Here is a 56,468-nt window from a genome sequence, read left to right on the forward strand (position 1 = left end):
TAGCTATCAACCTGATCGTGCTGGCGGTATTGGCAGCTGCGGTGACGTTCGCCGTGGTGTTCGTGGTCGATCTGCTGGTGGGCATGCTGCCAGATCAGTACTCATCTGGAACCTCTGCGGCGGGCTTGGCTGCGCTCGTTGCGGGTGCTGTGGGTGTGTTGGCCGGATTGTTGTACATCCCGGTTTCCGGTACTGGTAACGAGCGCTTATTTGGGATGGCCGTGGTGGCGCTGGCGGTCGTGGCAATCCTTGTGTGGGTTGTTCTCGGTGGCCTGTTGGAGGGCGATTGGTCCACGTTGGTGACGTTGGCCGGCATTATCTGTACCGCCGCGATTGGGCGGTTGGCGCCTAGCCGCATTGAGTCGGCAGCGGTGCGTTAAGCCCAGTGGGATCCGCCAGTATCCGCGTCAATCCACACCGATTTGCGAAAATCCTAGAACGGACAGCGGATTCACATAATCGCAGGTAGGGGAGCCCAAGTGGCTCCCTTTTGGCTTGCCTTTCGGTGGTTTTTTTCTTTTTTTACTTGACGCCCCCACGTGGTCAACCGGTACGTTGGGCAACTCGTAACCGAATTGTTACCGAACGACGAAGGAGCGAATTTCCAATGCGCAAGACCGTCAAGACCAACCTCACCCGTCTGGGACTGGCTGCTGGTGTAGTGGCCGCGCCGGCCCTCGTTGCCCCCGCCGCGGAGGCTGCAACCGTTGGGCAGTGGGACCAAGTGGCGGCGTGTGAGTCCGGCGGTGACTGGCACATCAATACCGGTAATGGCTACCAGGGTGGTCTGCAGTTCAGTGCTCAAACGTGGGCTGGCCACGGTGGCACCCAGTATGCGCCAACCGCTGATCAGGCTACGAAGGCGCAGCAAATCGAGATTGCCGAGAAGGTTTTGGCTTCTCAGGGTGCAGGCGCATGGCCAAATTGTGGTGGCCCGGTAGCCTAAGGGCCTCGCATGAGGGGGGATTCTGCGACGATGCGGTACGCGGAAGTCAGCGGTTTGCCAGGGGCCTTGCATGAGGGGGGATTCTGCGACGATGCGGTACGCGGAAGTCAGCGGTTTGCCAGGGGCCTTGCATAAGGGGGATGGTCAACCAAGGGGCATAAGGGGGATGATTAACCAAGGGGCATAAGGGGGATGCCCAACTAAGGGTTACCTTGCTTAGGTAAGGGTAACGCGGGTAGTAGTTGAATCATGCAGATGACTTCTACTACCTTGCGCTCGCCTTCCGCGGGCCGCGAAACCGGGGCTCGCTCCGGTTTCCTTCGCATGTTTGCCCTTCTGGTAGCCGCAATCTTTGGCTCCGCAATGCTCGTTGCATGTGGTTCGGACGCATCGGATTCCGGCGATAGCAAGGGCGAGTCAGGCGAGAAACGAGTAGTCGCCCTCGACTGGCGCTACGAAGAGATTTTGGAGACGTTGGGCGTGAAGCCAGTAGGCGTCGTAGAAATTGGCAAGTCCTCCGCACCCAAGACCTTGGAAGGCAAGCTGGATGGCATACAATCAGTCGGCCAGGCTAAGCAGCCAAACCTGGAAGTTATCCAGTCCTTGGAACCCGATCTGATTCTGGCTAGCCCCACTCGTCAAGAGGCGATCATGCCCCAGCTGAAGGAGATCGCGGAGACGAAGGCTTACTCCGATGCTTCCTACACCGATGTCCTCGATTCCATGGATGACATCGCCAAGCAGCTGGGCAAGGAAGATAAGGCCAAGGAAGTTCGGGATCGCATCGAGGGCAAGGTCAACCAGGCCAAGAAGGAAATTAAGCCCGGCACCCGCGCCGCCCTTGTCGGTTGGTCCAAGAACACTCTGTACACGTGGATCAAGAACTCTTTCGCAGGATCCCTGCTGACCGCCGCCGGTTACGAGTACGGCTACAACGGTGAGCGTTCCGCAATTGAATCCAAGACGGATGTGGCGGAACTAACCGGGGACAAGCTGCCGGGTATGAAGCTGGACACGATGTTCCTGTACAACGACATCGAAGGCTTCAAGGCCAGCCCTTACAAGGATGTGGTCAAGCACATCGTGGACGTGGAACAAGATACGTGGTCCCGCTCCCGCGGTCCGCTGGCGGCGGAGGCGATGCTTGACCGGATCATCGAAACCGCTAAGGCAAAGGGATAAATGACTGTAACGCTCGTGCGTACCGTCGATTCTGAATCAGAACCCACTCCCGACGGTAAAGCCACAGCTAACCGCTCTAGCCGCGCTCGCGCTCCGCGACGCGCGGCTTCGGCCGTTGCAGTTGCTGTGTGTCTTGCCGTGATTGCGGGAATGTGGTGGTGGCGCATGGGTGCGGTAACTGTTCCGGCCAATGCACCGCAACTTGCCGCGGAGGTGCATGCGGTCATGCGCGACCGACTACTGGCGGCCACGGTTATTGGTCTCGCACTGGGTGCCGCGGGCGTTTTGCTGCGCACGGCAACGCACAACCCGCTGGCGGATCCCGAGATTACGGGTGTTAATTCGGGGGCTGCATTCGGTGCCGTGGTTGGAACCACCATCACCGGATCGATCTCCGGTGCTGCGGTGCTCCCAGGCGCGCTGGTGGGAGCGGGCTTGGCGGCTCTCATCACGGTAGGCATCGGTTTGCGAGCCAACTCCGCGGATCCCACCGGAGCTGCTGCAGTACAGCGCATGATTCTGCTGGGCATTGCGATTTCTGCATTGTTTTCGGCCCTGACCGCCGTTACGCTGGTGATCGATGAGGCGCAGCTGTCCACCGTGTTGTCGTGGTTGTCTGGACGCTTGGGCGGGGTGCGTTTGGCGGACATTATTCCTTGCATCATTGCCGTGGTTGTCGTTATACCCGCACTGTGGTGTGCCGGCCGGGGGTTAGATACCCTTGCTGCGGGTGATGCCCTCGCCAGTTCGGTGGGGGCCAATCCCCGCTTTACCCGCATGCTCGCGGTGCTTGGGGCGGTTGTGCTGGTGGCGCCAGCCGTGGCGGCCGCGGGGCCTATTGGCTTTCTGGGTTTGATGGCGGCTGTTGTCGCGCACCGTGTGGCCGGACCTCGCCACCGGTTGGGGCTGTTGGTCGCTCCCGTCGTGGGTGCGGCGGTTTTATTGGTTGCCGACGCCACATCTCAGGCGTTGTGGGCCCCCGCCGAAACTCCGGTGGGTGTGGTCACATCCATCGCAGGTGTGCCGTTGCTGCTGTGGGGTATTAACCGACTGCAACCGCGAAAGAAGGTGCGTGTTGGCAGAGCAGTTTGGGGTGGTCGGCAGTGATTAGTCGCGAGAGCGAATGCGGTCCAATTTCGTCCGGGGTGCAGTTTGGGGTGGTCGGCAGTGATTAGTCGCGGTAGATTCTGGACCGTCATTGTCATACTCGTTGCTGCCCTGAGCGCAGCCGTGGTCGTGGGCTTGGGAATAGGTGCGGTGATGAAACCTCCTGCGGAGGTGCTCCACGAGCTGTTCTCCGGTGGCAAGTTGGTGTGGCGCTACCGCATGCCTCGCGTACTTGTGGGCATACTCGCCGGCGCTGCCATGGCGGTATCTGGAGCATTACTGCAGATCGCGTTGCGCAATCCCCTCGCAGCACCCGATACCGTCGGGGTAACGGCAGGTGGTGGGCTCGCAGCCGTGGCCGCGTTGCTAAGTGTGGGTTCGTTGCCTGCCCAGGCTTTAACTCCCGTGGCGTTTGTTGGCGCAATGATCGGCGCCGGACTGGTGTTGTTGCTTGCCGGACGGGGTGCGAATGATCCGATTCGGTTGACGCTCACGGGTGTGGCGGTCTCCGTGGGGCTGGGAGCGTTAACGCAGTTGTTGCTGGTGAAAGCTGCCCCAGAAGCTGGTGCAGCCATGACCTGGCTCAAGGGTTCGCTGTATGCACGGACCATTGCGGATGCCCAGATCATTGCGCCGTTCGTTATTGCCGTGATCGTGATAACCGTGGTTCTGGCGCGGCACTTGGACATGCTGAATTTGGATTCCTCCGCCATGGCGGGCGTGGGAGTGAATGAAAAACTGTGGCGCGCCATCGCCGTTGTGTGCGCAATTGCATTGGGGGCAGCCGCGGTCGCCGCTGCTGGTGTGTTGGGCTTCGCCGGATTGATTGTCCCCCATGCGGCGCGGTTATTGGTGGGTAGCGCGGGGCGTCGGGTAATACCGGTATCCGCGCTAGCGGGAGCCACACTTGTTACTGTGTGCGACGCCTTAGGGCGATGGGCATTCGCGCCAACCGAAATCCCCGTGGGGGCATTGATCGCCATCGTGGGCGCTCCGTACTTCGTGTACCTGTTGTTACGGTTATCGCGAACGAACCCCAATGCCACCGTCGGGCGAGGTAAGAGCAAGAGCGCTCTGCGTATTGAAGAAAGGACGGTGGCATGACTGATAAAGATGCGACCGATAAAAGGATGGCCGGTAGTGATGTGCCCGGCAGCGGGGCGGCTGGTACCCGGGTGATTGACGGCGGGGCGGCCGAACGTGCGCATGGGCAGCCAGCGGTCACACGTGCGGGGCAACTCAGCGCCGAGGGAATCACCGTTGGATATGGTGGGCCCGCAATTCTGCAGGATGTCAGCCTGACCATTCCCGCGGGGAAAATCACGGCGCTGATCGGTCCGAATGGATGTGGCAAGTCCACTTTGCTGCGCGCCTTGGGTCGGCAACAACCGCTGTCCGCGGGGACGGTGCGGTTGGATGGGGATCCCATTCGCGACCTGTCTGCACGCCAGTTTGCGCGCCGCGTTGCCTTTTTGCCACAGCAACCTGTGACGCCCGAAGGGGTGACCGTACGCGAGGTCGTAGCGTATGGTCGCTATCCATATACGGGGGCATTCGCATCGCTGAGCGCTAAGGATCGTGAGGCCATTGAGCTGGCGGCCGACAAGGCTGGTGTGGATGAGCTGCTGGATTCGCCCGCCACGGAGTTATCCGGTGGCCAGCGCCAACGGGTGTGGGTGGCCATGACCGTGGCGCAGCAGACACCGATCTTGTTACTGGATGAACCCACGACGTACCTGGATCCGGCGCATCAGATTTCCATTTTGGATTTGGTGCGGGATCTCAATGCCGCGGGCCGTACCGTGGTGATGGTGGTGCATGATATGACGCACGCCGCACGCTTTGCCGATCACATCGTGGCGATGCGTGACGGTCAGGTGGTTGCCGCGGGGGATACCGAAGAGGTGATGTCCGCCGAATTAGTTCAGGCGGTTTTCGGGATTGGGTGCTTGACTGTGAAGGATCCGGAAACCGGCCGCGAATTGCCGGTGCCGTATCGGTGAGAATAGAGCGCGGCCTCGCGGCGCCCGCAGGGTTCGTTGGCATACGTGGTGAGTTGTGATTGGGGTGCAAGGGCAGTAGCTGCCCTTGGGGCAAGAACTCGGACAGGTGGTGCCCCGTCACCGATGTTGTTGGTTGACTTTCTTGCTATCGGGCCAGTGTTTGCTAGCCGGATGGTGTTTTTCGTGGGGGGTTTGAGCAAGGAAGCTGCTAAACTGCACATATGCTAACCCCTTAGGTAAAGGAAACTATCGCATTCTCTACACTTGTGAAGTGTTTGGTGGCAAAATGAAGGCCGGACAATTCAGTTAATCTCCACTAATTGAACGGAGTGAGTGACAACCATGAGCGTGGAATGCACCACGAGCGCCCGCGAACTAGTTGCGGGCATCGTCGAAGATGGAATGACAATTGCCGTGGGTGGATTTGGACTATGCGGAGTGCCCTACGACCTCATTGAGGGCGTGCGGGATTCAGGCGCCAAGAACCTCACGATTGTGAGTAACAACATGGGGGTCGATGGCCAAGGCCTCGGCATCCTATTGGAAAACAAGCAGGTCAGTAAGGCTGTTTCCTCCTACGTAGGAGAAAACAAACTATTCGCGGAACTTTACCTGGCTGGCGAGCTAGAGGTGGAATTCAACCCACAGGGAACTCTCGCCGAGCGCCTGCGCGCAGGCGGTGCCGGCATTCCTGCGTTCTACACCGCCACCGGAGTGGGCACCATGATCGCGGAAGGTAAGCCCGAAGCTGAATTCGACGGCAAGCGCTACATTCAAGAACGCGGAATAGTTGCGGACCTCGCGCTTGTGCACGCGCACACCGGCGATATCGACGGCAACTTGGTCTACCGTTTGACCGCACAAAACTTCAACCCGCTGTGCGCTGCCAGCGGAAAGGTCACCATTGCTCAGGTCGAGCACCTCGTGGGCCGCGGCGAGATCGCGCCCGACCGTGTTCAAACCCCCGGAGTGTACGTCGATCACATTATCCAGGCCCAACAGCGCGAAAAGCCGATTGAAAAGAGGACCACGCGGTAGGGGACCAGCGGGGCGTCGGAAATAAAAAGGGTACGTACAGCAAAGCGCATAGAAAGCGAGTAGAACAATGGCCTGGACCAGAGACGAAATGGCTGCGATGGCGGCGCAAGAACTCAATGACGGCGATTACGTGAACCTGGGTATCGGGATCCCCACGTTGGTCGCCAATCACCTGCCGGATGGCGTGCGGGTGATTCTGCAAAGCGAAAACGGGATCCTCGGGATGGGGCCGTACCCAACGGAAGAGGAGGTGGATGCGGACCTCATCAACGCTGGCAAGCAGACTGTAACCCTGCTGCCTGGCGCCGCCACGTTCGATTCCGCCACGAGCTTTGGCATGATCCGAGGTGGACACGTGAAAATGGCAGTGCTAGGTGCAATGCAGGTGAGCGAACGCGGTGACCTCGCCAACTGGATGATCCCCGGCAAGATGATTAAGGGCATGGGCGGTGCGATGGACCTGGTCTCCGGCACTCCGCGCGTGGTGGTGCTGACGGATCACGTTGCTAAAGATGGCTCCGCCAAGCTCAAGCGCGAATGCGACTTGCCACTGACCGGTGTACAGGTGGTCAAGCGGATCATCACTGACCTGGCCAGCTTCGATGTGGCCGAGGATCACTTGGTGCTGCGGCAGCTCGCGCCGGGAGTGACGGTGGAGGAGGTCGAGGAAAAGACCGAGGCCACGTTCGTAGTGGACCTGGTGTAGCGCAGCCCCGTTGAACCCTATTGCTCTAGGTACTTCTCCGGAATGTCCAACGCGCGCAGGTCGTCGATGGATTTCGTGGATTTGTCCAGCGCGGCCTTCACCACGTGGCGCATCTGCGCTTCGGGGTCGGGAATACGGCGCTGCTCGCTCATCAACACGGTGAGAATCTCCGGCTGATCCTTGAAGCAGTGCCACACCACGGCGTTGGCCAGCGATTCCAACACCAAACCACGGGGCTGGAGTGCCTGCTCGGGGCGTTCCGCGCGCTTGCCACCGCCGCGTGGGCGCACGTGCAGATCCTGCTGGCCGATGCCAACAACGGCGCCGTCTTTGTTCTTAACGATCGAGGTATATGGAACATTGCAGTAGCCATCCTTATCGATGGTCTGCTTGATCCACGCCACCATCTCGTCCGGTACCTCCACCTCGAGGTACGCGCCGTCGCGGCCCGGCTGCAGGTACTGGAAGGTGCCGGTTCGTGTCCAGGCTTCATAACCGACGCCCATGCGGCGCGCCACCAGCGTGCCGAATAGCACATCGGTCATGGAATACAACGTGCCACCGAAAGCGGCACCGTGCATGTTCTGGTTCCAAAACCGCAGGTTTAGTTGAATGCGGCCGTAGGACCAATCCTTGGAAACGTGCGTGAGTTTAATGCCAGAAAACAGCAATGGCGGCCAAGCACTCATCCATTTGCGCAGGCTATCCGGGGAGCTCATCGTGCGCGCGATGAGCTTGGGGAAGGTCTTTTTCTGCAGCTTCTGAATAGAGCGGAAAGGGCCGGGGACTGTGGAGCGAGGCTGTTGTGAATTCATCATTAACTGAATCTACTCCATACCGGCAGCGCTAGCGACGGAAACCGCCCCGCTGGTCACTTAAGCCGGTGGCGCCAATTCGGGCAGGGGAATCTCGTTTTCATTGAGCGCCTTGAACACTGGGTCGAACTGCTTGAGGGCCCAGCGCACCGAGAGGGCCGTGGCCATCGAGGTGGCGTTGTTCTCGGCTTCGGTGACCTGCACCGCGCGTCCTTCTTTGACGACCGGCAACGTCTTCCACCCTGGGGCTTTGTTGATGTCCCCATCGATGGTCCACATCAGGGTGAGGTCGGAATCCAGCAGATCCACGCGCTCTGGGGAAATGCTCACACGGTTTTCTTTCTTCGCGAACTCCCGTAGCTTGGGGTTCACTTCGAATCCCAAGCGGGTGAACATGTCGTTGGAAGGATCGCCGGGATTGGCCACAGCGGAATACTGGCCACCGAAGAACATGCCCCACGTGAAGGTTTTTCCCTTGAGATTCGGGTACTTCTTCGCAGTTTCGGCAACCTCGTTGTTCACATCCTCCACCAGTGTGTTGGCTTCGTCTTCCTTACCGGCAATTTGCCCGGCGATCTTGGTCAGCTGGCGCCAATCATCCACTCCGGTTTCCTTGCCCAGAACCGGCACCGTGGGGGCAATGTCACTGAGCTTCTTGTAATACGCCTCGTCCGGCACCCAGCCAGCGAGGATTACATCGGGCTTGAGCTCCGCGATCTTTTCCGGCGTGATCTCCTGCAGATCGAAGTTGTAGGTAATGGATTGGTTCGCCGCGTTGTCCTGTGCCCATGGAATCTGCTGCTTCGTGTTCGCCGTAGCGGAAACCACTTGGGCCTCCACCGGTACGTTCAGCGCATTGAATGCATCGGTCCACCCCTGCGCCATCGTCACAATGCGCTTGGGGTTCTTCGGCACCTCGGTCGTGCCCATGGAGTGCTTGACGGTGATTTTTCCCGACGCCGAACCATCCTGTCCTGCGCTTTCCCCGCCGGTTGTGCTATTACCTCCACCGTTGTCGGAGCAGGCCACGGCACCCATGCTCAACGCGACGGCGGATGCAGCGGCCACCACGCCCCGCCGCCATGCCCGGGTACGGAACGAGCCGGCTGTCTGGGGAACGCGTTGCGGGGCAGCGTGTGGCGTCGAGTTGAAAAAGGCAAGGTAATTTCGCAAGACAGTGGGCCTTTCGGGTTCCAAGCCCGCCTGGGAAAAGACGGTGCGGAAGAAATGTCCGTATTAGTCTAGCCGGTGCCAGGACTGCGGCACGGGGAATTCCCAGTACAGTATTCGGCATGTCCACAACCGATAAGGCGAAAACCGAACGCCCCATTGACGACGGAGCTGAAGGGCTCTCCGGCAACGGGATCCGCAACGGCGCGGGCAGCGCGATACCTCAGCAGCCAGGTGTGACAATGACGGGCAGCCCGCTGGCGCTGCTCAACCGCTGTGGGCCATTACTGGTGCTCATCGGCGCGGCACTGATTGGCATGAACGCATGGTTCTACTGGCACTTCTCGTGGAATCACGGCTTGATGGATGCCGGAGTTTTCCGCGATGCCGGTTTCGCGATCACCCATGGCTACCCGCTGTATTCGGACGAGTTCCCCACGCGTAGCGGCTTCCGCTTCCTCTACCCCCCGTTTGCAGCCGTATTGTTTGCACCGTTGATGCTGGTCAACGAATGGTTCCAAGATATGGCCTGGACGATCGGCACAATCACTGCGGTGTTCGCGACCGTGGGAATGTGCGCCCACCGGCTGGGGTTGCGCCCGTGGTGGATGTGGGCCGTGGCGTGCGCGGGGTTCAGCGTGATTCTGGAGCCCCTGCGTTCGCACTTGGATTATGGGCAGATCAATATCTTCCTGGTCGCTCTCGTCGTGGCCGACGTGTTGGGGTACATTCCGCGCCGGTTCCGCGGCGTGGGTGTGGGTATTGCAGCGGGTATCAAGATCACACCGGCGGGTTTTGGGCTGTTGTTCTTGGTGCGCAAGGATTGGGCTAGCGTGGCCCGGTCGATTGGCACGTTTGGGGCCACGGTGTTGATCGGGTTCCTCGTCCGTGGCGGTGATGCGCTGTATTTCTGGACGGAGGAGTTCTTCGGCTCGGATCGTGCGGGCGCGCCGGGTTACCCCCGCAATCAGGCGCTGACTGGTTTGTTGACTCGCGCCGGCATGGATCCCGATATGGCCGCGAAGGTGATGCTGCCTGGTTTCTTGATCATCGCGGTGCTGTGCCTGTGGGGTGCCAACCGCTATGAGAAAGCGGGGTATACCGTGGCAGCTTACCTGCTGATCACGCTGGGCATTTGCCTAGCTAATCCGGTAGCGGTTACACATCACTGGTCGGGCATTGTGGTGGCGTGGGTGCTGGTGATGGCGCCGGTGCGCCGTTGGCTGGTGCTGCCGTTGTTGTTCATGCTGTTTGCCTTTTACTTCCGGTGGTACAAAATCTATCCCCAGGTCGAGACCTTTACCTTTAATTTGCGCACGTGGTTGGAGGGCAATCTAGAGGGCATCAGTGGTGTGATCATGTTTATCTGCCTTCTGGTGGTGGCTGCGCGGGTGAAGGCGCGGGAGGCTGCCCACGAATCCGCAACTCGCGGTGTAGTTACGGCGGGGACTGTGCCGTCCCGTGGTGCGCCCATGGGTTAGTCTGCGCGTTCGATTCCTTTTTCGGGATTGTCGCTGCCCCGGGCTACATTGAGCCCATGCGTACTTCGTCTTCGTCTTCCCCTGTCCGCCGTCCGCGCTCTGGTCTGGTCGCTGCTGTCGCTGCCGTGGTTATCGCCGGTGCTTCCTTGGCGGGGTGCGCGGTCGATTTTGGCGGGATAGCTGGTGGCGGGGCTGCCACTTCTGCTTCTTCTATGTCGACGCCCCCCGCTGCCCCTTCTCCCGATTCTCCCCAGGGGGCCGATTCCAGCGGTGGTGGGGATGCGGACGGCGGGCGCGAAGACGGCGGGGAGCGTCAAGGAAGCTCGTTCCCAGCACCGCGCCCGGGTGCTGGTGAAGGTGGGGGAGGGGAGAGGCGGGGTGGCGTCGACCACAAAACCGGCGATGCCGCAGAAGCGGTGCGCCTGCGTGGGTTGCTGGCGACTCTAGAGGTCAAGGGGCGAGCGCCGAAGAATAATTATCGGCGGGCGGAGTTCGGCCAGCGGTGGAAGGACGTGGACCGGAACGGTTGTGATCAGCGCAATGATGTCTTGACGCGGGACTTGCAGCAGGTGGAGGCGCCGAAGGGGTGTAAGGTACTGCGCGGGGTGCTCAATGATCCGTACACCGGCCGGGTGATTGAGTTTCAGCGTGGGCAAAGCACTAGTAGTGCGGTGCAGATTGATCATGTGGTGGCGCTGGCGGATGCGTGGCAGAAGGGGGCACAGCAGTGGACGGCGGAGCAGCGGGAGGTGTTCGGGAATGATCCGCAGAACCTGTTGGCGGTGGATGGGCCGGCCAATATGCAAAAGGGCGCAGGTGATGCAGCGACGTGGTTGCCGAAGAATAAGGCGTTCCGGTGCCGGTATGTTTCCATTCAGATTGAGGTGAAGGCGAAGTACAGGTTGTGGGTGACTCCGGCGGAGCGGGATGCGATGGATCGGGAGTTGGGGCGGTGTGGGTGAGGATTTTCCTTGCCTGCTTAGGGTCACTGGGTGCCTATTGATTCGGAAGGTGGAACCGCGGGAGTGAGAGTGCGGGTCCACCCTGGAGATTTGTGATTTTCTATCGGGTATATGGGCCACCTCGTAGATATCCGCGGTCCGTTGCAGAAATCGTGCGCCTGTGCGCCATGAGCCCGTCGAGAGGGTGTCAGATGGTTTGTGTGGGGGGTTCCACCACATAGTCTGAAGGATGAACCATTATGACAACTATGTCTCCGAAGAAACATCAGAACGCTGATCAGGTTAAGGCTGTTTCCAACAGGATCATGGCGAGCCCGGAATTATCGAAACTGATAGGTGAGCTAGCCCAGGCTGCCGATGGCGACATCAACGCGCTTGTCCGCGGGGTGCTGCAGTCATCGATCAACAGCGGCCTGGCCGCTGAAATGGAGGCGCACCTGGGTTATGAATCCGGTGACCGTACGGCAAAGGCCGCTGCGGGGCAGACAAACCATCGCAATGGTAGTTATTCAAAAACAGTCGATACGAACTACGGGCCGATCGAGATTGACATTCCCCGTGATCGTGATGGTTCGTTTATCCCGCGAATGGTTCCCAAAGGCGCCCGTCGGATTACAGAGCTGGATGACATGATCGTGTCCTTGTATGCCGGCGGCATGACGATTAGGGATATCCAGCACCATATTCACACCTCCTATGGGGTGGATATGTCCCATGAGACGATCAGCAACGTCACCGATTCGGTGCTGGATGCCGTCATGCAGTGGCAGCACCGCAAGCTGGATGCGTTTTATCCCATCATGTTTTTGGATGCCATCCGCATCAACGTCCGCGACGGTGGCAGAGTCGTCAACAAAGCGGCCCACATTGCTGTAGGCATTGACCTCGACGGAATCAAACACATCCTCGGCATCTGGGTTGCCGCCAATGAGGGTGCATCGTTTTGGTCAGGGGTATGCGCAGAACTAGCCAACCGCGGAAGCGAAGACGTCTTCATCGTTGCCTGTGACGGACTTAAAGGTCTGCCGGAAGCCATTGAAGCAACCTGGCCGCATTCACTCGTGCAGACCTGTGTGGTGCATCTGATCCGTAACGCCAACAAATACGTCGCTTACGGTGACCGCAAAGCCGTCTCCGCCGCGCTAAAAGAGGTCTACACGGCAGTCAATGAGACCGAAGCACGCAGCGCGCTTAACCGGTTTGCTGACAGTGAACTCGGTAAGAAATACCCACAATCTGTCTTGGTATGGGAACGCGCCTGGGAGAGGTTTGTACCGTTTCTGCAGTTCACCCCGCAGGTGCGGAAAATGGTCTACACGACCAACGCGATCGAATCACTCAATAGTGAACTGCGTAAAGCCACCCGCAATCGCATCCAGTTCCCCAACGATATCGCTGCAGTAAAAGCACTGTGGTTGACGATCTGCACGATCGAAGACAAGCGAGCACTCAAGCGTGCAAAGAAAGCGAAAGGGGCACCGAAACCAGATAAATCAGGACGCATAATCGAAGGGAGAACAACCGTCGGCTGGATGGAAGCACTCAACCAAATGATCGTCGCCTACCCCGACCGATTCGCCCCATACATCTAGAAAACAAACCATCACACACAAAAAACTTGACACGCCCGCGGCGGTGGTGACCACGGTGGATACGGGGGATCCTGGGCGGGTGGGGTGTGGTCAACATACCCCTGCCCAGACGCCACCCGAGGCGCTAACCCCAACGGGTCCTGGGCGTTATACGAACCCACAACCGGCTGGTAATACCGAAACCGGTTATACACCCACCCCGACTCCGCATCCTCATACTGACCGGCAAACAACAACGGACTCGACACCCCACCGCACCAGGTCCGCTTCCCATACAAACTCTGCGCCACCCGGCCTAGCCGAGGTAGTCACCCCACACCCATCACCAGCAGCAACAGTGTTCTGACCGATCACCTCACCAGTAACCGGATCAACCGACCACACCGAACCACAGCCCACAAGCTGCTGCGCGGTGGCATAGAAACTGATGCATCAACGGCTTTTCACCCAACCGCTTACGCGCCGTCTGCACCATCCGACCAGCCGTCTTGGTCTGGAGTAACTCCACCTGATCTAGTGTGGAAACTGGTAGTAAGGAGTCTGGAAAAAAAGGTTGGGTTAATCCTCGTCTGTGCTTGCCTGTGTGGGTATGGGGGGCATCTAGGCACCAACATCTGAATTGCTCGATCCACAGGTCTAGGCTTCTCAATGAAAATACCGTCCACGGAACCAACGGCAAAGTTCGTTCTTCGGCACTGGCCGCGCGAACGGCCATGCCTGACACGAACATTTCAATCGACCATTTTTCTCTGTTGAGTGTCACTGTGTGGCCACTTGGACATGTTCCGTCCAAGACTTCTCTCGGAACAAACTGTCGCGTGTTTGGATCGTAGATTGCCGCATCACTTAGAATCGCAGTGTTATCTGGATCGAAAGCATAGTCTCCAGTCTGTAGCTGGGCAATTCGCTTAAACGCGCCGTGTTTTCCCAGAGATGAATGCTGCAGACAGAAGGGCGGAATTATCCATTCATTCTCATCTTTTTTCATGGTAGAAGCTTTCCCGCTGCCCGCAACCCCTAGAATTAAAAGATTATTAGAAGTCAAGGGTATCCCCATGAGAAAACCAAAACCGGTGTGATACTTCGCCCTCAACAAGAACGCATCGAGATATCCATTTCTTACTTTAAGGCCAAGGTGGATGTCATTAGATCGACGGACTGATTTGTGTGCGTCTGAAACTACGATTTGATAAGACATATTGATCTCCGATATTTAGGCCTAAAGACCGACAACTTTGACTGCTCCGGTATCAACCATGTGCCGAGCCCACAAGATGGCGCCTTGCCGTAAATGCAGGGGAGCGACTCCCCTTGGCGAAATTTCGTGTCGAGCATTCAGTAACTGGCTACCATCCTTCTGCATATGTAGCGCATCTATTTCAAGCTCTTCAAGGGATCTCGCTTGGCGTCGGGTCAGCGAATCTGCGCCCGAGCTGAGCTTGGTCTGATCCATTTTCGCAACCTGCATATCGGTCCCAAAGCGACTACCGTGCTGGCCTGCCCGAGCAAGAGGATTATTAGTCATTCCAATGTACTGCATCTCGTTGCCGGTTTTGTCCATATAGGAGTAGACATAAGCGTCCGTGTTCCTTCCGTTAAGCCAGGCTTGCACAGCTGATCGGTCTTTCGCTGGAACTCCAGCAGCTTTAAGCTCATTGAGGCTAACCTCGTGGCACTTCAAACCCAGTACGTCGACCCAGTGTGCTGCGTGGTCAACATACCCCTGCCCAGACGCCACCCGAGGCGCTAGCCCCAACGGGTCCTGGGCGTTATACGAACCCACAACCGGCTGGTAATACCGAAACCGGTTATACACCCACCCCGACTCCGCATCCTCATACTGACCGGCAAACAACAACGGACTCGACACCCCACCGCACCAGGTCCGCTTCCCATACAAACTCTGCGTCACCCAGCCTTCTACCTGTCCGGTGGCCGGATCAATAATCTCCTGCGGAGCACCAGCTACATCAGCCACCAGAGCATAAAACCTCGCATCCACCCGCGCTGGCGACACACCAGATACCCGCCACACCCTACGGGTCACATCCGTTGTATGACCTGCAGCCTCACTGGGGTCGATGTTCTTTTACCCGCCGCCTGCAGGCATTGCCTTCTTCTATATCGACGCCTCGCTTCACCCCTATGAACGCGGCACCGCAAGCCAACAACTCAAATACACCCCCTGCCACCACGGAAACAACCACCAACCCCACCGGTGGGCAGCACCCGAGCCCCCTCGGTGATGTAGAGAGAGGATGCACCTCCCCTCCCCAACCATTGGGGCAGCGGCACACGGTGGGTGATTAGTTATACAAAATGGCGGTGGCGTGACCGTTATCAACCGCCGTAGTGTACAACTCAGTCAGGGTCTCTAAATCAGCGTCCGTATCCCCATCAACAGTGGCCCCAGCCAACGCCCGAGCCAACCCAGCGGTCTGTTCCACCGACGCCACATACAACGCCGGATCCTCACACAACAACCTCACACCAATAACCGCCTGACGCGCATCCCAGTCAGACAACGCCGCGGCCAACTCATCAGCGGCCTTATCAATATCGGCACCCGGGCCGTTAATTTCGTCTTCCATCCACTCCATCGCCAGATCCACCGCAGTATCCTCATCCGTCGAAACCAACTCAGCGTACTGATCAGCAGTAATCGGAAAATAATTAGGGATCAACACAACAATCACAAACCTTTCACGTTAAAAGCAGGAAGCAGAATCACGAACTTTTCGACATCTTTTCAATGTCTTTTTTAAACCGCGGATCAGTAGCATACGCGGTGTCTGTGACCCACTGGAACTCCGGATGCTCACGAAACGCCTTCTTCTTCACCCCGCATGCAATCAGCGTTCCCTGCCACTCATAAAGAATCTCCGGCTCATGGACGCTAGTGGCCTTCAAAAACCGATTAATCTGATCGAAATTCTTCGGATGAATGTTGTAAATCATGAGGTTCGTATCAGCCTCAACGATCCTACGGATGGCGCGGCGATCCCCACCAGAGTCGATGTAGAACAACATCTCATCCACCGCATGGGTGATATCCAAATCCTTCGCACCCAGATTAATAAGCATGCCCATATACGACCGAGACCACTCATCCAACGGGCGTTCAGCCTTATGCCGATGCTGGGCAATGAACTGCCGCTTCTGCGCCGGCGTGAACGTCCGTTTTGCCTCCGTAACATCATCAATGATGCTGTCCGGGTCTTGATAAAAATCCGGTTTGACCTCCCTCAGCTCAGCGATGATCTGCTGTTCAATCGCCGGGTCTTCAGGCTCATATGGGTTGGGGATATCCATTGTGTCTCCCTTTCTATAGCGTCGTAATAGTTCGGGCAATCGCAGATTCTGACATGGTGTGATGCACCACTTGTCCCTCCGCGATCGCCGTCTGCAACGGGCCAGACAGCTTCGTCTCCGGGGCCGTCACCAAATGGTACGCAGCTTCTTTTTCTTGTGCTTGAGCTATGCCATCTTTCAGCTGCGAGGTGAGCCCTTGCTTTTTGACGAACTTCGCCTCCACAATTGAATCGTCCCAAAGCGTAATGTCAGTGATACGGGTTTTACCGCTGATACCCCTATAGGTGGTCCGCGGATTTCGTTTCATGAAGCTGCCGTCGAATGTATCCTTCGCGATGGACTCACCCAAAGCACCCTTCTGCTGCGGGGTCAGCGCATCGATCTGGCGTTGCAGCTGCTTATTTTTCACATGGCTCGCCAACCCCAGTACGTCGACCCAGTGTGCTGCGTGGTCAACATACCCCTGCCCAGACGCCACCCGAGGCGCTAACCCCAACGGGTCCTGGGCGTTATACGAACCCACAACCGGCTGGTAATACCGAAACCGGTTATACACCCACCCCGACTCCGCATCCTCATACTGACCGGCAAACAACAACGGACTCGACACCCCACCGCACCAGGTCCGCTTCCCATACAAACTCTGCGTCACCCGGCCTTCTACCTGTCCGGTGGCCGGATCAATAATCTCCTGCGGAGCACCAGCTACATCAGCCACCAGAGCATAAAACCTCGCATCCACCCGCGCCTGGGACCACCCCGATGCCATCGCACCTTCTGGGTGACCTGCCCTGCCGGCCGTGCCTGCCACACCCAATACCTGCGAACCACCACCAGCAGGTCCCTGGCCGCACCGGGCCTCGAGATACCCACCATCACCAGTAACACCATCACCACACCGGCCAGCACGATGAGCAGTAGCACGACCAGCAGCCCCACCCCCAGCAGCCACAGTGATCTGACCGATCACCTCACCAGTGGCCGGATCAACCGACCACACCAACCCACACCCCACACGCCCAGCATCGCCCGTATCCACCGTGGTCAGTGGATCCGGCGACCGGTGAGGTGATCGGTCAGGTCACTCTCACCCCCACCACCACGACTACTACTGCTGCTGGTGGGTGTGGTGGTGGATCCGCTGCCAGCCCCGCCGCGGCGACTGCTGGTGGTGTGGGTGGTCGGTGTGGGGATGGTGTTACCGGTGATGGGGGTGTGCTCGAGACCCGGTGTGGTCAACACGACCTGTCTGGTGCGGCTAAGGGTGTGCCCACACCAGCACATACCGCCACCACTACTAGTGCTGCTGGTGGTGTGGGTGCGGGGTCAGGTGACCAGCCAGGTGATGGCTTAGGTGGTGGCCCTGGTGGTGGCCTTGGTGGTGGTGTGGATGGTCGGTCGGTGTCACAGTGGTCGCAGGTGGTGGTGGATGCCCGGTTTTATGCGCTGGTGGCTGATTTGGCTGGTGCTCCGCAGGAGATTATTGATCCGACGACGGGTGTGGTTGCCGGCCAGGTGGTGCAGAGTTTGTATGGCACACGCAAGTGGGTGGGGGCCCAGGCGAGTCCGTTGTTGTTTACAGGCCAGTATGAGGATACGGAATCGGGGTGGGTGTATAACCGGTTTAGGTTTTACCAGCCGGTGTTGGGGTCGTATAACGCCCAAGACCCGTTAGGTTTGGCACCTCGGGTGGCGTCTGGGCAGGGGTATGTTGACCACGCAGCACACTGGGTAGACGCACTGGGGCTGATGTCCCGTATCCGGGACAACAAGACTACCGGTGAAAGATTCGAACAAACAGCAAAAGAAATGATTCGTAGAAAAATGGGAAGAGAAAATTGGGCAGACCAGGTCACCACCCGTGTTTATCGCGCGGACGGATCGTGGAAGAATAGCCGAGCTGACTTTATTGTCCGTGGTAATGATGGGCAATTCCACTTCATCGAGATCAAAAGTGGAAATGCTAAGCTCACCGAAGGGCAACAGCTGGTACGCGATGAACTCGCCAAGGACGGTGGTGCCGTGGAAATGCGTTCCAGGGGGCCGCGAAAGTTAACTCCGCTCCGTGTCGGCATGTCAGACTTGTTGCAAGGGCAATTTCATACCTTCTATTTAGATCAGGCCAGCCACGTAGAAATGCTAGGGATTCTACTCGGTAAAATCGCATAGGAAAGGAACGGATTCATATGGCAGCGCCCAAACTCTTTGCTGAAGCAGACGCGTGGTTTGCCGAGCGAGGATACAGTCGAGAAAAATGCAAAGAACCCACCTGGGTTAAAACTCTCGGACCGGATCTAGAAATCTACTTCGACTGCGATCCTATTGCGTTGTCTCCAGACATCTTCGATACACGAATTGGCTTTAGCGCGCGTTTTCCAAAACTAGCCAGCTTTCATGCATCCTTGCACCTACCCAATTCTAAAAAGGGTAAACCCATTGGAATTGGTAAGGGGGCAGCGTTAACATGCAAAGCCAATAACAATACTTGGCTACCAGATTATGAACCGCTTGAGGCTTCTGGTGCTGGGCCGTATTGGGATGAGTTTTACGCTATGACGGCACACGCGCTGCCGGGTATTGAGGCCGAGCTGACGGCCGCCACGGATTTCCGGCCCTCCATTAAGGCCGGTAAGTACTGGCAAGTCGATGGTTTTCCGTTTTCTGACATGCTCATTCTCCTCCATTTGGAACAGTGGGATGAAGCCCAACGTCTTCTGGAGACCACGGATTGGTATCACAAGCTCAACCCTCAGAATATTCGGGATTACCCGAACAAAACCACGACTGAGGAAGACGTGCAGCACGCGACCCGGACATTGGCCGACTACATTGAGACCCACCGAAAGGATTCTTAACCGATGAGTTACGACATTGTTGTGATCGATCCCGCGACGGTGCCGACTGGTACCCATGACGAGTTCATGCAGTGGTTCGACAACACCTCGCAATGGGATCAGTCAAGCAACCATGACAGCACGAATGGTTCTTGCCCGGCTATCGCTGAATGTTACACGCAGCTGGCATCGACGTTCCCGGATATCAACAGTGATATCGATGAAGATGACGAGGAAGCCGACGACCCCGTCACCGAGTACACTATCGGCACAGATTTCCTCTACATCGCATTCGACTGGGCTGATGCTGAAGAAGCGATCGAGGCGGTTACCACTATCACCAGCCAACGTGGTTTAGCTTTCGTCGATATCAGCGATACCACGACTATCCACTTCCCCGACGGTCGTAAACTTGCCCCTTAACCACGCCTGTGTCCCCGCCCCGGCGGGGTGTGACGTGGGTTTACGTAGTACCGGCTGGGGCATCACGACGCGTGCCACCCCTTCGGCGTCGAGGTGTACACCTGCGACACACGAGCACTGCGGCGACGGTGCCGTCGCGGTGTCGATTGGGGATGACCTCGTTGTTAGAGGGGGCGTGGACGTTTGCCAGCTAGGGTGTTGTCGTACCAGTCCCCGACGGCTTTTGTCGCTGGGATAGCTTCCGTATCCGCAAGCCTGCTGTTGGATGATGGCGCTGACATGACCGGCGGACTGTGGTCGGAAAGATGCCTGAGACTACAAAGGCCTTTCTATGGCGGCAGCTGTAGCGATGGGCTCACCGGTGATGGGGGGTGCTCGAGGCCTGGTGTGGCTAGGGCTGGTTGGGCTGTGGTGGTTCACGCGTACTGGATGTGGCAGATAGTGCGGGTGTGGTTGCCGGCCAGGTGGTGCAGAGTTTGTATGGCACACGCAAGTGGGTGGGGGCCCAGGCGAGTCCGTTGTTGTTTACAGGCCAGTATGAGGATACGGAATCGGGGTGGGTGTATAACCGGTTTAGGTTTTACCAGCCGGTGTTGGGGTCGTATAACGCCCAAGACCCGTTAGGTTTGGCACCTCGGGTGGCGTCTGGGCAGGGGTATGTTGACCACGCAGCACACTGGGTAGACGCACTGGGGTTGATGGCGCACAAGCGCACGATTTCCGCAACAGACCGTGGTTACCTACGAGGCGGTCCATATGCTCGATTGGAAACTGCGAATCTCCAGGGTGGGGCTGCCGAGCGCCACCATATAATCAGCCAGGAGGCATTAAAAGCGAACGGATTCGATCCGGCCTATGCGCCAGCGATTCAAATGGAAAAAGGCGCTCACAAGATGACCCTCTCGCATGGTGCCCAAGGTCAGTTTGGTCGTATTTACAGACAATATGAATCGGATATGATCGCTAATGATCGCATGGATGACCTAGTGCTCGATGAACTAATTCGTATCGAGCAGATGCCCGACCATATTGGAACCGACAGACCTTTAGAGGCACTCAATAGCTACCTTGATTGGAAGGAGAATGGATTTGGATTTCTCGCGTGAGGGGTTGCGCAGTCTTCCCGTTACCGCAGATTTTGGAGTCTTACGACAACGATTAGCTGATGTCATTGACATGTCATCTCCTATCGGAGAAAACATCTCAGGAACACTCTTGCTTGGGCGGTCGCCGCGTCAGGTTTCTATATCTCGTTTAGCGAGTCAGCCCCACCTCTATAGTGTGACCTTGCTTAGCATCGACGACGATGATTCTTTCGAAAGGGTGAAAATCAAAAATTCGGATGTTCCCGAACTTGAGAAGCAATTGATGAACATTTCCGATGACTTTCACCTGCATAGCAAGGCTATCGTCTCTGATTCATTAAAACTCTCCGTTAATTTAGACAACGAAGAGGTGGTTGGGCTTTCTTGGTATCACCCCAACGTCGAAGTCGGCTAGATCATTCATTTTCGTTGATCAGCTCCAAGCCCCCGAACATTCAGAGTAAGTCGGGACCCCCGCAACCGAACGGTTGTAGACATCAACCTTGGTACCGTTCTGGGAACGTCTACCGCTACTGGCAATCCTTTGACTGAGATTCTGTTTCGTTTGTGTACATGGGGAAATCTGGAGCATGCCCACCAGGTATTATCAGGATGCGAAAGGTTGTGTGGCCCCTTTAATCGAGGATCGCATCCTGAGAGAAAGCGTTTCCCTCCAAAGGCGCGTACTAGGTGGTCGCACCGAAGCGTGAAATGTCCCACCTTACCGCCCTCCAGTAGGTTCAAAAGGCCCGCCGGCATGGTCTTCCCACTCAGAATGGGAGTTTCGTCTTCGCCGTGAATGCCACGTTGAGCGGCAAATCTAGGAGCTTTGTGACACGAATTAGTTGTTGAAAGCCGCACCGAGCTTTTCACCGTGGAACTCCACCCAAGACGCAATAAATTATCTGGTTCGTTGATGGGCACCGGGATCGTTTCTCTGTTGAGCTCATGCGCCAGACGATGGCCACCCACCGTGCGGCGGTTTTGTCACTTTTCGTGGTTATCGGCAGTCCAGGCTGCCAGAATCAGCGCGCGGGGTGTAATGCCGTTTTGATCGAGTGCGTCACGGAGATTCCCCCACGCAATAACGGTGCTGCTGGTCTCCGTAAGCCGTGGCACGCATTCAAGCGCGAGGGAGTCAGCCTCGGGCGTGAGCACACTGCCCGCTTTTCTGTGTCTAGTGGGACTCAGCTCAAGGCTACGGGACGATAGCCGGTGACGACGTGGGAAAAGCCCAGCCGGGCGCTGTACGCTCTGATATGGTCAGACGCAGTTTTCAAGGCTGGCGGGCCAAACTGGTTGGGGGTGGTAGATATCACTTCCGTTCGTACGACTGATGGGTTCGTTGACGGGTGGTTCGTGACGGATGAATCTTGTTACACGATTGTTGGACGGGCCTTGCCGGATACGATGCGCACCGAAGCCCTGCCGTTGGAGACGCTGAATCAGGCTCTCGTGTTAGCGAGATGAATAGCTGGTTTCGTGCATCATTCCGACCATTGTTCGAGAGTTAAGTTAGCGTCGCCCATAACGATAGGCTTGCGGATGCGGAAACTGTCTCGTTAACAGAGCCCATGAGGATTCGTAGGTCAACGCGCTGATCGAAAACGTCGACGACTCCTACCAGAATGCTCTGATCCATACCCGACGATGGGGCGGGGTGGCTGACGTCGGAATTTCAACTTTTGAGTGGGCGCCATGGTGGAACTAGCCAGGACTCCAAGTCCTTCCTCGGATACGAGAACTCTAGCTGAGGTCGAAGCCTCCTTGTGGGTCCAAGATCAAATATCAGGAATGTGAACAGGGTAAACCCCTAGAACAAAACTCAGGGCAGGTCAGTAACGGTCGGCAGAAGGGCCATGCCCGGCGAGGCGAATGAATTTTCCCGTGACGGCGAAGGTGTGTAGTTGTTATTGGCCTAGGGGTGTTGCGTCAGCAGGAGTGAGCGTGGCGTCGGTATAAAGAAAATAGAACCTTTCCAAGGGGGCGGGTAATGGAACATCTACCCCAGTGATTCTGCAGGCCGTGCGACGGGTGTGACCCGTAGTGTGTTAGGTGATGGGGCTGCCGGTGGTGGGATCCGTGGTGGGCAGACCAGTGGTGGTGGGGTGTCGGTGGTTGGTTCACGTGGTGTGGTTGGTGGTGTTGATGGGCCCTCGGCGGTGGTGGGGCGGGAGGAGTATGGGTTGAGCCCGGCTGGTGTGTTGGTTTCGACAGATGATGGGGTTGTGGAGTTTCATCGTCGGTTGCCTACGCGGGTGGGGCGGACGAGTTTTGTGTACGATGCGGCTGGTCGTGTGGTGCAGACGGTGACGAAGCGGTTGGGTAAAAAGCCGTTGGTGCATCAGTTTTTTTATGCCACGGGGCAACAGCCTGTGGGGTTTTGTTCTTCCGATGTCCCGGGGGTGGGGTATCGCTATGTGTATGACGGGGTGGGCCGGCGTGTGGCGAAAGAGGTCGTTGATACTGCGACGGGTCAGGTGGTGTGTCGGCAGGTGTGTGCTCATACGGGCAATCAGTTAGCGGCGGTGGTGACCACGGTGGATACGGGGGATCCTGGGCGTGTGGGGTGTGGGTTGGTGTGGTCGGTTGATCCGGCCACTGGTGAGGTGATCGGTCAGATCACTGTGGCTGCTGGGGGTGGGGCTGCTGGTCGTGCTACTGCTCATCGTGCTGGCCGGTGTGGTGATGGTGTTACTGGTGATGGTGGGTATCTCGAGGCCCGGTGCGGCCAGGGACCTGCTGGTGGTGGTTCGCAGGTATTGGGTGTGGCAGGCACGGCCGGCAGGGCAGGTCACCCAGAAGGTGCGATGGCATCGGGGTGGTCCCAGGCGCGGGTGGATGCGAGGTTTTATGCCCTGGTGGCTGATGTAGCTGGTGCTCCGCAGGAGATTATTGATCCGGCAACCGGACAGGTAGAAGGCCGGGTGACGCAGAGTTTGTATGGGAAGCGGACCTGGTGCGGTGGGGTGTCGAGTCCGTTGTTGTTTGCCGGTCAGTATGAGGATGCGGAGTCGGGGTGGGTGTATAACCGGTTTCGGTATTACCAGCCGGTTGTGGGTTCGTATAACGCCCAGGACCCGTTGGGGTTAGCGCCTCGGGTGGCGTCTGGGCAGGGGTATGTTGACCACGCAGCACACTGGGTCGACGTACTGGGGTTGAAGTGCCATAGGTTAGCCTCAATGAGCTTAAGGATGCTGGAGTTCCAGCGAAAGACCGATCAGCTGTGCAAGTCTGGCTTAACGGAAGGAACACGGACGCTTATGTCTACTCTTATATGGACAAAACCGGCAACGAGATGCAGTACATTGGAATGACTAATAATCTAGACACCCGAGCACTGCAACATGGAAACCGTTTCGGAACGCGTATGATGCCCGCGGAACTAAATAAGAAAATGCTGAGTGAGAACGCAGACTCAATGACCCGTCGACAGGCACGGGCTCTCGAAGAACTAGGAATCGACTCGCACGGCATGGCGAAGGAGGACCGCTTACTCTTGAATGCTCGCCACGAGATAGGAATAAATGGATCAGCGGGAAAGAATGTACGCAATGGGGCGCTGAAATGGGCGCGATACATGGTAGATTCAGAGGCAATTAGAGTTTACGGAATGTGAGGGACTAGTGGCCTACCAGATTGTTTTAGATCCCAACTCTAAAGCCATACGACGCGCCGATAATCTTCATTTGAGACTGCAGTTGAAACGCGGAAGTGTAGATGCCTACCTTTTACGCAAAGCTTTTCACGTAGGTTTCGGTTGTCTTATTGGTATCCCGTTTACAGATAATAATTTGGCCGTTCTAGGAGTAGAGAACACCTCTCTAGTTACACAGTGGAGTGACCTCGGCCAAGAATGGATTATTCCGCCCTTCACACTACAAAACAGCTTTTTCGGAAAAGGCGGACCATTTGTGAGGATAGGTAAACTAGATCCGACTGCTTACGTGTTCGATCCAGAGGCCACGGCAATTCTGGCAGAAGTCGAAGACTACAGTCCGTATCTTCTCGACTTCGTCCCCAGACGAAAGCTTCAGTCAATCACGTTGGGCATCCGTCCTAACGAGTTGGATCGCACCGATTGGCGCATCAAGATGCACGAATCTAAAGCTGCGGTACGAGAGCCAACACAGTCAGAACGCAACCTCCCGCTTGTACCTTGGACCGTCTTCGGCTTAGGGGATCCCGATTTATGGCTCGAACAATTCAGATGTTTATGTCTGGGGCAGCCAATTCCCAGCGTTGTTAAAGGCGCCGACGACTCTTGAGATTTCTAAATCTTATCCAGTTCGATTCAGATTTAAAAAGATCCTGAACTGCTACCATTTAATCGTAGAACGCCCCAACTTTGATCAAATTGTCCTCCTCCACGTAGAAGGTTTATCCCCCATCGTTACGGAAGACAGAAGTCGAGGTGAAGCCCGACTCGATACTAACGGCAAGCCGGGCAATCCATTCTCACGGGATCTATAGATCGGAGCATCTGCACCTCCATAACTGTTGCGACGCCACGCCTTGTGAGCTCATTGACACCACCACGGATCCGGGACTCGCTGGATTCTGAACAGATAGTTTCGTTGAAAATCGATTACAGTTTGACCTGCCGCAGCTGACGGACCACAATGATCATCCCGAAACGACTGCATGCATAAGCTGCTGGCGTTATCTGGCTCTTCCGGATCTAGGGTGCGTAGCCGGGATGAGAGAACACACATGAGAGTCGGGACCCACCACACGATATAGGGGCCCCCGGTGCGGAGATGGGTGTTACCACACAACCATCTTTCGCCCCGAGGACCTATGCCCGATTCTACGTCTGTTGTCGCTGACACCATCATCCGCACCGTCGAACTCGGCCTGACGATCACAGGTGCTGCCATTGGCGGAAATCATACGTGGATCACCTGCCGCCCAGTTACCGTGGACCCCTCGTGCACAACCTGCGGGATGGAAGGGGCGGCTGCGTGGTCACCGGGTCCGGCAGCTCGTCGACCTGCCCGTCGTCGGGCATCCCACCCGGTTACGGATCCGGGTACCACGGTTGACCTGCACCAACACCGCGTGCACGGTGAATCTCTTCCAGCAGCAACTGACGTGCGCGAAGCCGAAAGCCAAGCTCACCGCCCGATCGCCACGCGCTGGATCCTCCAGCGTCTGGCGATCGACCGGATGAGTGTTGCCTCGATCTCGACGTCCCTGGGCATCGGGTGGGATCTGGTCAACCAGGTGGCACTGGATCAGGCCCGTGAGCTGGTCTACTCCGATCCCCCCCGGGCCGGAGTACGTGTTCTGGGGGTCGATGAGCACAAGTGGAAACACCGCCGCGGCGACGGCACCCCCGGCTTCGTCACCGTCATCGTCGACCTGACCCCGAATATCGACGGCACCGGGCCTGCCCGGCTGCTGGACATGGTGCCGGGCCGATCGGCTGAGGTCCTGCGCCGCTGGCTCGCCGCCCGGGAGAAGTCCTTCCGTGACCGGGTGAAAGTCGTGGCGATGGATGGGTTCGCCGGTTACCACACCGCCACCGGCGAGCAGCTGCCCAAAGCGAGGAAGGTGATGGATCCGTTCCCTGTGGTGCATCTGGCCGCTGATAAGCTCACCTTGACCCGGCAGCGGATCCAGCAGGACACGTGCGGGCATCGCGGCAGGTCAGGAGATCCCCTGTACGGGGTGCGTCGGATTGTGCTGGATCCGGATGGGTCTGCTGACCGACAAGCAGCAAGCGAAGCTGGACGCGGTGTTCGCCGACGAACAGCACGTGGCTGTGGACGTGACTCATTGGACGTATCAGGACATCATTACAGCATATGAGCATCCCGATCGTCGGGTCGGGAAGAAGGGGATGGTCACGGTGATGTGCCGGATCCGGAAAGATCTCCCGGCCGGGGTCCAGGAGCTGGGGCAGTTGGGTCGGACGATGTGGAAACGCCGGGCGGAGATCCTCGCCTACTTCGACACCGGCGCATCCACCGGGCCGGTCGAGGCGATCAACGGCAGGCTCGAGCACCTGCGGGGAATCGCCCTGGGTTTCCGCAACCTCAACCACTACATCTTGCGGTCGCTGATTCACTCGGGAGGGCTCCACGCCAAGATCAACGCACTCTAAACCCGGAAGAGCCGTATAACGCCCAGGACCCGTTGGGGTTAGCGCCTCGGGTGGTGTCTGGGCAGGGGTATGTTGACCACGCAGCACACTGGGTCGACGTACTGGGGCTAGTAGGTAAGAATGCTCATTGTCGGATAGGTCACTGGGTCTCACGCGACGTACTCGGGAAGAAAGCTTATAAGAGTGATGTGGGACACTTGTTTGACCCCATCATATACATAAAGGTGAAACCAATATAGATCGAATGGCAAGAGGAATCGCACCAATTGGGCATGATGGACAGTCACTACAGATCCACCACATTGGCCAAGATGATAAATCCACTTTAGTAGAGTTGACTAAGGCGCAGCATAAAAGCAACCATAGAACTCTTCATATTGTTACTGGCTTAAAGACCAGTGAATTCCCAACGGATGTGACTCCTGTAAATCGAAGTGCTGTCAAAGCGTGGAAACGGCAATACTGGCAAGAAAGGGCTCTAGACTTTAATGATTAACTTAGAAGATTTCGCGGGATTCGAAGACAGCTACGCATTTGGAAAAGGAAGCCGCTTACGAGAGATCGAAGCAGGGTTTGCTGAGGCTCCGGCATGGCTACCTGAAGATTTCAAATATCTCTTTACTCAATGTGATCGATGGGCTCTAGTCGGAGTGGAAATGTTTTCACCGTTGCCCGTACCCTATTCGCCCGATCGACGTGCGCTTACTCTCAATGCCGAGTTCCACGAAGACTACCCTGGTCATGATGACTTATTCGCTGCTGGCGAGATGGGTGACAACGATTATCTTGTGCTCCAGTATGTAGAAGACGCCGTGATGTGTGGCTATTTCAATACAGAAGACGAGGAATGGTTCGGGAAAAAATTCCCGAGTCTTACAGCGTGGGCGTACGCCTGCCTCAAGGCCAATGGGGATCCGAGTGTCTAACTCGAGGGAGAAGATTCAAGGGCTTCAACGCGGCCTATCATTGAACGATAGGTCATTTGATGAAGTGGTTTTCGATAGTGTTTCCTTTGAAAACTGCTCTTTTATTCACACTGCTTTTAACCGTTGCGCTGGGAGGCACGTTTCACTGAACGGGTGTCAGGTTTATGACCCGCAGTTCAGCAACTGTGACTCTTGGGATCATGTCAGATTGGTCAACACCAATGTCATAAAAGTGCAGAAACAGATCGATGTGACTGTTCTTTCTCATGTTGAAGCCAGCACGTTTCAAGACGTGTCGATTTACGGGAAACGATCTCAACCTGTTACTTCTCTCTCGATGATGGAAAGCACTATTGTTGGCAAGCTGGCCCATGTCACTATTTTCGAAAACCAGGCCTAGGATCAACTGCTTGGATGCGACTTCAGCAGTTGCTCAATGCACGATGTTCGTCTCATGGGAATTCCCGTTGATCGATGCCAGCTCCCTGATTCGATCAGTCCGATCATTATTGAAGATTGGCCAGATGTAGCTAACGAGGTCTTAGTAAAAGCGTTGTCTATATTCAATGACCCTGGATACACCCCACTAGAAAAGACAGCTGCTTCGGCAATTATTGTTGACATTCAGCTCGATGCCGGTGCATTCCATTCAGCACGTGGAACACATCGAACCAAGGTTGATGATCTAGGCCTGCCACCTGAAAGAGGTGCGCGCTTGGTTAGTGAGTTGCGGGATACCAGCATCCCTCGCCCAGTATTGGATGCAATCCAAGTCATCTACCAACCATAGATCACTTTCTAGGGCTGCAAAGGGAGCCGTTTGATTATTCCCGTCTACCTGGGCAGGATTTCTTAGATTATGCTAACGACGCCGTAGTGTCGACGTCGGCACCGGATCTCGTTCCGTATATATCGATATTGTAGTCTGGTCCACTCTTACAGGGCCGACCCAATCCTACTGAAAACTTCATCGTCAACAGTGGAGACGTGTAGTCCTCGAGCGATACCGCAAAAAGCGCGCTGGCTGAGGCAATTAAGCTACCGCTGACTACGACGGCCATATTCGCTCGATCACTGCGAAGGCGGTAGTTTCTACGATGCAAGCGACCCCAGATGAAGGAATGTGCTAGAAGTTGGAAGTTTCAAAGCCGTACGGTGGTACCGTGCGGAAGATGCAATCATGTTTTAAGCAAGAATTCGAGTTCGGACAGTCGCGGACACGCCAGTAGAATGGATTGTCACAAAGTTTACTTGGAATAGTCTTCTCATCCCACATCACTTTAGGGAATCTTGCTCTTCCAGAATTCGAATGTATTCAACCTTCTCCGAACTCTACGGTGTTCTTAAGCCTGATCGTTCAGTACTGACCCCACCACAATCGAGCGTCAAGAAACGATCCCCAGCTAAGACGAAGAGTGTCGGCTGGGTAAATCTCACTCGATATACGAATCCTGGGCAGAGGTTTTCCCCTAATTCTGCCCACGTCATTCACGCTAGTGAGTGAACCCTTGCGAGAGTGTGCTTTCCACCGAATGAGACCACACTAGCAGATCTGCAATTCGTTCAAGACGCCATCGAAAATTAGCGACTTCGCTGGTCGTGCCGTCGGTTACTCCTGCAACCTTGTTGATACCGGTCCCGCTAGTTCCTTCCTTTTTCCGAAACTGGTTACTGCCCCCAGCCAACCTAGATATCGCAGGGTTAGACACATTAGTACTCGCGGGTGGCGTCTGGGCAGGGGTATGTTGACCACGCAGCACACTGGGTCGACGTACTGGGGTTGGCGAGCCATGTGAAAAATAAGCAGCTGCAACGCCAGATCGATGCGCTGACCCCGCAGCAGAAGGGTGCTTTGGGTGAGTCCATCGCGAAGGATACATTCGCAGGTCAATTCGATGAGGCGAATCCGCGGAGCTCCTACGCTGCTATCAGCGGTAAAACCCGTATCACTGACATTACGCTGAATAATCAATCTATTGTTGAGACGAAGTTCGTCAAAAAGCAAGGGCTCACCTCGCAGCTGAAAGATGGCATAGCTCAAGCGAAAGCAGAAAAAGCTGCGTACCATTTGGTGACGGCCCCAGAGACGAAGCTGTCTGGCCCGTTGCAGACGGCGATCGCGGAGGGACAAGTGGTGCATCACACCATGTCAGAATCTGCGATTGCCCGAACTATTACGACGCTATAGAAGGAGACACACAATGGATATCCCCAACCCATATGAGCCTAAAGGCCCGGCGATTGACGAGCAGATCATCGCTGAGCTGAGGGAGATCAAACCGGATTTTTACCAAGACCCGAACAGCATCATTGATCATGTTACGGAGGCAAAACGAACGTTTTCGCCGGCGCAGAAGCGGCAGTTCATTGCCCAGCATCGGCATAAGGCTGAACGCCCGTTGGATGAGTGGTCTCGGTCGTATATGGGCATGCTTATTAATCTGGGTGCGAAGGATTTGGATATCACCTATGCGGTGGATGAGATGTTGTTCTACATCGACTCTGGTGGGGATCGCCGCGCCATCCGTGCGATCGTTGAGGCTGATACGAACCTCATGATTTACAATATTCATCCGAAGAATTTTGATCAGTTCAATCGGTTTTGAAAGCCACTAGCGTCAATGAGCCGGAGATTCTTTATGAGTGGCAGGGAACGCTCATTGCATGCGGGGTGAAGAAGAAGGCGTTTCGTGAGCATCCGGAGTTCCAGTGGGTCACAGACACCGCGTATGCTACTGATCCGCGGTTTAAAAAAGACATTGAAAAGATGTCGAAAAGTTCGTGACTCTGCCTCCTGCTTTTAACGTGAAAGGTGTGTGTCGTTGGCTTGCGGTGCGGCGTTCATCGGGGTGAAGCGAGGCGTCATTATAGAAAAGCCCCAGCCCGGCCGAACGGGAAAGCCTCTTGGCGCGTAGTGGCGCACCCGAAGTTTGCCTCGTTTACACTCGATGAATAGCTCTCGCAATGTATAGGGTCTGGAGCCCGTAAGTTCGGCAACCGCATCGATAGAGGATCATGTCTACACGCATTGTTCATCGCCCCGCGCGGACACATCAAAGAATAGCCGCGGAAAAACCGATCCAACTCGCGGCCGTGCCTACCGTGCGATCGAATGGTCAGGGCGCGAACATAATCTCCTTTATTCTGCCCGTGGTGGGTGGCATGGGAATGGTGTTGATGATGATGTCTTCGGGCAATCCCATTCGCATGGCGGTCGGAGCTGTTATGTTTGTGGTCGTAATTCTCGGCGCCACCGTCATGTTTATCCGCTCCAAAACAGGCAAGCGGAAAGAAGCGGAAATCGCCCGCGAGAGGTTCCTTGACCATCTTCAGGAAACCGAAAGCGAAGTACGTGCCCGCGCGCAGGCGCAGTTGCATCTTTCGCAAGTACGTAATCCTGCCCCGGCGGCCCTTACGGATGCCATTCGTAACCCTTTTCGTTTGTGGGAACGGCGCCGGACTGACGAAGATGTTTTGGTTATCCGCATCGGCACTGGGGTAGCCGACCTCGCTTGTGGCATAGCGCCTAAAGAGACTGCTGATCCCATGGCTATTACCGAGCCGATCGCGCAGGCGCACATGGATCGTATGCTCAAGCGCGCTCGAACGATCGAGAACTCCCCGCTGGCCATCCCTGCGCGCGGCAGTGTTTCCATCGTCGGGCCAGCGGAGCTCACCGCTGAAGCGATTCGGGCTATCATTACTCAGGCAGCTGTGTTCCATTCACCAGATGATTTGTCCATCCATGTGACGATGCCGCTTTCCGACCCAACTGATAATGGCCGGTGGGCATTGTGGCTCCCACATCTGCTCAGCAAAGATCGGTTCGATGGACCTATTGGACGACGCCAAGTCTCCCACGATGAAAACTCCGCCGGAGCCTTAATCACTGAACTACGACGGCGCGCAGAACTATTGCAGGAACGCGCGCGTTACAAAATGACGGCGCTCGATGAGCCGTTCCTCATGGTCGTGGCGAACATGGATACCCCACACGGGCACGCTATCGCGCAGGAAATCGGCACCATCCCCAGTTTGGATAAAGCTCGTGTGACTCTTCTGGCGACGACGGCGCATCAGCAAAATGAGCCCTCCCATGTCGATGTGCGTGTCACTCTCAATGAAGACCGTAGTTTTCAGTCCGAGCTATTGGATCGCGGCGAGATTCGTCAGCCCGAACAGGGGGAGAAGGGCTACGTGGAACGTGCCCTGTACGGGGGATTCTCCGGTCATTTAGACCGAGTGGATTGTGCACAGGCCACAGCCATCACGCGGGCACTTGCGCCATTGCGCTTGGTGGAAGATAAAACACCGGATGCTCCGCTGGAACAAACTATTGGCTTGGACGCGATGCTAGGAATCGAGGATTTCGCCACCTACGATATTGGCCGACAGTGGGAGCCCAAGTCCGCGGCCGATTTCCTCAAGGTCCCGTTCGGAATTGATGCTGAAGCTCAACCGATCTGCCTAGACATTAAAGAATCTGCGAAAAACGGAATGGGCCCTCACGGCTTGTGTGTGGGCGCAACGGGTTCCGGTAAATCAGAACAAGGATAGTGGGTACGATATAGGCCATGACCCTTCGTGCTGCCATTTACGCCCGTATTTCGCTCGACCTTAAAGAAGAAGCCGGTGTGAAGCGACAAGTTTACTTGGCTACCAAGCAGGCTGAGGCCGACGAGGCGAGCCTAGTCGCCACCTACGTCGACAACAACATTTCAGCTTTCTCCGGTGAGTTCCGGCCGGAGTATGACAAGCTCATCAAGTCTATTGAGGCCGACGAGCTGGACGTTGTCTACGTGTACGCATTGGATCGGCTCACCCGCCGAACCAAGGACACGTTGGCGCTGTTTGAGCTGTGCGAGCGATACAACGTTCGCGTGCGCGCGAACCGCGGATATGACATCGATCCCTCCGACCCTGCTTCGCGGCTTACCATCGTCATCCTGGGGCTGATCGCCGAGCAGGAGAGCATTGACCGTGCTGCCCGTATTCGTGCAGCCTACGAGGACCGAGCACGTACCGGCCGTCCCAAGACTGGTGGACGTCGGATGCTTGGTTACGGGGTGGACGGTATGACAGTCATCGACGACGAGGCCCAGGCTATCCGCGATGCTGCGCAGTTGGTTCTGGCTGGCAAGACACTGCGCGAAATTGTCCGTGAGATCTTCCATGCCCGCGACATCCAGTCCACTTCCGGCCGAGAGATGTCCCCACAGACGCTGCGAGATATCTTGCTTAACCCTCGCGTACGGGGCATAAGCACCTTCAATCCCACCGACCCTGCGACTGGTTACCGCCTTATTAAGAACAGGCAGATCCTTGGGCCTGGTACGTGGCCGGCAATTATCGACGAGGCAACTGGCGAAAATCTTGATGTCGTGCTTCGTGATCCGGCGCGCCGAAGTAATCACTCCGGCAATGCACCGACGCGTTACCTTGCTTCCGTGCTGACTTGTACCTGCGGTGATCCGATGTATTCACGCAGTCGCGGGCGTAGAGATGGTTCCATGCAGCGCTTCTACACGTGCAAACGCTCAAACCCAGGCGGTAAGCACGTCTCTATCGGCGCCGAAATTGACGAGTTCATCGAGCGTGTCATCTTAGCCCGCATGGCCGAGCCTGATGCCCTGAGGGTCATACAGCAGGCTCTTGCCCCGGCTGAGGACGATGCTGCCACTGACGAGCTTCAGCACTTACTTGCTGATCGGAATGCTCTCTTAGCGCGCCGCGAGAGCATCGAGGAGTCTGTGATCGCCGGTAATATTGACGTTGATACCTTTGGTCGGCTCGAGAATAAGATCGCTAAACAGGTGGCTACCATTGAGTCTCGGCTCGCGGAGCTGACAGCGGTGCATGATGCTGATCCGCTCGCTGCTGAACTGGCAGATGCTTCTGACTTTCCCGAGTGGTGGGAGGGAGCCTCGGTTCAGGATAAGCGGCGGCTCACCCGTCTACTCATGGAAATACATATCCTTCCCGGCAGGGCGGGTGCCAAGCAATTCGACCCGAACCGTGTCCAGGTAACCTGGAAATAATCCTGGTCAATCTGTAAATCACTGTTGACTGCCTCGGGGCAGGCTGATTCTCAAGGGTCCGACTGATTGGCGACCGTCATTAATTTGGGACCGCGGTGCTTTTAGGTTTGTACGTCGTTCCCCACGCTACGTTGATCTTACTTCGGAGCATTTCCTGAAGTTCTCCGGCGACCATTTCGTAATCGTAGAGATTGTCTTTCATACGTCCTTCGAATGGTCCCCGGAGTGCCTTTATGTCCGGGATTGCCGTATCGAAAATATTGACGTTCTTTTTCTGGAGTTGGAGGAGGAACTCAGCCTCAAGGGTAACGGCGCGCCCTATGCGATTGAGTAGTACTGCACAGGGCCCTGCCACTGATTCTACGGTGGCCAGCGTTGGGTGGAAGTCCGCGCTGCTTGGGAATGCCGGTATAATCACGAAATCTGAGACAGGAGAGAGAATTCGAATGGCTGCGGGGCTGTGCGACGGTGTGTCAATAATCGTCAAATCGTATTGGCTAGAAGGGTTCAGAATTCGATCGGTTAGCGGGTATGTCTCAGGATGCTTCTGGTAGATCGGAACGTGGTCAACGGGGAACGGTAGAGGACTACCCTCCTTGGTCGCGTATTTAGCGGTTGATGCGGCATGGCCTTGATAGACGGCATCTACCACCCGGACACTCGCTCCATGCTCACTGGCCACCTGCGCCAGCATCAGTGCTGTAGTAGTTCTGCCGGAACCACCTTTGAGATTGGCTACGGTTAGAATCATGATTGCCTTTTCTGGGGTGAATTTTCAGTGTGTGAGACTCGAGCTTAGTGACATTAGCCCGAGTGGGGGAGGCTAGGCCCTGCTCGCGTCCTCGGCGTCGGACCGGCGTGTCCGCAATCCCTAATATCACCATTTTGGGGTGCTGTTGCAAAGTTGGGGCAGTAGAAAGACCGGCGTGAAATAATCAGAGCCATGGGCATCTTCTCCGGTCGGCATTTCCCCCGTGACATCATCCTGTGGGCGGTGCGGTGGTACTGCCGCTACGGGGTGAGCTACCGCGATCTCGAAGAAATGATGACCGAGCGGGGTGTGCCAGTCGATCACACCACGATCTACCGCTGGGTGCAGAAATGCGCCCCTGAGCTGGATAAGCAGACTCGCTGGTACCGGCAGGTACCCGACTGGCAGGCCCGGTCCTGGCGGGTGGATGAGACCTATATTCGGGTCGGCGGCACGTGGTGCTATCTCTACCGGGCTATTACCGCCGGTGGGCAGACCCTGGACTTTTACCTCTCCCCAAAGCGGAACGTGGCCGCAGCGAAGCGTTTCCTGGCCAAGACCCTACGGTCGAATAAATCGGCAAGCTATCCGCGGGTGATCAGCACCGCGGCAACCGCGATGGCGGCTCTGCGGGGTGTGCTCGGCATGGATTAGATCTCCTTACTCCGGGGCGGTGGGGAAGAAGACAATGTTCTGGTTGTCCCGGAAGACCACAACACCGAGGAAGGTCATCGTGCTGCCCGGTGGGTGGTCTGCAGCGACTCTGCCCACCTCGGCACTCAACCCTGCTGTGGGGGTTACTCGTAGCGAAGCGAGCTGACCATCCCGGTTTCCATGTGATAGGCGTTATGGCAGTGAAATGCCCACTCACCGGGGTTGTCAGCGATCAGGTCGGCGATCATGGTTTCACCGTGGCGGAGAAGGACGGTGTCCTTGCGTAGCCCGCCGCTGCCGGGTAGCGCCCAGGTGTGGCCGTGGATGTGCATGGGATGGGGCATCATGGTCCTGTTGCGCATGACCATCCGCAGGCGCTGGCCCTCCTGCACGGTCGCGGAGGAGGATTGGCCGTCGGTGAGAATGCTCCATTCATACGGCATCATCTGCCCGCCCAGGTCGATGCTGACTTCTCGGTCTGGTGTGCCCTCGGGCAGGAGTGCACGGTCTGCTGGCTTCAGGGAGGACAGAAGCAGTCCGGTGGACGACAACTCGGGGAAGTCGACATCGGGGCGGGGGGCCTGGCCGCCGGCGGTGCGGATGACGGCGAAGGCGCGGTCGTCCTTACCCACCGCCAAAGCCGTGAGCGGGAAGATGCCGTCGCCGAGGATGACCTCGACGTCGACACGCTCGCCCATCGACAGGTAGATCGATTCGGTCTCCCAGGGCTGGACAGGGAAGCCGTCGGTGTGGGTGACGGTCATGCGGTGGCCACCGAGGGCCACCTTGAAGATGGTGTCACCGCCGGAGTTGATAAACCGCAGGCGGGCTTTATCCCCCGGTCGGGCATTAAACGTTCGGTGCGCCCGGGGAATGCGTCCGTTGATGAGGTAGTGCGGATACATCACATCGCCGACATCTCCGCCCAGTACCCGGTCCGGGGTGCCGTGCATCATCTGGCTGTGACCTCCCATTCCCATCCTCCCGTTATGGTCGTCCGAGCCCATTCCGGTGAGCTTGTCGAGCTCATCGTCGGGAGTGCCATGAATGCCATCGACCCAGTCGTCGAGCACGATGGTCCACTCGACGTCCTGATCCTCTGCGTCGTCCGGGTCGCGGATGATCAGTGGGGCGTGGAGGCCGCGATCAAGCTGCAGGCCGGTGTGGGAATGGTAGAAGTAGGTGCCACCGTGGGGGACTTCAAAAACATAGGAGAAAGACTCGCCAGGTTCAATGGGGTCCTGGGTCATGCCGGGCACACCGTCGGCTGCGTTGTGGAGTGCGATGCCATGCCAGTGGATGGAGGTGCTCTCAGGCAGTTCATTGGTGATATCGACCTGGAGGACGTCGCCGGCGGTGGCCTCAATGGCCGCATCCCCGGTGTCAGAGACGTATCCCCACGTCTTGGCTTCGATGCCGCCGATATCCAGGGAGAGGGGCCGGGCGGTCAGTGTCCGGCGCACCGTCGGCTCACCGAGCGCAGTGGGGGTAGGAGTGGGGCGAAGGGAGGGACCTGGTGCCGAGGCAGCGGGTCCAGGGTCGCTGGTGCAGGCGGCCAGGGCGCCGGTGCCGGCGAGTACGAGCCCGCCGAGCAGAACCTGTCGCCGGGAAAAACTACTTGTCATGGTTAAACCGTCCTTGGTGCAAGTCTGAGTGACACAGGGGAAGGATCAGGGGAAACCCACTGCTGAGGCATCAGGTCAGGCGCAGGTCCGTGACACAGGTGGCCCCGTCCTCGGTGGTGGAGAACTCGGTGACACCGGTGCGCCCCTGATGGGTGATCTCGATGGTGCCGGTGGCCTCATCGGGAAGCCAGAAGCCGACAAACCCGTTGTCGAAGGTGGTTGTCGCCTCGTCCACCAGCACCTCACCGGTCGCCTCATCGGTGATCGTGACCTGGATATCCTCATTGTCGAGTTCCCCCAGGCAGGTCGTGAGGCTGTGGTAGAAGCAGTCGTGGGTGGAGGTGAGATAGGGTGCGATCGAGACATACGTCTGATTGTCGGGAAGATCGACCACGACTTCCTGGTCATCGCTCGAGAGCAGCAGTTCATCGGCACGCACGGAGGCGATCAGATCCGTGGGACGCTCAGTGACCTTCTGCCGGTCGAGGTGATCAATGATCTCCACCGCGTCCATGGCGGCCAGGCCATGGGTAGTCAGGAATGTATCCTGGGACACCGTCCCGTCGGCGGTAGGTTCCGGGTCGGCGGCCGAACACCCCGTGAGGGCGAGGGCAAGGGCGGCGGCTGCGATCGCTGCTTGTTTCACGTCAATCTCCTTGGATCGTGGTAGGACCGTGAGAAGACACCGCCTCAAGGTCGATGCCATACCTTTATCTAGCACGGGTGCCTGACGGCCCAGAAATCAAAAACCCTGCTCACAGCCTTATGACAGGGCGAAAAGGGGGTGACTCCGGTGGGCTGGGTCACCACCGGGACACCACCCCACAGCCGTGGGCGATGTCCTTCTACCCGCCCCGGGTATGCGGTGCAGGCAGTGAAATCCCTGGTGGCGCCTGCTGAACTGACCAGGGGAGGCGATGCCGCCGGCCCGGGGTGGGGCACAGGGGTGACGGCGGTCGAAGGGTGATGTTTGAAGATTTGATGAAGGTTTCCCCGCAGGGCACTGAGCGAGGGTGGTATTCTCCCCTGGCCGGAGCGATACTGGGGTCTATGGCTGACCGCACACCGACCACCGCCACGCCCCCGGGGCGGGTGCTGGTCGTCGATGATGAACAACCCCTGGCTCAGATGGTGGCCTCCTACCTCATCCGGGCCGGCTTTGACACCCGCCAGGCGCACACCGGCACCCAGGCCGTGGACGAGGCCCGTCGCTTTTCCCCCGATGTTGTGGTGCTGGATCTGGGGCTGCCCGAACTCGACGGCCTGGAGGTGTGCCGACGGATCCGCACCTTCTCGGACTGCTACATCCTCATGCTCACCGCGCGTGGCAGCGAGGACGACAAGATCAGCGGTTTGACCCTGGGGGCGGATGACTACATCACCAAACCTTTTAGCATCCGGGAACTGGTGACCCGGGTGCATGCGGTGCTGCGCCGCCCGCGCACCAGCACCACCCCACCGCAGGTGACCACCCCCTTGATCGTTGGTGACCTCATCCTTGACCCCGTCGCCCATCAGGTGCGGGTGGGGGAGACGACCGTGGAGCTCACCCGCACGGAGTTCGAGCTGCTGGTTGCCCTGGCCCTGCGCCCCGGCCAGGTGCTGACCCGACACGACCTGGTCACCGAGGTCTGGGACACCACCTGGGTCGGTGATGAACGCATCGTCGATGTCCACATCGGCAACTTGCGTCGCAAGCTCGGCACCGACACCCGGGGCCGGGGGTTTATCGACACCGTGCGTGGCGTGGGCTACCGGGTGGGGCAGCCATGAATCACGGACCCGGCCTGACCTTCCGCTTCCTGGCCGCCCAGGTGTTGGTCGTGGTGATTAGCCTGCTGGTTGCCGCGGCCGTGGCCACGGTGGTGGGCCCGACCCTGTTCCATGATCATATGTTGATGACCGGCCGGGAGGACCCCTCGCTGGAGCTGTTCCATGCCGAGCAGGCCTACCGGGACGCCAACCTGATCACCCTGGCCGTCGCCCTGCCCACCGCCTTGATCAGCGCCCTGCTGGCCAGCCTGTGGTTATCGCGTCGCCTGCGCACCCCCCTGCAGGATCTCACCCGCGCCGCTACCAGCCTGACGGCCGGCAACTACCGTATCCGCGTGCCCGCCGGAGAAGCAGGCCCCGAGGTCACCACCCTGGCGCATGCCTTCAACACCATGGCCGACCGGCTGGAACACACCGAACAGGTCCGCCGCCAGATGCTCTCTGATCTGGCCCACGAAATGGGCACCCCCTTATCGGTGCTCACGGTCTACCTCGATGGTCTCCAGGACGGGGTCGTGGACTGGAATAATGCCACCCACACGATCATGGCTGACCAACTCACCCGCCTGACCCGGTTGATGGAAGACATCGACGATGTCTCCCGGGCCCAGGAACACCGGATCGATTTGGACCTGGCGGAGGAAGGGCTCGGGGATCTGCTCCATACCGCCGCTGCTGCCGCGGGGGAAGCTTATGCTGACAAAGGCGTCGATTTACAGGTCGAGACCATTACGGACACAGCCCGGGTGCTCGTGGACCGGCAACGCTTCGGCCAGGTGATGAGCAATCTCCTGTCGAACGCGCTACGGCACACCCCGGCCGGCGGGCAGGTCCGGATCAGCGTCCACCGACAGGGGGCGTCCACCGCGCTCATCCACGTCGCCGATGACGGCGAGGGCATCCCACCTGGCCAGCTCGGACACATCTTCGAACGCTTCTACCGGGGGGATGCCGCCCGCAGCCGGGACAACGGCGGGGCCGGTATCGGTCTGACCATCTCCAAGGCATTGATCGAGGCCCACGGCGGCACTCTCACCGCCACCTCTCCTGGCCCCGGTGCCGGATCGGTCTTCACCATCCGTCTTCCCCTGCACCAGGAAAACGTGTCCCTGATGCTCAGTGACCCCCACTCCCGGGGACAATAATTCTGATGACCTCGGCAGCGATCCGTATCAACCCCTGGACAATACCCCATAGGGGTATATAATGGGAGAGGAAACCCCGCCTGATACCCCGATCCCACAGGAGCGATCCGATGACCACCCCGACTTCCCCCTTGCTGCCGCTGGCCTCCGACGGTTGTGGATGCTGCGCGCCCTCTACGCCGTCCGCGACCGTCTCCGCCCCGGCCGTGGCCGCGGCAACCGACGCAACACCTGAAGGTCCCACCACCTACCAGGTCACAGGCATGACCTGCGGACACTGCGCCGGCAACGTCACCGAGGCGGTGAGCGCTCTACCCCAGGTCGACGACGTCCAGGTCGACCTCATCGCCGGTGGGGTCTCCATCGTCACGGTCACGGGTTCCGTGCCCCTGAAAACCGTCCACCGGGCAATTGAGGAGACCGGCTACACCGTCTTGTCCTGATCGATTCGCCCATCATCTCGACCCCGACCGGGTTGAGCGAAAGGAACCTCATGAGCACTCCCCACCACCACGGTGATCACCCCGCTCCGGAAACAGACCACACCCACCACCCGAATCATGCCGGTCACGAGCACCATGCGGATGCCGCCACCCACGACCAGGCCATGCCGCACGATCATCCGCATTCCACTGTCGATGAAGAACACCAGGTCCACGATCACGGTGAACACGCCGGCCACAGCGCCGCGATGTTCCGGGACCGCTTCTGGTGGTCGCTGATCCTGTCGGTTCCGGTGGTGTTCTTCAGCCCGATGTTCGCCGACCTGCTGGGATATAATATTCCGGAGATTCCGGGAGCCTACTTGATTCCTCCGGTCCTGGGCACGATCATCTTCCTCTACGGCGGCACCCCCTTCCTCAAGGGCGCAATGACCGAGCTGAAATCCCGCCAACCGGGCATGATGCTCCTGATCGCCATGGCGATCGCCGTGGCGTTTATCGCCTCCTGGGTCACCACCCTGGGGCTGGGCGGGTTCCACCTAGATTTCTGGTGGGAACTGGCCCTGCTGGTGACCATCATGCTGCTGGGCCACTGGCTGGAGATGCGCGCTCTTGGTGGAGCCTCCTCCGCGCTTGACGCGCTGGCAGAGCTCCTGCCCGATGAGGCCGAGAAGGTCGTCGACGGGACCACCCGCACCGTAGCGATCTCAGAGCTAGCCGTCGACGATGTCGTGCTGGTCCGAGCCGGTGCCCGCGTCCCGGCCGACGGGACCATCATCGACGGAGCGGCCGAATTCGATGAGGCCATGATCACCGGTGAATCCCGCCCCGTCTTCCGGGATACCGGTGAGACCGTGGTGGCCGGCACCGTGGCCACCGACAACACCGTCCGGGTCCGGGTGGAGGCCACCGGTGGGGACACTGCCCTGGCAGGCATCCAGCGCATGGTCGCCGATGCCCAGGCCTCCTCCTCCCGGGCCCAGGCCCTGGCCGATCGAGCCGCAGCCTTCCTGTTCTGGTTCGCCCTGATCGCGGCCCTGATCACCGCCGTGGTCTGGACCATCATCGGCAGCCCCGATGATGCCGTGGTCCGCGCGGTGACCGTGCTGATCATCGCCTGTCCGCACGCCCTGGGCCTGGCCATCCCCCTGGTCATCGCGATCTCCACCGAGCGGGCCGCGAAATCCGGGGTGCTCATCAAGGACCGGTTGGCCTTGGAGCACATGCGCACCATCGACGTGGTCTTGTTTGATAAGACCGGCACCCTGACCGAAGGCGCACACGCCGTCACCGACATCATGGCTGCCGACGGCATTACCGAGGGCGAGCTGCTGTCCCTGGCCGCCGCCGCCGAGGCCGATAGCGAGCATCCCGTGGCCCGGGCGATCGTGGCTGCCGCGGCCGCACACCCGGAGGCCTCACGCCGCCCACTGCGCGCAACCGGTTTCACCGCCGCCTCCGGCCGCGGGATCCGGGCCACTGTCGATGGCACCCAAATCCTCGTGGGTGGGCCGAACATGTTGCGCGAATTCAGTCTGACCATCCCGGGTGAGCTCACCGACATCACCGGTTCCTGGACGCAGCGAGGCGCCGGAGTGCTCCACGTCGTCCGCGACGGTGAGATCATCGGTGCCGTGGCCGTCGAGGACAAGATCCGCCCCGAATCCCGCGCGGCGGTGCGCGCCCTGCAGGCCCGCGGGGTGAAGGTGGCGATGATCACCGGTGACGCCACCCAGGTCGCCCAGGCAGTGGGCAAGGATCTGGGGATCGATGAGGTCTTCGCCGAGGTTCTGCCGCAGGACAAGGACACCAAGGTCACCCAGCTGCAGGAGCGCGGTCTGAGCGTGGCCATGGTCGGCGACGGTGTCAATGACGCCCCGGCCCTGGCCCGGGCCGAGGTCGGTATTGCGATTGGCGCGGGTACAGATGTGGCGATGGAGTCCGCCGGGGTGGTCCTGGCCAGTGATGATCCCCGGGCCGTGCTGTCGATGATCGAGCTCTCCCATGCCAGCTACCGCAAGATGGTCCAGAACCTGGTCTGGGCCTCTGGCTACAACATCCTCGCCGTTCCCCTGGCCGCCGGAGTGCTCGCCCCTATCGGGTTCGTGCTGTCCCCGGCCGTGGGCGCGATCTTGATGTCCCTGTCCACGATCATCGTCGCCCTCACCGCCCAGCTGCTACGCCGGATCGACCTGGACCCGGCTCACCTGGCTCCGACCAACGGCTGATTCCAGCAGGAGACACCCACGGCGGTGCCCGACCCAGATCGCTCATGTCCGGGTCGGGCACCGCTGTATAAGCAGTTGATCAGGCGCACCGCGCCTTCTCGGAAGGCGTAGTCAGGTGCGTGAGGCTTCCGCGATAGTGCCGATTGTTTCATCCAGGACAGCGTCGAATTCGCGGTCGTCCTGGGTGACGGTGAGCCCTTCGGTCAGGGCGCGGGAGATTGATCGACATTTTGATTAGCGGCAGATAGTTGTCGCAGGATGATCGAATAGAGATCGCCGATGGGCTCGACGCTGGCGAGCCGGTGAAGCAGATCGCCGCGCGTATCGGGAACAGCTACCAGAGTGTGGGGGGTGTCCACTAAACGGGGGTCAGGCCCGTTCGTTCGCCCGGTTCGGTTGCCGTTGTGGTTAGGAGCGGGCGAAGCGGGCGATGGCGTCGGTGACTTCCTGGAACTTCGCATCCGCCTCCTCGCCTCCCAGCTGGGCGGCGTCGCGCACACAATGCTTCATGTGGTCATCCAGCAGGCCTAGGGCAACGTTGCGCAGCGCGGAGTTGACCGCGGAGACCTGGGTGAGGATGTCGATGCAGTACTGCTCCTCGTCGACCATGCGGTGAAGACCCCGGACCTGGCCCTCGATGCGCTTGAGGCGGGCGAGGTAGCGGTCCTTGTCGTTGATATAACCGTGGGTGGGGTAGCAGGTGCCTGACGCATCGTCGGCGGGAACGGTCTGATCAGGGGTGAGGGCATCCATGATGGTCTCCTTGCTAAAAGGGGTGGGCCGGTACGTCCTGGGTCAGTGCGCAGTTCGATCAGGAGGACAGGCCCGAGAGTGTGGAACAGGGCGTGGTGACCTGGCGGCCACCACGCCCTGTGACGTTATCCTGCTGGATGGTCGGCAGATATCAGCCTGCGTGGGCGTACTGGGCGGGGTTGGCGTCAAACTTCGGGCCGCAGCCGGGGCAGCAGAGCCAGTAACGCTGGCCCTCGTAGTCACGGTAGAGGCCCTTGGCTTCTGCCTCGGCCTTGATAACCGGGGTGCCGGCCATGACGGGGCATTCGGCCGTCTCGCCGATGGTGCCCTCGGCGTTTGCCGGGGTAGAGGTGAGGGTCAGGGACTCCGGAGCGGAGGTCTGGGTGTTGTCGGAGTGGCCGCAGCCGCAAGAGGAGTCAGACATGGGGTGGGTGTCCTTATCGGTAGAAGGGGATGGGGGTCAGGCGTTGGCCGGCTGCCTGGTGCCGGCCTCAGTCGTGGTCGGTGCGGGGGTTGCCGCACTGTGGCTGGATGTGAATCCGCGCAGGCGCAGGGAGTTGGAGACGACGAACACGGAGGAGAACGCCATGGCGATACCCGCGAGCATCGGGTTGAGCAGGCCTAGGGCTGCGACCGGGATGAGTGCCACATTGTAGGCAAACGCCCAGAACAGGTTGCCCTTGATGGTGCCCAGGGTGCGACGTGACAGTCGGATGGCGTCGACCGTGGAGCGCAGGTCGTTGTTCATCAGGGTGATGTCGGAGGCCTCGATGGCCACGTCGGTGCCCGCCCCCATGGCCAGACCCAGGTCGGCCTGGGCGAGCGCGGCGGCGTCGTTGACCCCGTCGCCGACCATGGCCACGCGCCGGCCGTCGTTCTGCAGGCGCTCGACCTGCGCGACCTTGTCGTCCGGCATGACCTCGGCGATCACGTGATCTGCGTCGATGCCGACCTCCGCGGCCACCGCCTTCGCGGCGCCGGCATTGTCGCCGGTCAGCAGCATCGGGGTCAGGCCCAGCTTCCGCAGTCCGGCGACGGCCTCGGCGGAGGTCGGCTTGACGGTGTCACGGACAGTGATCACCCCGGCGTTGCGGCCGTTGATCTGGATGACCACCGGGGTGCCTCCCAGGTCCTGGGCGTCGGTGAAGGCGGACTGCAGGGGTGCGGGCAGGTCGCCGGCAGGGCGGCCGACGGTGACGGTGTGCCCGTCGACGGTGCCGGTCACGCCCCGGCCGGCGGTGTTGGTAAAGCCGGTGACCTCGGGCAGCGCCCTGGTGCGCTCACCCTCGCGGGCGATGGCCTGGGCGATGGGGTGCTCGGAGGCGGCTTCGACGGCCGCGGCCTTGGCCAGCACGTCCTCGGCATCGAAGCCCTCGCCGGGGGTCACCCCCGTGACGGACATGACGCCGGAGGTGACGGTGCCGGTTTTGTCCATGACAATGGTGTCGACCTTCTTGGTCGATTCCAGCACTTCCGGGCCCTTGATCAGCAGACCCAGCTGGGCACCCCGGCCGGTGCCCACGAGCAGGGCGGTCGGGGTGGCCAGGCCGAGCGCACACGGGCAGGCGATGATCAGCACGGCGACCGCGGCGGTGAACGCCGGAGCCAAGCCGTGGCCAAGGAAGACGTGGACCAACAGGGTAAGAACGGCCACGACGATGACGACGGGCACAAAGATCTGGGAGATCCGGTCGACCAGGCGCTGGACCGGGGCCTTCTTCGCCTGGGCGTCGGTGACCAGCCGGGCCATCTGCGCCAGGGTGGTCTCGGCACCGGTGCGGGTGACCTCCACCAGCAGCCGGCCCGAGGTATTCAGGGTCGCCCCGGTGACCGTGGAGCCTGCGGTGGCCTCCACGGGCACGGACTCACCGGTGAGCATGGACTCGTCGATGGCGGAGGTACCTTCGGTGACACGGCCGTCGGTGGCGATCTTCTCACCCGGGCGGACGACGAAGACATCCCCGACCTTCAGCTGGCCCACCGGCACGCGAACCTCCGCACCGTCGCGGATGACGGCGGCGTCCTTGGCACCCATATCAAGCAGGGCGCGCAGCGCCGCGGAGGACTGGCCCTTGGCCTTGGTCTCAAACCACCGGCCCAGCAGCAGGAAGGAAATCACCACCGCGGCGGTCTCCAGGTAGATCTCGTCCATTGTGGAGTTTGTCGGCAGCAGGTGCATTTCCATCGTCACGCCCGGCATACCGGCGTTACCGATGAACAGGGCCCACAACGACCACAGGTAGGCCGCCGTTGTGCCGAGTGTGATCAGCGTGTCCATGGTGAACGCACCGTGGCGCAGGTTGACCAGGGTGGCCCTGTGGAAGGGGGCGCCGCCCCAGAAGAACACCGGGGTGGTCATCGTGAGCACGGCCCACTGCCAGTGGGTGAACTGCAATGCGGGGATCATGCTCAGTAGGACGATCGGCACGGTGAGCAGCGCGGAGATGATCAGGCGCTTCTTCAGGTCAGCGGCCTCATGCTCGCGGGCCGCATCCACCTGGCCCTGTGCCCCGGAGCCCTCTGAGGCCGGCGATGCGGGGTCCCCGTCATCCCCGGTGTCTGCCGGGGTGTCGTCAGCACCGGCCATGGTGAAGGCACCGTAACCGGTGGCCTTGACGGTCTCGATGAGCTTGTCCGGGTCGACCTTGTTCGGGTCGTAGCTCACAGAAGCCGACTCGGTGGCGAAGTTGACGCTCGCCTCCGCACCATCGAGCTTGTTGAGCTTGCGTTCCACCCGCGACGAACACGAAGTGCACGTCATGCCGGTCACGCCGAGGTCGATCTGGAGCAGATCGACCGCTGGTTGCGTCTGGGTCATCAGTTATCAGTCCTCATTGAGAGCACATCGGTGTTTATTGTCTGGATTAGGCAGCATTCCCCGCCGCCCACTACCGCTAAACCTGTACCCCCTACCGGTATGGAACAAGGGCGGGTGTCCCTTGCAGGGTCGCGAATGGAGAAAGGGCCCGATCCCGCTGCCACACAATGCGGGGGGACGGGCCTTATGGGGGAGCGCTTAGGGTTTGACGGCGTAGCCGGCTTCCTTGACGGCGGCGGCGACATCCTCGTCGGTGAAGTCCTCCCCGGTAACCTCCATGCGGCCGTTGTCGACGGTAGCTTCCACAGAGTTCACGCCGGCGACCTCGCCGACCTCCTCCTCGACGGAGGCCTTGCAGTGGCCGCAGGTCATGCCTTCGACCATGTAGTTCTTGGTGACGGTTGCCATTGTGAATGTCCTTTCGCTGGGAAATGCTTTTGGAGGTGACGAAGTAGCCTCCGAGCGGGGGCGCCCCTTCGGTTAATAGCTACCCTATACCCACAGGGGGTATATAGCAAGGGTGTGAGTGATCAGGGCAAGTAGGGAGGGTGCTCACGACCGCCCGGTGCCCTTCAGTGCTGCCTTAACCTCGCCCGAACGGCAGGGCGTTTGCCGAGCTCGCGTGGTGACCGGCTTTTCTGCCGGGCTTGCACTGGCCGGGGATCCGTCTCTGAGGTGGGGAGACGATAAAAGGGTGGCCGCTCGAGTCCGGCATGGGCCGATAGCACTCGAAGGGCCACCCCTATTGGACGGTGTCTCAGGTGAGATGTCCTCGTCGGCCACAGCGGACGTACTCAACACCCTGATCTCGCCCGGGTCGGGCCGGGATGCGGGGCAGGCGTCGCCGGCTAGTGGTCATGGGTCGGGTTAGGCTAGGGTGGCGAGCAGTTCCGCGCAGGCCTGTTCACACCGGCGGCAGGCTTCGGCGCAGACCGTGCAGTGCTCGTGCATCTCAGCGTGGCGGGCGCATTCTTCTCCACAGGCCTGGCAGGCAGTACGACAAGCCTCCAGGACGGAGCGGATAAGGGTGACATTCCAGTCGGTGGGCCGGGAGAGCATCCGGCCGGTGGCCGTACAGATGTCAGCGCAGTCGAGGTTGAGGCGGATGCAGGTGGTCAGCTCCGCGACCATGTCCTCACCCAGGCAGGCGCCGGCACAGGCGGTGCAGGTCTGGGCGCACTCGAAGCAGGCGGTGATGCATTCGGCCAGTTTGTCCTTGTCGATCTGGCCTAGGTCCTTCGGGTGGGTCTCCAGCATGGCGTGTACGTGATGGGTCGTGTCGTGCTCCATTCTCGATTCGATCCGGAAAGACGGGCCGGTCGAGCCGACCGGCCCACACCCTCGACCCTAGAGGCCCGACTGGCCGGAATCCAGGGCTGGACCATGAAGATTTCATGAAGAACCCCAACCTCCACCTAGTGGCTACCAGCCGCTAGAAACTCCCTAAGTAACGTGGCGAATGCTCGGCCGTAGCTACGCCGAGTGGGTCGGCCACAGGCTCCCAAGAGCCGGACGCTGCCCTACCCACAGCCTCCACCCAGTGGCACCTATCGAGCAGGAGGAGTGATAAACCACGACGCACTTGAAGCACCATCCCTCGCTGAGTCTCAGCTCCTGCACCAACCAAGAAACCTAGAAAGCATTATCATGAAGCGCACCATTGCCCTCGCCGCCCTCGCCCTGACCTCCTCCCTGGCCCTGGCCGCCTGCACGGACGACACTGCATCCGATGCCCCCGAGACCACGACCACCACAACCTCGGAGACGGCCACACAGTCCTCCGAGGAGACTGGCATGAACCATCAGATGGGTGCAGAGGGCCATGACCATCCGGCTGATGGTGGGCAACCCCCGGCAGGGATCGCAGCAGAGGAAAATCCCACCTACCCGGTGGACACCGAGGTCGTCCTCACCGCGGACCACATGCCGGGCATGGAGGGTGCTGAGGCGACGATCGCCGGTGCGTTTGACACCACGACCTACTCGATCAGCTACACCCCCACCGACGGCGGGGACCCGGTCACCGACCACCGGTGGGTGGTCCACGAGGAGCTTGTCGATCCGGGCCAGGCCCCCCTGCCGGAGGGGTCCGAGGTCGTCTTGGATGCCGAGCACATGTCGGGAATGAAGGGTGTGGAGGCCACCATCGACTATTCCACGGATGAGACGGTCTACATGGTTGATCTCACCGTCGACGGGATGACCATGACCAATCACAAGTGGGTCACCGAAAGCGAGATCGCCCCGGCAGAGTAAGACCCACCAACCGAGACCGTGTCCAAGAACCTTGGCACAGCCCAGTAGAGCCCTGCTACTCTGGCACTGCCAGATGGCGCGGACGTTGACTGGTCACGGCTCGAGCGACAGCCGATTGGAAGATGCCGCGACCTTAACCAATCGGCACCCAACCAGATGGCGTGATGGGAATCGCAGTGGTCCGATCGCGCAGCAGATGACGAAACGGAGGAAGGAAGGCGATGACTGACGGTAACGGCGGTCGCAGCCACGCGGGGCACCTGCCCTCCAGCGGCGCCGCCCTGACGATTTCGGCGTGGCTGACGGGGATCTACTTCGTCATCGAGTTGGGCATCGGCCTGTGGACGGGATCGGTGGCGGTGATTTCGGACGCCTTCCACACCTTCTCGGCGGTGGGTGGCGTGCTGGTGGCCATCATCGCCGCCCGACTGGCCCGCCGCCCGGCCGATAAGGACCGCAGCTTCGGTTGGTATCGCGCCGAGATCGTGGGCGCCCTGGTCAACGGCGGCTTCTTGCTGGTCATGGCGCTGGTCGTGATTGTGATGGCCGGCATGCGCATGACCGACCCCGTTGACTTGTCCACTACACCCATGCTGTGGGCGGCGGCCGGTGGCTTGCTCACCGAGTTCATCTCGTTGGGATTGATCTGGAAGCAAAGCCGCAGCGACCTGAACGTCAGAGGCGCGCTGTGGCACATTCTTCAGACTTTCGTCGGCAGCCTGCTCATCATCGTCACCGCGCTGGTGATCCGCTTCACCGGGTTCTTGCTGATCGATCCGCTGCTCGGAATGGCCTTCGGCTTCGTCCTGATATGGGCAAGTTGGGGCATCCTGCGCGACGCCGCCCATTTGCTGATGGAGGGCACGCCCGCTGAGATTCGCCTGGGTGAGGTGACCGAAGCACTGGAAGCGCTCGACGGCGTTGAAGGCGCCCATCACGTGCACGCTTGGGCACTGACCAGTGGACGTTACGTGTTCTCCGGTCACCTGCGCATCGCCGACGGGGCCGATCCACAGGCTGTGCTCCAAGCCGCCTCCAGCATGCTCAAGGATCAGTACGGCTTCTTCTTCGCCACACTGCAGGTGGAGGCCGCCTACCTCGACGAGTCCGACGCCGAAGCGATCGATGTCATGCGTGAGACGCGCAAGAAGGGACAGGCGTGAGAACCCTCCTTCTGCTTGCCTTGATCACGTTCTCCGAGGCGGCCATCAGGGAATGAGAAACTAGGTCTTCGTCGCTCTCCGCCCTGCTTTGCAACAGCACCGTTTTGATCACCATTGCCAAACTGAAGCAATAAGAAAGATAGGGACTTCCCCTGCGGTGTTTGAGCCCGCCGAGGGTCCGTCTTCCGCGGCGAGACCATGGACCGGCACCGTTCGATCACCGGCCTCCTGCCCCTGATGCTTGTACCAGCATGCGACGGTGACCAGCTGACCGGTTCCACTATCCTTACCGCTACTGGCGGCGCTGGTTAGCCCGCCGGCGGGTAGGGATCATTGCCATAGGAATTGGACTCACGGAATTTGCCGTCACGTCCCTGGATTCGATGCTCCAACCCCTCCCTCATTGCAGTGCTCCGAGCGTCTGCGATGGCTTCTGCCTGTGTGTCATATCGCTTCGAGATCCGCTCTGCGCCATCTCGGCGATTAGCCCACCCATCTCCTGAGCGCACTGTGTTGATATTCCTCTTTGCCATATTTCCTCCACACGTCACTGATCGCACTCATATTCGAGCATTGACCTGATTATAGAGGAAAGAGGATCTTAGTTTCCTTGTATAGTTCCCTCCCTGAGGTTCTGAATTGGGACCGAGTGTTCAATCAGGCAGCTCGGCCCTGACCCCGCCACGCTTTCGGCGAGCGTCTACAGAGTAGCGGGCCCAGGCACCCCGTTTCTCAGACGCTGTAATACGCCCACCTATAGAGGCGGTTACCGATACTGGTCCCACCGGCAAACGCGAGGCCCTGTATCTGCACTATGGAAAATGACCGAGAAATCCGACATATCTCCCACTGCCTTGCTGATGATTCTGTTCAACTTCCATCCCTACATGGCAGTCATATGCCACATGGGTACGCCCCAAAAGGACAGTTTTTAAATTACTGTCAGAGTCAGAAGGCGTTGGCACAGATAGCCCCCCGTGAAGCAGGAGCCTTCGGCCGCCGAATTAATGCAAAAAGCATATGACAGTCTCGACGCCATGATCGACAAGGCACGATACGACCCGGCGACCGCCCAACACTTGCTCGAGTTAATGACGTATCCCCAGGCGACGAGAACGCACGCTAGGATGTTCGCAATTCGTTCGCCCATCTCAGCATCCCACTGGAATTTCTGTCGCCCTAGCGTGGTCGAGTCCCTGCGGCAGCGGCTTTTCACAACTTCATGGGCGGTTCAGTTGATGCCGGTAAGGAAACCTAGAGAGGCCCTAGCAGCACGGGGGATGAGTTTATTAAAGGCCGAAGGCGCCGCCGCTGACGAGGATGAAGATACCCAGGCCGATCAAGACGATAGGGAACAACACATGCTCCCAGCGTTCGAGAATCTCCGCGATGGGCGGACGGGTGGCCACGAACTTCGCCAACAGGACCAGGCCCGCCACCAGAATCAGAAAGACAACGCAGTAGATGATAACGGTGGCGGTATCCACGTTGAGAAAAACCGGGACATAGACGCCGATATTGTCGCCACCGTTGGCAAAGGTCACCCCGGCGACGGTCAAGACGCTTACGTTCTTTCCGCTGACTTTCGCGTCATCGTCGTCGTCATTGTCTCCCCGCCAGGCTTGCCAGGCCGCCCACAGCCCCAAGGTCAGGGGGATCAGCCCGAAGTAGGGGATCGCCTCGGTGGGCAGGAAAGCATCCGCCCCTAGGGTGACCAGAATCGCGGCTGCGAGGATGCCCGCGAAACCAAGGTACTGCCCGGCCAGGATCCGAAGTGTGGTCCCTGCTTGGCCGGCCCCACGGGCGAAGAACAGCGAGAGCACGATGATGTCGTCGATATTGGTGGCGATAAACAGACCAACCGCCCCCAGGAGACCAGTTACCACTTCCTGTTCCCCTCTCCGGTGGCACACCCGGGCACGTCACATGCCGAGTCAATACACGGGGCATTCTCGTCGGCAGCCAGAGTGGTATCCAGCAGTGAGTTCAACGCCTGGACAAGATGGGCGTCGACGATCTCGTAGCGGGTCTTCCGTCCCTGCGGTTCGGCGACCACAATTCCGCAGTCCCGTAGGCAAGTGAGGTGGTTCGACACATTTGACCGCGTCAGTTCCAGCTCCCGTGCGAGATCGGCCGGGTAGGCCGGGCCGTCCAGCAGGGCCAGGAGAATACGGGATCGGGAGGGATCGGACATCGCCCGGCCCAATCGGTTCATCACGTCCAAGCGTGTAGCAATAGTCAGCATGCACTGAACTATACAGCTATTACTGAACTGTCGCAACGAGGGTCGAACGTCGGCCCGACGGTGATGTGTGGGACACCAGTACCCTTCGGTACTGCCTGTGTCGAAATCGTTCGTTTTTGACACAAAAACCCGGTTTCCGAAATGGTCCCATACGTAAAGGTGGGTGCGTTACGTTTTTGTATCACAACACAGTGCCGTATTCTATGTGCCCATTCACTGCCCTCCGCACGGGTTCTGATACGTTTTTGAGGGTGCTGTTGCAAAGTTGGGGCAGTAGGAAGAGCGACGTGAAATAATCACAGCCATGGGTATCTTCTCCGGTCGTCATTTCCCCCGTGACATCATTCTGTGGGCAGTGCGGTGGTACTGCCGCTACGGGGTGAGCTACCGAGACTTGGAGGAATTGATGACTTCAGCGGGGTGTGCCGGTCGATCACACCACGATCTACCGCTGGGTGCAGAAATACGCCCCTGAGCTGGACAAGCACACTCGGTGGTACCGGCAGGTACCTGATTGGCAGGCTAGTTCCTGGCGGGTGGATGAGACCTATATCCGGGTCGGCGGCAGGTGGTGCTACCTCTGATCTGGCGATCACCGCCGGTGGCCAGACCCTGGACTTTTACCTCTCCCCAAAGCGGAACGTGGCCGCAGCGAAGCGTTTCCTGGCCAAGACGCTGCGAACGAATACGACAGCCGGGTCCCCGCGGGTCATCAACACCGACAAGGCACCAGCTCTGGCCAAGGCAATATCCGAGCTGAAGGCGGAGGGAATCTGCCCTCAGACGGTGGAGCACCGGCAGGTGAAATACCTGAACAACGTTATCGAGGGAGATCATGGCCGACTTAAAAGAATCCTGGGGCCGAAGGGAGCGTTCAAAAACCGAATTTCCGCCTACCGGACGTTGAAAGGGATGGAAGCGATGCATTCATTACGGAAAGGCCAGGGAACGATGTTTGCCTACGGGCACCCGAACCCAGACGCGGTGATCGTCAACCGGATATTCGAGACAGCTTAAGCACCCCGGAGCAAGGACAACTAATGTCTTGAGGTTGGGCTTTTCGACCCTGGCCCAACTTTGCAACAGCACCGCTACACACCGCACCGGGTGGCGGGTGTTGCTTGACACTTTCTTGGGCTGTGTCCCGACTGAGGCAACGAAGTCCGAATTCGTCCAGAGTGTCTCAGACCTGGAGGAACCGTTAAGGACATTGGATTATTGCCGATACATTGAAATTAGGAATTGCCGTATGCGATGAACCGCACGTACGGCGGTGCGAGAGGGCTGCCGGGAAGCCCGGCAGCCTACTTGATTTTCTTCCAGTTGCGCGGCGGTCTCGCTAGTCGTCGCCCGCTAGCTTCGATGCGACGTAGACCATGGGGCTGACTATCAGGCCGATAGCACCTAACGTGACCGCGAGCCAGCCGACCGTCGAGTACCAGGTCTCGGCCGCCGCGACGTGTCCCCAGAGCGTGCCCACACCGTCGGGTAGACCCAAGAACTGCATTACCCCCACTCCTAACGCCCCGATAGCTGTGAGTCCCGCTCCTACCAGCAGGGTCGCGATGATTACCCACAGCGCAAACCTCTTGGTATTTTCCATCCTTTCCGTGTCTTTCTGTATAGCTTCGGCCAGTTTCTGTCGCTCTGTGGTCACCTTTTCCAGCTCCTTCGACAGACGCGCACGCTCTCGTTCCAGCCGGTTCACGGCTGCGTTGACAGTGCTGTCTAAGCTGTCTTGGACGCTTTTGAAGGACTCGTTGACCAGTGGCCTCAGGTCAGAACTCAGGCTCGTAGTTAGCTGCCTGGTTAAGCCTCTCGAGACGCTCTTGGCGCTTTCGTCGCTGAGCTTCACCGGATGCTTCGCGACCTCCAGCGTTGCGCGGTACATCGCCGCGAGGTCGCCGAGTGTTTTCTGGATACTTTTCATCGACGGGCCCATGTCCGTCAGCATGTTTACCAGACTGCTGATGGTCTCCGCGACCGCCCGCTGCGCCTGGTCGTACTCCTTCGTCCCGACGGTGGTTTGAGCTAAACTTTTCAGCTGCTCGCCGAGCTTCTGTTGCTGCCCGGATAACCTCAGAAGTTCCTTCTCCGACGCTGCGATGGATTGGATCTTGGTTTCCAACTCGCTCACTGCTTTGAGCGCTGCTGCTGTCTTGGTTGAGTCCTTCGTACGTTGACTCTGCAAGGTCTCCAGGGCTTCCAAGACGGGGTCCAGACTCTCGTCCAGATATGTCTCTAGGGTTTGTTGCTGATGCCCGGTCAGTGGTTGATTCACTGTCATTTTCACTTTCTTTGTTGAGGTGTTTAATTCGGTCTATGCGTGTCTGTCGAGCAATGGCTGCTGCCAGCTGTGCTTGTGCTTCTGCAATACGGTCGCTCAGACCACTGGTGGTGTAGCCAGGGCCGAATTTCGAGCCCGCGTCTGCTGCTTTGCGCTTACGGCTCTTACCCTTCGGGGTGCGTGTTGTGTACGTCATGTCCTTGCCGTTGTCATCGACCAGTCCGATGCTGAGTTCGTCGTCCATCATCTTCAGCGACAGGTTGTAATCGACAGCCAGGTCGTGCGCTTTATCAAGCCCATCCGGGGCGTTGAGGACGCGGTCATCTGCGATTAGTTCATCGACGCGCTTGCGAAGATAATCAGCCCAGGTATCGCCCGTCAGGTCGTTGATTCCTAGGCCAGTCGAGTCAATGCTTTTACCGTCTCGGATCGCCATGCGTTCGGCACGCCGGAGCTTGACGAAGCCTTCTGGCTCCAATCTCCTCATACCCCAGTCGCGCATCACCTCATCGTTGACTACTTTGACTGCGTGCCAATTGCCGGCGCGTTTAGGCGTGGCCTTACCAGTACTTAGGTCGTGATTAAGCAGGATTAGGTGGTTGTGCACACAACCGGATTTGCTGTCGGTATGGGTGGCAACGACGAAAGGTGTGTCGGGCGCCAGCCGCTGCGCTAAATCTGTACCCATCGCGTTGGCTTTCTCGACATGTGACGGATCATCTCGGTTTAGCTCGTCGCGCGACCAGGACTGAACTAGAGTAATGGCCCTATTACTGCGGTTGCTGTAATTATTCATGATGTCACGGCCAGATTCGATGAACTCGATTCCGGCCCAGCGGCCGTCGCTGTCGTTGTCCATTTCACTGCCGCAAACGACTGTCAATGCCGTAGCGCGAACTTGACCACTCTTTGCATTCGTACGGTTGCCATAGACCGCGTATACGACAGGCGAAGACAGACTTTTTGATCTATCAACGGTTGTAATTGACATAGCTACTGACCGTATCCTTGAGGTGATTAAAGTCTGCCTGAGCCTGGGATATGAGGGCTATCAACCCGTCGTCGCCAGAGGCGTGCGCCCGCCGTGTGAGCTGGTTGAGATTCACGCCGATACGATTGATCTCTTTCCACAATCGCCTCACGTTGTTCTGAAACTCTTGCGGTGGGTCATTGATCCGACGCTCCCACCCTCGCGGCAGTCGGTCAGCTAGGGTGTGGATAGCTCCCCGCATGACCTCTGCTGGGGACAGGTTGGCGCGCTTAGCGACTTCGCTAACGATATGCCACTGTTCGGCATTAAGTCGCAAAGTCAATCGCTTCTCGACAGGTCCGTCTAGTTTCAATTCATCGTGTCTTTCTGTTCGTATATCTTTGCGTTCTGTAAATCTCCCAACTCGCTTACGCGTGCTGGGAGATAGCCCCTTCTTTCTCCCACGCTTCGAGCTACCTCCGTCTCACTGATTACTGCGTAATCCGTGAGCACTGGTGGTAGTCGAAGTCGGCTCCAAATAAGGGGCGGCCAGCATCACCTTGAGCACCTTTCGGTGCTCGGTGGCTGGCAGGGGGCTACTCCCCCTGGCCCCCTCGGTCTGACCAGTCTGGGGACTGCTCAGAATCCCCAGCGGCCGATTGCACGGCCGCTGAATCAGGCACGCCATGCGGGCTGTCGGGATGGGGAGTAACCACTTCCAACCCGACAGTGGCGAGCAACTCCGCGACCGTGCGGTTGCGGTAGGCAGCTCACTCAGAATCCGGCTTCGCAGCGGCGTCTTCCAGCACGCGACCAAGCTCAAGCAAGAGCTTCTCGTGCTGTTCTCTCTCGCGCCGTTTGGCTTCTTCGCGAGCCTGTTTCTCAGCCTCGATTCGCTCCAGTGCGATTTCGATTTTCGACTTCTTCGTAGCCATTTCTACAACTCCATTCCATCGGATTCTTTAGTCTTTGTACGAGACCCCTGCGGGGTCCTGATGCGTTGTACTGCACGTCGTTGACGGCGCTGGTTGTCACGCTCCTGGAGGTCTCGCCTGGAGGTCTCGACGACGTCCTTGGCGGAGGCTTGCACGTCTTGTTCTGGCGCGGCTGATGGCGGAGCTTCTGCGACCTCGTGCATGTCGGCAGCAGCGTGCTTGGCTTGCTTGGCCAGACGCTGCCAGTCTGCGCTGAGTATGCCTGAGATGGCGGGCGGCAGAGGTTCTTTTTTCGTCGTTCCCGTCACGCTTTCAGCGATCGTTGAAGACAATTTGCTCAATGTTCTTCTCCTTTACTTTTTGGCTTGCATTAAAGGTCTTGGCATGGGGCGGGTAATCGCCGTGTCCCTTGCGCTGTGGAGGTCCGCGGGGAACGAGGTGAGACGGCATCATTTACACCCTGCCCAGGTGGCCTCTGGCCCCGCCGAGTCGGCCAGGACCGGGATGCTTATACCCTCTACACATGGCAGCTGCATCGACTCGAAGGGGCTGATGACCGCCTGTTTGACGTCCTCAGCGTGGTCGCGCGGGACTGAGAGAACAACCTCGTCGTGCACGAAGATCCGAATCATTTCTGCGACGTCGTCGGGCAGTGCAAGCACGCCTTCCAAGAAGAAGTCGCGGGCGGCGCCC

Annotated in this window: 58 protein-coding genes and 4 pseudogenes (2 of these 62 cut by a window edge); 36 read left to right on the top strand and 26 right to left on the bottom strand. The window is 58.8% G+C overall.

Translation table 11 applies throughout. The features are described from left to right. From CAURIC_RS00230 to CAURIC_RS00265, 8 genes are all read left to right on the top strand, one after another. Nucleotides 1-380: the 3' portion of a hypothetical protein gene (locus CAURIC_RS00230; RefSeq protein WP_035114292.1), read on the top strand. Its footprint begins 328 nt before the window's first position; 380 of the gene's 708 nt are visible here — the last part of the coding sequence; its start codon lies beyond the left edge, outside the window; it ends in the stop codon at nt 378-380. A gap of 227 nt (nt 381-607) precedes the next feature. Further along, complete coding sequence (locus CAURIC_RS00235) at nt 608-946, top strand: transglycosylase family protein (protein ID WP_035114295.1); 339 nt, start codon at nt 608-610, stop codon at nt 944-946. A gap of 363 nt (nt 947-1,309) precedes the next feature. Then, a complete protein-coding gene (locus tag CAURIC_RS00240; protein ID WP_235700731.1) occupies nt 1,310-2,128 on the top strand; it encodes an ABC transporter substrate-binding protein in 819 nt (272 codons plus the stop codon). After that, nucleotides 2,129-3,235, top strand: coding sequence for a FecCD family ABC transporter permease (locus tag CAURIC_RS00245; RefSeq protein WP_084588161.1), 1,107 nt, complete (start codon nt 2,129-2,131; stop codon nt 3,233-3,235). A gap of 60 nt (nt 3,236-3,295) precedes the next feature. Further along, nucleotides 3,296-4,339 (top strand): FecCD family ABC transporter permease, encoded by a 1,044-nt coding sequence (locus tag CAURIC_RS00250; RefSeq protein ID WP_412766408.1) that lies wholly within the window; start codon nt 3,296-3,298, stop codon nt 4,337-4,339. Next, nucleotides 4,336-5,238, top strand: a complete 903-nt coding sequence (locus CAURIC_RS00255) for an ABC transporter ATP-binding protein (RefSeq protein WP_235700730.1) — start codon at nt 4,336-4,338, stop codon at nt 5,236-5,238. Before CAURIC_RS00250 ends, CAURIC_RS00255 begins: the two co-directional genes overlap by 4 nt. A 342-nt stretch (nt 5,239-5,580) precedes the next feature. Further along, a complete protein-coding gene (locus CAURIC_RS00260; RefSeq protein ID WP_035114301.1) occupies nt 5,581-6,276 on the top strand; it encodes a CoA transferase subunit A in 696 nt (231 codons plus the stop codon). Between the two features lie 67 nt (nt 6,277-6,343). After that, the gene (locus CAURIC_RS00265; RefSeq protein WP_035114303.1) at nt 6,344-6,982 is read left to right on the top strand and encodes a 3-oxoacid CoA-transferase subunit B; all 639 of its coding nucleotides are present in this window, start codon (nt 6,344-6,346) and stop codon (nt 6,980-6,982) included. 17 nt (nt 6,983-6,999) lie between these two features. Here the strand turns inward: CAURIC_RS00265 and CAURIC_RS00270 are convergent, their stop codons facing one another. Next, on the bottom strand, nt 7,000-7,800 hold the full coding sequence (locus tag CAURIC_RS00270; protein WP_156963449.1) for a PaaI family thioesterase: 801 nt from the start codon (nt 7,798-7,800) through the stop codon (nt 7,000-7,002). A gap of 57 nt (nt 7,801-7,857) precedes the next feature. After that, nucleotides 7,858-8,970 carry an ABC transporter substrate-binding protein gene (locus CAURIC_RS00275; protein ID WP_290182867.1) on the bottom strand — a complete coding sequence of 371 codons (1,113 nt, stop codon included), beginning with the start codon at nt 8,968-8,970 and terminating at the stop codon, nt 7,858-7,860. A 119-nt stretch (nt 8,971-9,089) separates the two neighbouring features. Here CAURIC_RS00275 and CAURIC_RS00280 point away from each other — a divergent pair, with 119 nt between their 5' ends. The 3 genes from CAURIC_RS00280 to CAURIC_RS00290 all read left to right on the top strand — a co-directional run bounded on the left by CAURIC_RS00280 (nt 9,090) and on the right by CAURIC_RS00290 (nt 13,002). Next, entirely contained in the window at nt 9,090-10,448 is a 1,359-nt protein-coding gene (locus CAURIC_RS00280; protein ID WP_052095012.1) for a glycosyltransferase 87 family protein, read from the top strand. A gap of 56 nt (nt 10,449-10,504) precedes the next feature. Continuing rightward, nucleotides 10,505-11,410, top strand: a complete 906-nt coding sequence (locus tag CAURIC_RS00285; protein ID WP_035114308.1) for an HNH endonuclease family protein — start codon at nt 10,505-10,507, stop codon at nt 11,408-11,410. A gap of 239 nt (nt 11,411-11,649) precedes the next feature. Then, on the top strand, nt 11,650-13,002 hold the full coding sequence (locus CAURIC_RS00290; RefSeq protein WP_290182870.1) for an IS256 family transposase: 1,353 nt from the start codon (nt 11,650-11,652) through the stop codon (nt 13,000-13,002). Nucleotides 13,003-13,013: 11 nt separating this feature from the next. Here the strand turns inward: CAURIC_RS00290 and CAURIC_RS00295 are convergent, their stop codons facing one another. From CAURIC_RS00295 to CAURIC_RS00320, 6 genes are all read right to left on the bottom strand, one after another. Next, entirely contained in the window at nt 13,014-13,292 is a 279-nt protein-coding gene (locus CAURIC_RS00295) for an RHS repeat-associated core domain-containing protein (protein ID WP_353959082.1), read from the bottom strand. A gap of 80 nt (nt 13,293-13,372) precedes the next feature. Continuing rightward, on the bottom strand, nt 13,373-14,200 hold the full coding sequence (locus tag CAURIC_RS00300) for a hypothetical protein (protein ID WP_035116417.1): 828 nt from the start codon (nt 14,198-14,200) through the stop codon (nt 13,373-13,375). Nucleotides 14,201-14,221: 21 nt separating this feature from the next. After that, nucleotides 14,222-14,980, bottom strand: coding sequence for an RHS repeat-associated core domain-containing protein (locus tag CAURIC_RS00305; protein WP_290182876.1), 759 nt, complete (start codon nt 14,978-14,980; stop codon nt 14,222-14,224). 328 nt (nt 14,981-15,308) lie between these two features. After that, on the bottom strand, nt 15,309-15,689 hold the full coding sequence (locus tag CAURIC_RS00310; protein ID WP_172644120.1) for a DUF1877 family protein: 381 nt from the start codon (nt 15,687-15,689) through the stop codon (nt 15,309-15,311). Between the two features lie 40 nt (nt 15,690-15,729). Continuing rightward, on the bottom strand, nt 15,730-16,314 hold the full coding sequence (locus tag CAURIC_RS00315) for a hypothetical protein (RefSeq protein ID WP_290182878.1): 585 nt from the start codon (nt 16,312-16,314) through the stop codon (nt 15,730-15,732). A gap of 13 nt (nt 16,315-16,327) precedes the next feature. Beyond that, nucleotides 16,328-17,353, bottom strand: coding sequence for an RHS repeat-associated core domain-containing protein (locus tag CAURIC_RS00320; protein WP_290182880.1), 1,026 nt, complete (start codon nt 17,351-17,353; stop codon nt 16,328-16,330). An 8-nt stretch (nt 17,354-17,361) separates the two neighbouring features. On the opposite strand from CAURIC_RS00320, the gene CAURIC_RS00325 reads away from it, so the two are divergent. The 16 genes and pseudogenes from CAURIC_RS00325 (at nt 17,362) to CAURIC_RS00400 (ending at nt 33,729) form a co-directional block, all read left to right on the top strand. Continuing rightward, entirely contained in the window at nt 17,362-18,483 is a 1,122-nt protein-coding gene (locus tag CAURIC_RS00325; RefSeq protein WP_290182882.1) for an RHS repeat-associated core domain-containing protein, read from the top strand. Nucleotides 18,484-18,500: 17 nt separating this feature from the next. Continuing rightward, a complete protein-coding gene (locus CAURIC_RS00330; protein ID WP_290182885.1) occupies nt 18,501-19,169 on the top strand; it encodes a hypothetical protein in 669 nt (222 codons plus the stop codon). Nucleotides 19,170-19,172: 3 nt separating this feature from the next. Further along, nucleotides 19,173-19,571 carry a hypothetical protein gene (locus CAURIC_RS00335; RefSeq protein ID WP_035116404.1) on the top strand — a complete coding sequence of 133 codons (399 nt, stop codon included), beginning with the start codon at nt 19,173-19,175 and terminating at the stop codon, nt 19,569-19,571. Nucleotides 19,572-20,002: 431 nt separating this feature from the next. After that, on the top strand, nt 20,003-20,677 hold the full coding sequence (locus CAURIC_RS00340) for an RHS repeat protein (RefSeq protein ID WP_290182888.1): 675 nt from the start codon (nt 20,003-20,005) through the stop codon (nt 20,675-20,677). Next, on the top strand, nt 20,655-21,071 hold the full coding sequence (locus CAURIC_RS00345; RefSeq protein ID WP_156963482.1) for a hypothetical protein: 417 nt from the start codon (nt 20,655-20,657) through the stop codon (nt 21,069-21,071). Before CAURIC_RS00340 ends, CAURIC_RS00345 begins: the two co-directional genes overlap by 23 nt. A gap of 1,621 nt (nt 21,072-22,692) precedes the next feature. Continuing rightward, the gene (locus tag CAURIC_RS00350) at nt 22,693-23,973 is read left to right on the top strand and encodes an RHS repeat-associated core domain-containing protein (RefSeq protein WP_290182891.1); all 1,281 of its coding nucleotides are present in this window, start codon (nt 22,693-22,695) and stop codon (nt 23,971-23,973) included. Between the two features lie 309 nt (nt 23,974-24,282). Further along, nucleotides 24,283-24,924: a hypothetical protein gene (locus CAURIC_RS00355; RefSeq protein WP_035114894.1), complete on the top strand. Its 642-nt coding sequence runs from the start codon at nt 24,283-24,285 to the stop codon at nt 24,922-24,924. A 532-nt stretch (nt 24,925-25,456) separates the two neighbouring features. After that, nucleotides 25,457-26,765 (top strand): annotated as a pseudogene (locus tag CAURIC_RS00360) (ISL3 family transposase). Between the two features lie 235 nt (nt 26,766-27,000). After that, a complete protein-coding gene (locus CAURIC_RS00365; RefSeq protein ID WP_290183443.1) occupies nt 27,001-27,261 on the top strand; it encodes an HNH/ENDO VII family nuclease in 261 nt (86 codons plus the stop codon). Next, nucleotides 27,254-27,691 (top strand): hypothetical protein, encoded by a 438-nt coding sequence (locus CAURIC_RS00370; protein WP_035114896.1) that lies wholly within the window; start codon nt 27,254-27,256, stop codon nt 27,689-27,691. Before CAURIC_RS00365 ends, CAURIC_RS00370 begins: the two co-directional genes overlap by 8 nt. A gap of 232 nt (nt 27,692-27,923) precedes the next feature. Then, nucleotides 27,924-28,091: a hypothetical protein gene (locus CAURIC_RS00375; protein ID WP_235700782.1), complete on the top strand. Its 168-nt coding sequence runs from the start codon at nt 27,924-27,926 to the stop codon at nt 28,089-28,091. Between the two features lie 54 nt (nt 28,092-28,145). Then, a complete protein-coding gene (locus CAURIC_RS00380) occupies nt 28,146-28,481 on the top strand; it encodes a hypothetical protein (protein ID WP_290182896.1) in 336 nt (111 codons plus the stop codon). Between the two features lie 1,002 nt (nt 28,482-29,483). After that, nucleotides 29,484-29,879 (top strand): putative toxin, encoded by a 396-nt coding sequence (locus CAURIC_RS00385; protein WP_290182898.1) that lies wholly within the window; start codon nt 29,484-29,486, stop codon nt 29,877-29,879. A 13-nt stretch (nt 29,880-29,892) separates the two neighbouring features. Continuing rightward, nucleotides 29,893-30,297: a hypothetical protein gene (locus CAURIC_RS00390; RefSeq protein WP_035114903.1), complete on the top strand. Its 405-nt coding sequence runs from the start codon at nt 29,893-29,895 to the stop codon at nt 30,295-30,297. 409 nt (nt 30,298-30,706) lie between these two features. After that, entirely contained in the window at nt 30,707-32,248 is a 1,542-nt protein-coding gene (locus tag CAURIC_RS00395) for a hypothetical protein (RefSeq protein WP_265915235.1), read from the top strand. Between the two features lie 17 nt (nt 32,249-32,265). Further along, nucleotides 32,266-33,729 carry a recombinase family protein gene (locus tag CAURIC_RS00400; protein WP_290182903.1) on the top strand — a complete coding sequence of 488 codons (1,464 nt, stop codon included), beginning with the start codon at nt 32,266-32,268 and terminating at the stop codon, nt 33,727-33,729. Nucleotides 33,730-33,808: 79 nt separating this feature from the next. Here the strand turns inward: CAURIC_RS00400 and CAURIC_RS00405 are convergent, their stop codons facing one another. Continuing rightward, nucleotides 33,809-34,480 (bottom strand): ParA family protein, encoded by a 672-nt coding sequence (locus CAURIC_RS00405; protein ID WP_265915233.1) that lies wholly within the window; start codon nt 34,478-34,480, stop codon nt 33,809-33,811. 192 nt (nt 34,481-34,672) lie between these two features. On the opposite strand from CAURIC_RS00405, the pseudogene CAURIC_RS00410 reads away from it, so the two are divergent. Beyond that, a pseudogene (locus CAURIC_RS00410) lies at nt 34,673-35,086 on the top strand (IS6 family transposase); the annotation flags it as partial. Nucleotides 35,087-35,277: 191 nt separating this feature from the next. Here the strand turns inward: CAURIC_RS00410 and CAURIC_RS00415 are convergent. After that, entirely contained in the window at nt 35,278-36,759 is a 1,482-nt protein-coding gene (locus tag CAURIC_RS00415) for a multicopper oxidase family protein (protein WP_290182905.1), read from the bottom strand. A 70-nt stretch (nt 36,760-36,829) separates the two neighbouring features. Further along, nucleotides 36,830-37,405, bottom strand: a complete 576-nt coding sequence (locus CAURIC_RS00420) for a CueP family metal-binding protein (protein ID WP_035114909.1) — start codon at nt 37,403-37,405, stop codon at nt 36,830-36,832. 404 nt (nt 37,406-37,809) lie between these two features. On the opposite strand from CAURIC_RS00420, the gene CAURIC_RS00425 reads away from it, so the two are divergent. From CAURIC_RS00425 to CAURIC_RS00440, 4 genes are all read left to right on the top strand, one after another. Further along, the gene (locus CAURIC_RS00425; protein WP_003859491.1) at nt 37,810-38,532 is read left to right on the top strand and encodes a response regulator transcription factor; all 723 of its coding nucleotides are present in this window, start codon (nt 37,810-37,812) and stop codon (nt 38,530-38,532) included. Further along, nucleotides 38,529-39,677 carry a sensor histidine kinase gene (locus CAURIC_RS00430; RefSeq protein ID WP_265915231.1) on the top strand — a complete coding sequence of 383 codons (1,149 nt, stop codon included), beginning with the start codon at nt 38,529-38,531 and terminating at the stop codon, nt 39,675-39,677. Before CAURIC_RS00425 ends, CAURIC_RS00430 begins: the two co-directional genes overlap by 4 nt. A 110-nt stretch (nt 39,678-39,787) precedes the next feature. Then, on the top strand, nt 39,788-40,120 hold the full coding sequence (locus CAURIC_RS00435; RefSeq protein ID WP_035114911.1) for a heavy-metal-associated domain-containing protein: 333 nt from the start codon (nt 39,788-39,790) through the stop codon (nt 40,118-40,120). 50 nt (nt 40,121-40,170) lie between these two features. Beyond that, nucleotides 40,171-42,348: a copper-translocating P-type ATPase gene (locus tag CAURIC_RS00440; RefSeq protein WP_290182910.1), complete on the top strand. Its 2,178-nt coding sequence runs from the start codon at nt 40,171-40,173 to the stop codon at nt 42,346-42,348. Between the two features lie 111 nt (nt 42,349-42,459). Here the strand turns inward: CAURIC_RS00440 and CAURIC_RS00445 are convergent. Beyond that, a pseudogene (locus CAURIC_RS00445) lies at nt 42,460-42,570 on the bottom strand (fructose-bisphosphate aldolase); the annotation flags it as partial. 26 nt (nt 42,571-42,596) lie between these two features. Between CAURIC_RS00445 and CAURIC_RS00450 the strand changes: the two are divergent. Then, a complete protein-coding gene (locus tag CAURIC_RS00450) occupies nt 42,597-42,710 on the top strand; it encodes a helix-turn-helix domain-containing protein (protein WP_149029550.1) in 114 nt (37 codons plus the stop codon). A 46-nt stretch (nt 42,711-42,756) separates the two neighbouring features. On the opposite strand, the gene CAURIC_RS00455 is transcribed toward CAURIC_RS00450, so the two are convergent. The 5 genes from CAURIC_RS00455 to CAURIC_RS00475 form a co-directional block, all read right to left on the bottom strand. Continuing rightward, nucleotides 42,757-43,101 (bottom strand): metal-sensitive transcriptional regulator, encoded by a 345-nt coding sequence (locus CAURIC_RS00455; RefSeq protein ID WP_015402270.1) that lies wholly within the window; start codon nt 43,099-43,101, stop codon nt 42,757-42,759. A gap of 151 nt (nt 43,102-43,252) precedes the next feature. Further along, nucleotides 43,253-43,525 carry a YHS domain-containing protein gene (locus tag CAURIC_RS00460; RefSeq protein ID WP_265915229.1) on the bottom strand — a complete coding sequence of 91 codons (273 nt, stop codon included), beginning with the start codon at nt 43,523-43,525 and terminating at the stop codon, nt 43,253-43,255. Nucleotides 43,526-43,561: 36 nt separating this feature from the next. Continuing rightward, the gene (locus CAURIC_RS00465) at nt 43,562-45,919 is read right to left on the bottom strand and encodes a heavy metal translocating P-type ATPase (RefSeq protein WP_035114914.1); all 2,358 of its coding nucleotides are present in this window, start codon (nt 45,917-45,919) and stop codon (nt 43,562-43,564) included. 198 nt (nt 45,920-46,117) lie between these two features. Then, complete coding sequence (locus CAURIC_RS00470; protein ID WP_015402273.1) at nt 46,118-46,327, bottom strand: heavy-metal-associated domain-containing protein; 210 nt, start codon at nt 46,325-46,327, stop codon at nt 46,118-46,120. A 459-nt stretch (nt 46,328-46,786) separates the two neighbouring features. Continuing rightward, entirely contained in the window at nt 46,787-47,209 is a 423-nt protein-coding gene (locus CAURIC_RS00475; protein ID WP_290182918.1) for a four-helix bundle copper-binding protein, read from the bottom strand. A gap of 357 nt (nt 47,210-47,566) precedes the next feature. On the opposite strand from CAURIC_RS00475, the gene CAURIC_RS00480 reads away from it, so the two are divergent. Further along, nucleotides 47,567-48,175, top strand: coding sequence for a YdhK family protein (locus CAURIC_RS00480; RefSeq protein WP_035114963.1), 609 nt, complete (start codon nt 47,567-47,569; stop codon nt 48,173-48,175). Between the two features lie 221 nt (nt 48,176-48,396). Next, nucleotides 48,397-49,338 carry a cation diffusion facilitator family transporter gene (locus CAURIC_RS00485; protein WP_265915225.1) on the top strand — a complete coding sequence of 314 codons (942 nt, stop codon included), beginning with the start codon at nt 48,397-48,399 and terminating at the stop codon, nt 49,336-49,338. A 308-nt stretch (nt 49,339-49,646) separates the two neighbouring features. Here CAURIC_RS00485 and CAURIC_RS00490 read toward each other — a convergent pair whose 3' ends face one another. The 3 genes from CAURIC_RS00490 to cmtR form a co-directional block, all read right to left on the bottom strand. Continuing rightward, complete coding sequence (locus CAURIC_RS00490) at nt 49,647-49,871, bottom strand: DUF2188 domain-containing protein (RefSeq protein WP_035114916.1); 225 nt, start codon at nt 49,869-49,871, stop codon at nt 49,647-49,649. Between the two features lie 756 nt (nt 49,872-50,627). Continuing rightward, a complete protein-coding gene (locus CAURIC_RS00495; RefSeq protein ID WP_035114918.1) occupies nt 50,628-51,224 on the bottom strand; it encodes a cadmium resistance transporter in 597 nt (198 codons plus the stop codon). Next, nucleotides 51,218-51,583 (bottom strand): Cd(II)/Pb(II)-sensing metalloregulatory transcriptional regulator CmtR, encoded by a 366-nt coding sequence (cmtR, locus tag CAURIC_RS00500; RefSeq protein ID WP_035114920.1) that lies wholly within the window; start codon nt 51,581-51,583, stop codon nt 51,218-51,220. The genes CAURIC_RS00495 and cmtR overlap by 7 nt, the downstream gene beginning before the upstream one ends. Before the next feature lie 304 nt (nt 51,584-51,887). Here cmtR and CAURIC_RS00505 point away from each other — a divergent pair. Then, nucleotides 51,888-52,600 (top strand): annotated as a pseudogene (locus tag CAURIC_RS00505) (IS6 family transposase). 322 nt (nt 52,601-52,922) lie between these two features. Here CAURIC_RS00505 and CAURIC_RS00510 read toward each other — a convergent pair. The 6 genes from CAURIC_RS00510 to CAURIC_RS00535 form a co-directional block, all read right to left on the bottom strand. Next, a complete protein-coding gene (locus CAURIC_RS00510; protein WP_290182925.1) occupies nt 52,923-53,186 on the bottom strand; it encodes a hypothetical protein in 264 nt (87 codons plus the stop codon). Nucleotides 53,187-53,361: 175 nt separating this feature from the next. Beyond that, nucleotides 53,362-54,729, bottom strand: coding sequence for a relaxase/mobilization nuclease domain-containing protein (locus CAURIC_RS00515; RefSeq protein ID WP_328286729.1), 1,368 nt, complete (start codon nt 54,727-54,729; stop codon nt 53,362-53,364). Nucleotides 54,730-54,841: 112 nt separating this feature from the next. After that, nucleotides 54,842-55,213, bottom strand: a complete 372-nt coding sequence (gene mobC / locus CAURIC_RS00520; RefSeq protein WP_265915220.1) for a plasmid mobilization relaxosome protein MobC — start codon at nt 55,211-55,213, stop codon at nt 54,842-54,844. A gap of 397 nt (nt 55,214-55,610) precedes the next feature. Continuing rightward, complete coding sequence (locus CAURIC_RS00525; protein WP_156963492.1) at nt 55,611-55,775, bottom strand: hypothetical protein; 165 nt, start codon at nt 55,773-55,775, stop codon at nt 55,611-55,613. A 2-nt stretch (nt 55,776-55,777) separates the two neighbouring features. After that, nucleotides 55,778-56,116 (bottom strand): hypothetical protein, encoded by a 339-nt coding sequence (locus tag CAURIC_RS00530; RefSeq protein WP_035114924.1) that lies wholly within the window; start codon nt 56,114-56,116, stop codon nt 55,778-55,780. Nucleotides 56,117-56,224: 108 nt separating this feature from the next. Continuing rightward, nucleotides 56,225-56,468, bottom strand: the 3' portion of a protein-coding gene (locus CAURIC_RS00535; RefSeq protein ID WP_290182930.1) for a hypothetical protein. It continues 167 nt past the right edge of the window; 244 of the gene's 411 nt are visible here — the last part of the coding sequence; its start codon lies beyond the right edge, outside the window; it ends in the stop codon at nt 56,225-56,227.

The sequence above is a fragment of the Corynebacterium auriscanis genome, assembly GCF_030408435.1.
Classification (GTDB): domain Bacteria; phylum Actinomycetota; class Actinomycetes; order Mycobacteriales; family Mycobacteriaceae; genus Corynebacterium; species Corynebacterium auriscanis.

Excerpts from the sequence above, each read along its gene's own strand:
- CAURIC_RS00235 (WP_035114295.1), top strand. The coding sequence starts at position 608 with ATGCGCAAGACCGTCAAGACCAACCTCACCCGTCTGGGACTGGCTGCT.
- CAURIC_RS00240 (WP_235700731.1), top strand. The coding sequence starts at position 1,310 with ATGCTCGTTGCATGTGGTTCGGACGCATCGGATTCCGGCGATAGCAAG.
- CAURIC_RS00245 (WP_084588161.1), top strand. The coding sequence starts at position 2,129 with ATGACTGTAACGCTCGTGCGTACCGTCGATTCTGAATCAGAACCCACT.
- CAURIC_RS00255 (WP_235700730.1), top strand. The coding sequence starts at position 4,336 with ATGACTGATAAAGATGCGACCGATAAAAGGATGGCCGGTAGTGATGTG.
- CAURIC_RS00260 (WP_035114301.1), top strand. The coding sequence starts at position 5,581 with ATGAGCGTGGAATGCACCACGAGCGCCCGCGAACTAGTTGCGGGCATC.
- CAURIC_RS00265 (WP_035114303.1), top strand. The coding sequence starts at position 6,344 with ATGGCCTGGACCAGAGACGAAATGGCTGCGATGGCGGCGCAAGAACTC.
- CAURIC_RS00270 (WP_156963449.1), bottom strand. The coding sequence starts at position 7,800 with ATGATGAATTCACAACAGCCTCGCTCCACAGTCCCCGGCCCTTTCCGC.
- CAURIC_RS00280 (WP_052095012.1), top strand. The coding sequence starts at position 9,090 with ATGTCCACAACCGATAAGGCGAAAACCGAACGCCCCATTGACGACGGA.
- CAURIC_RS00285 (WP_035114308.1), top strand. The coding sequence starts at position 10,505 with ATGCGTACTTCGTCTTCGTCTTCCCCTGTCCGCCGTCCGCGCTCTGGT.
- CAURIC_RS00290 (WP_290182870.1), top strand. The coding sequence starts at position 11,650 with ATGACAACTATGTCTCCGAAGAAACATCAGAACGCTGATCAGGTTAAG.
- CAURIC_RS00300 (WP_035116417.1), bottom strand. The coding sequence starts at position 14,200 with ATGTCTTATCAAATCGTAGTTTCAGACGCACACAAATCAGTCCGTCGA.
- CAURIC_RS00315 (WP_290182878.1), bottom strand. The coding sequence starts at position 16,314 with ATGGATATCCCCAACCCATATGAGCCTGAAGACCCGGCGATTGAACAG.
- CAURIC_RS00330 (WP_290182885.1), top strand. The coding sequence starts at position 18,501 with ATGGCAGCGCCCAAACTCTTTGCTGAAGCAGACGCGTGGTTTGCCGAG.
- CAURIC_RS00335 (WP_035116404.1), top strand. The coding sequence starts at position 19,173 with ATGAGTTACGACATTGTTGTGATCGATCCCGCGACGGTGCCGACTGGT.
- CAURIC_RS00345 (WP_156963482.1), top strand. The coding sequence starts at position 20,655 with ATGGATTTGGATTTCTCGCGTGAGGGGTTGCGCAGTCTTCCCGTTACC.
- CAURIC_RS00370 (WP_035114896.1), top strand. The coding sequence starts at position 27,254 with ATGATTAACTTAGAAGATTTCGCGGGATTCGAAGACAGCTACGCATTT.
- CAURIC_RS00380 (WP_290182896.1), top strand. The coding sequence starts at position 28,146 with ATGGGAATTCCCGTTGATCGATGCCAGCTCCCTGATTCGATCAGTCCG.
- CAURIC_RS00390 (WP_035114903.1), top strand. The coding sequence starts at position 29,893 with ATGGATATCCCCAACCCATATGAGCCTAAAGGCCCGGCGATTGACGAG.
- CAURIC_RS00395 (WP_265915235.1), top strand. The coding sequence starts at position 30,707 with ATGTCTACACGCATTGTTCATCGCCCCGCGCGGACACATCAAAGAATA.
- CAURIC_RS00400 (WP_290182903.1), top strand. The coding sequence starts at position 32,266 with ATGACCCTTCGTGCTGCCATTTACGCCCGTATTTCGCTCGACCTTAAA.
- CAURIC_RS00405 (WP_265915233.1), bottom strand. The coding sequence starts at position 34,480 with ATGATTCTAACCGTAGCCAATCTCAAAGGTGGTTCCGGCAGAACTACT.
- CAURIC_RS00415 (WP_290182905.1), bottom strand. The coding sequence starts at position 36,759 with ATGACAAGTAGTTTTTCCCGGCGACAGGTTCTGCTCGGCGGGCTCGTA.
- CAURIC_RS00425 (WP_003859491.1), top strand. The coding sequence starts at position 37,810 with ATGGCTGACCGCACACCGACCACCGCCACGCCCCCGGGGCGGGTGCTG.
- CAURIC_RS00430 (WP_265915231.1), top strand. The coding sequence starts at position 38,529 with ATGAATCACGGACCCGGCCTGACCTTCCGCTTCCTGGCCGCCCAGGTG.
- CAURIC_RS00435 (WP_035114911.1), top strand. The coding sequence starts at position 39,788 with ATGACCACCCCGACTTCCCCCTTGCTGCCGCTGGCCTCCGACGGTTGT.
- CAURIC_RS00440 (WP_290182910.1), top strand. The coding sequence starts at position 40,171 with ATGAGCACTCCCCACCACCACGGTGATCACCCCGCTCCGGAAACAGAC.
- CAURIC_RS00455 (WP_015402270.1), bottom strand. The coding sequence starts at position 43,101 with ATGGATGCCCTCACCCCTGATCAGACCGTTCCCGCCGACGATGCGTCA.
- CAURIC_RS00460 (WP_265915229.1), bottom strand. The coding sequence starts at position 43,525 with ATGTCTGACTCCTCTTGCGGCTGCGGCCACTCCGACAACACCCAGACC.
- CAURIC_RS00465 (WP_035114914.1), bottom strand. The coding sequence starts at position 45,919 with ATGACCCAGACGCAACCAGCGGTCGATCTGCTCCAGATCGACCTCGGC.
- CAURIC_RS00470 (WP_015402273.1), bottom strand. The coding sequence starts at position 46,327 with ATGGCAACCGTCACCAAGAACTACATGGTCGAAGGCATGACCTGCGGC.
- CAURIC_RS00475 (WP_290182918.1), bottom strand. The coding sequence starts at position 47,209 with ATGGAGCACGACACGACCCATCACGTACACGCCATGCTGGAGACCCAC.
- CAURIC_RS00480 (WP_035114963.1), top strand. The coding sequence starts at position 47,567 with ATGAAGCGCACCATTGCCCTCGCCGCCCTCGCCCTGACCTCCTCCCTG.
- CAURIC_RS00485 (WP_265915225.1), top strand. The coding sequence starts at position 48,397 with ATGACTGACGGTAACGGCGGTCGCAGCCACGCGGGGCACCTGCCCTCC.
- CAURIC_RS00490 (WP_035114916.1), bottom strand. The coding sequence starts at position 49,871 with ATGGCAAAGAGGAATATCAACACAGTGCGCTCAGGAGATGGGTGGGCT.
- cmtR (WP_035114920.1), bottom strand. The coding sequence starts at position 51,583 with ATGCTGACTATTGCTACACGCTTGGACGTGATGAACCGATTGGGCCGG.
- CAURIC_RS00510 (WP_290182925.1), bottom strand. The coding sequence starts at position 53,186 with ATGGAAAATACCAAGAGGTTTGCGCTGTGGGTAATCATCGCGACCCTG.
- CAURIC_RS00515 (WP_328286729.1), bottom strand. The coding sequence starts at position 54,729 with ATGGACAACGACAGCGACGGCCGCTGGGCCGGAATCGAGTTCATCGAA.
- CAURIC_RS00525 (WP_156963492.1), bottom strand. The coding sequence starts at position 55,775 with ATGGCTACGAAGAAGTCGAAAATCGAAATCGCACTGGAGCGAATCGAG.